This is a genomic window from Parafrankia discariae (genome assembly GCF_000373365.1).
Taxonomy (GTDB): Bacteria; Actinomycetota; Actinomycetes; order Frankiales; family Frankiaceae; genus Parafrankia; species Parafrankia discariae.
Map to the genome: position 1 here is coordinate 1 of NZ_KB891231.1, position 48379 is coordinate 48379.

The window sequence follows — 48379 nt, forward strand, 5'->3', positions numbered from 1 at the left end:
GCGCGGAAACGATCTACCTCTACGCCGACAAGGGCTACGTCGGCGGCGAGAGCGATCTGCTCCTCGTGCCCCGTAAGAAGCCCGCGAACGGCGAACTTTCCGACGGCCTCAAGGAGAGCAACCGCGTCCTCGCGGCCACCCGCGCACCCGGCGAACGCGGCTTCGCGGTCCTGAAGAACTGGCGCGTGCTCAGCCGTTTCCGCGGCTGCCCACGCCGGGTCGGCGAGTTCACCCAGGCCGTCTTCGTCCTGGAACAGGAGGGAATCTAGAAAAACAAACTTTGAAAATGCTCATTCATCGAATTCGATCTCAAGCGTTTTCGGTTCACCGACAGCCTCGACGAACTGGCCGACCTGGACTCCCGACCCAACCTGTTGAAGCTCAGCCCTACCGAGTTCGAACACCTCGTCAAGGAGCTGTTCGTGGCCATGGGAACCGAAGCCTGGCGGACGGTGCCGTCCAAGGATGGCGGGGTCGATGCCGTTGCGACTCAGAAGAATCTTGTGTTCGGAGGCGTCTGCCTGATTCAGGCGAAGCGCTGGACCGGGCTCGTCGGCCTCGACGCCGTCCACGCCCTGACCGGCGTCATGACCGACCACAACGCCACCACGGGCGTTCTGGTCACGACGTCCTGGTTCAGCCGCACCAGCGAGCAGTTCGCCCAACGCAATCGAATTACCCTTATCAACGGAGCCGAACTCAAACACCTGATAAAGGAACACCTTGGTCGCGACGTCATCCCTGGAACCAACCCGCCACGGCGGCTGCGGGCGTCCAAAAACATCCAGACCGGAAAGCCTGGGCCGGCAGCCAACTGAGGCGTCGGAGGCATCATCGACGGGCGGACGCCTTGAACCGTCCCGTTGATTCAGGACAGCGACTATCGGGCCGATCCGCGCGGTGGACAGCCGTCTGGTGCGGGTCGACCAACGGAGGTGTTCCGAGTTCGTCGTCGCGTTCGGCTGGCGCCGGCTCGGGCAGAATAGAGGCATGACGTCTGCGATGGAGCTGCACGGAGCTCCTCATGTGGAGCGATACCTCGAGACCGACGGGCGCGACGGGTACCACTGGCGCAACGGCACGACGGTCCTGCTGCTGTTCACCAAGGGGCGCAGGTCCGGTCAGCCGCGCACCAACGCGCTGATCTTCCAGCCCTGGAAGGACGCGTACCTCGTCGTCGCCTCGAAGGGCGGCACCCCGGAGCCGCCGGCGTGGTTCCTCAATCTTGAGGCCGACCCCGAGGTCGAGGTCCAGATCGAAGGCGACCGCTTCGCCGCCCGCGCTCGCGTGGCCACCGCGGAGGAGAAGCCGGCGATGTGGGCGAAGATGGTCGAGGCCTGGCCCGACTACGACGACTACCAGGCCAAAACCGCACGGACGATCCCCGTGGTCGTGCTCGAACGAGCCTGAGAACCCGAAGCCACCGAAAACCCACGACCGAGAAAACCCGCGACTGAGGACACGGGCGACCGCCAAAAGGTCCGTGTTCTCAGTCGGTCCGTTCCTGGGGCCGGTAGTCCTGGACAGCGCGATCGACGTACGCCAGCAGCTCCGGAGTCAGCCGGTGCAGCGCCCGGCGGTCGTACCAGCGGACGATCAGGGTGCCCGCGGCGAGCCAGCAGAACAGGCCGATCACGGCCGCCACGAGGCCACGGGTCAGGCCCGCGTCAGCCTGGGCGCCGAAGTACAGGATGGCCCGGTCGCCGGCGAGGATCTGCCGCAGCGGCTCGGCCTCGCTGAGCAGACGGAAGAAGCCGGGTAGTGCCTCGATGGGCACGGTCCCGCCGGCCGAGGCCAGGCCGGCGTAGACGAACAGCAGGATGGCGACCAGCTGCCCGGGGGTGCCGAGCACCGCGAAGAGCACGATCGTCCCGGTGGCGACGCTGGCCGCGCACAGCCACGCGTACAACCACAGCAGCAGCGGATGCGGGGCGTCCATGCCCACCGCGCCGGCCGCGACCGCCAGCATCACGCCGGTCACCACCGCGGTCAGCACCGCCGCCATCGCCCATTTGATCAGCAGGGTCCGCCAGCGGCTGATCGCCTTCGGCTGGAGCTGGGTCCACCGGGGGCCGACCTCGGAGGCGCCGTAGCCGAGCGCCGCGTCCACCGTGGCGTGCAGGATGGTCCCGGCCAGAAACCCGCACATGAGGGTCAGCAGGGCCAGGTAGAAGGCGCTCAGGCCAAGCGCGCTCTTCGCGGGCGGCGGGTGGAACTGGCTGGTCGTGACCGTCACCGGGTTCGCCAGGAACGCCGTCGTCGCGGCCTCGTGGGTCCCCGTGCCGGCTGCCGCCGTGAGCTGCCCGCTGACCGTCCGCGAGGCGGCGGCGACAGCGGGCTGCAGGATGCCGGTGGCCAGGCTCACCCCCAGGGTGCCGGCCCGTGGGTTGGTCAGCAGCTGGATCGCCCCGCCGCCCGTCGTCCCGCCTGTCGGCGGATCAGTCGCCGGCGGACCGGCCGTCGGCAGACCGGCCTGCGTCAGGAGCGAGGCGGTGAAGCCGGACGGGATCACGACTGTCGCGTACGCGCGCCCGCGGCTCATGGCTCGTTCGGCCTCGGACCGGGTCACGGATTCCAGCCGTAACCGGTGGGACACCGCGGGGCTCGTCCGCAGGTCGGTCTCGATCCGCCCGCCGATGTCGAGGTGTTCCGTTCCCAGCGTGGCCCCGCGGTCGTCGTTCACCACCTCGACCGGCAGGTCGCGCACGTGAGCCAGCGGGTTCACCGCCGACGTGAGGTACAGCGCGGTCATCGACGCGACGACGGCCGAGGCCAGGACCAGCGGCAGCACCCACACCGCGCGTTCCCGCAGCAGGTCGCGCACGCGAACCGGAAAGTCATCCCGCGGTGTCCCGTTCTCCGGACCCACCAGACCTCCTCGTCTCGCTCAGCCGCTCAGCCGCTCAGCCACTCAGTCAGGCAGGTCAGGCCGTCACCGACTTGACGGCCGTCCTGATCAGGTCGGCCACCACGGTCGGATGGGAGAACATCACCAGGTGCGACGAGTCCACCTCGACCGTGTCGACCCCCGCGCGCTGGTAGCCGAAGCGCTCGACCTCGGGATTGATGGCGTGGTCCGACGTGGCGACGATGCCCCAGGCCGGCCTGGTCCGCCACGCCGCGGCGGGTGCCTTCTCGCCGAACACCGCGGCTGACAGTGGCCGCTGCGACACGGCGAGCACCGCGGTGACGGCCGGGTCGACGTCGTGGGCGAAGACCGCCCGAAACTCCTGGATATCGACCGAGAGGTCGACACCGCCCGGGAACGGGGTGGTGACCAGCGCCGAGCCCAGGTCGGAGTCGGGGAACCGCCCCTGGAGCTCGCCCAGGGCCTCGTCCTCCTCGAGGACGAAGCCGGCGAGATAGACCAGGGCCTTCACGTTCTCGGCGACACCGGCCACGGTGGCCACCGCGCAGCCGTACGAGTGGCCGACGAGGACGACGGGACCGTCGATCGCCGCGAGGACCGACCGGAGGTACTCGGCGTCGCCGACGAGCGAGCGGTTCGGGATCGCCGGTGCCACCACGGCGAGGCCGTCGGCGAGCAGCTCGGGAACCACCCGGGCGAAGCTGGACGCGTCGGCGAAGGCGCCGTGGACGAGAACGACAGTGGGCTGCGACATGCTTTTCCATCTCCCCTGCTCTGAACCGTGCGCCCCGAGTACACCAGGGCACACTTGACGATTTGTGTACGGTCTCCGTACCGGGGCGCCCATATCCTCGACGCCGGGTCGTCGGACGTGTTGGCGTTCGCGGCCCGTCGGCTGGCGGCGGAACGGGCCGCGGCCGCGACCCGCCGGTTCCGCCTCGCCGGCCCTGCTGAACCCGCCGGCTCTGAGCGGTTCCTGTCGTGCCGGGTGCACCGTTCCCGATGGTCCTGGTCGGGTTCCGTCCGGTTGGCGGGCGGAGTGTGGTCGGATGGCCGGTCGGGTCGGGTCGGGTCGGGACCGGACCCGGACCCGGGGAGTGGGCAGGTTCGTGCTCTTGCGGACGGTCGGGATGATCCTGGCCCTGTTCATGGATAGACGGGCGATCGCCCGACCGGGGCTGGCCGATGGCGCGTCCCAGGGGTCGGGACCGGGCAGATTCCGAACGCGCCGAAGCCCTGGCCGCCTTCTGGCCTGTTCGAGGTCGCTGCGGCTGTTCCCGAGCATGGTGGCACCATGACCGTCATGCGTCTGGGCGCCGCCGATCATCTCGGCTGGGCTGTGGCTGTCACGGCCACGGCGGACCATCAGGTCGTGGATCGTCGGCGGATCGAGTTGATCGAACCAGGCATGCCGGTGGCGCCGATCCACCATGCTGGCGGTCCTCACCAGCTCCACCGGTCGGGGGAGCCACTCAGCGACACCGAACTCGCGGGCCTGGTGGCCGATGTCCGCGCCTCGGTGGTCCGGGCCGCTTCGGCGGCCTTGGAGGAGCTGGCCGCGGCGTTGCCCGCACCGATCATCTCGCTCTCGCTGCGGACCTGGCCGGCTACCTTCCCGGTCGACATCGCTGTGCAACGACGCGTCCCGTACGAGAGCCGTGCCGACGCCATCATGTACCGGCAGGTGCTGGCCGACGTGGCGCGGAACCGCGGCTGGACGATCCATCTCTACGACCCGAGAACCGTTGAGGCTGAAGCGGTCCGCCTACTGGGTGAGCGCACGGATGAGGTGCTGCGCGGACCACGGGCAACGCTGGGGCCGCCCTGGGCAAAGGATCATCGGGTCGCCCTCGCGGCGATCGTGACCGCGTGATCTCACCTCTGGTCTGAGGCACCGTCGGCTTCTGGAGGTGCCAGCGGAGCCTGCCGCGGAGGGCCGCTGGCGGTGTGCCCAGCGGTTACCTGCGCATGCTGGCGAATCACAACGTTGCAGTTCAGAGGCCTAATGGTGGGTCGGAGCCTGCCGCTGGCGCGTGGCTGCGGGCCGGATGGGGGGAGCCGGCTGCACGGGTCCGCTGTGCGCGGCTGACTGCCCAGCGATCTCCGCTGGGCAGGACGTGGTAGATCGTGCTGGCTTTTCGCTGGGCACGATGTGGTGCGCCTGGGCGCGTGTCGAGTTGCGATCTTTCTGTGGGATTCGCTGCTGTCGCGGTACCGACGGTCTGATTGATCCCGACGCCGGAGACCACGTCGCCGGTGTCGCCACCGGTCCGACAGTTGGCGTTGCTCGCGCTCTCCGAACTCACCGAGCCCGGCCCTGATGTGGCGCGGGGGCCACGCACCGTGACAGTCTTTGGCGCGTAGGCGGTTCCTGGCAGTGCGACGGCCAGCGCGGCACCCAGGACGAGCACCGCGAACAACAGATCCCCAGAGATCTTCTCGCCATTTCCTTCCTTCTTTCCGGATAGATGGAACTTCCTGCGAACCGTGATCCGACGAGCGCACGAGCGCACGAGCGCCAGTTTCCGCAGTATTCGGCGGCACATTTATTGCACAGCGAAAAGAGCGAACAAAACCTCTTGGCCCGACGGCCGGGTGCCGACCGACTGACCGCTCGGCCGGCCCTGACGCGGTCGAGTACGCCCAGCGGCACCGGAGGCGCACCGCCCACCCAAAGGATCACCCCGGAGCGTGCGACTGCTTCACCGACCTCTCACGCTCCCCACAGCGGGGGGACTCCTCGGCGACAGAAACATAAGCCAGTCCGTGTTGTGGATGCGCGGCTTCGTCATGATTTCTCCGCATCCGCGGAGATGGACCACTCGCGACGGCACGGGCCGGTCAGATCTCGAGCGGAGCCCGCGCGAACCTCGCGCGGAAAGTAGTTGACCAGCAACTACACGAAGCCGCGCACCCAGGATCGGGACACGTCAGACAAAGCTTCCCATGCGGTCAAATCGTCCAAAGGCGGCGGTCGCTACCGTTGACTGCGCCTGCCACGGAGAGAGTCCGGTTGTCGAGTCGGCACGGAAATCGCCCGACTCGACCAATCGACTTCGAGCCTCCACACCCACGGCGAAGACAGGCCCGCCCGCCCCTCTGAACGTCGCACGGAGCGGGTCGCTACCATCCTGACCTGCAACATCGTCTAGATGAGCTAGAGAAATGAACGACCGGCGATTGGAGGCAGGCTCATGCGCCGAATCGGTGCCCTCCGCCGTTCTCGTCTATCCATCGTGGGGGTACGGGTGCGCTTAGGTAGCACGACAGGGTTACTTGGTGTGGCTGCCGCGGTTCTCGTCGCGGCGGTCACGGGTTGTTCCTCGACACCGGGGGTCACGAACGCCGCGGTGTGTGACAGCCCTGGCGTCACCTCCAACGAGGTGAACCTCGGCCTGGTGTACTCCGATTCGGGCGTGGGCAGCGCCGCCTTCTCCTCGGCCCGAGCCGGCGCGGACGCCCGGTTCGGCCTGGCCAACGAGGAGGGCGGGGTACACGGCCGGAAGATCGTCTACCAGTGGCGCGACGACGCGAACGACCCCGCCCAGAACGCCCGCGTCGCCCAGGAGCTCGTCCGGGGCGGCGGTACCTTCGGCCTCGTGACGGTCACCACCGCCTTCGGTGGCGCACCGGCGGAGCTGGCGAAGCAGAATGTCCCCGTCATCGGGTTCGCTCTGCCGACCTGGGGCCAGTACCAGAACATGTTCTCCAACATGTACCAGGCCTCACCGGTGACGATCGGCCGCTACCTTCAGAACAGCGGCGGCAGCAAGATCGGCATCGTGATCACGGGGTCGTCGGCGTCCACGTTGGACATCATCAAGACGTACAAGAGCGCCTTCGAGTCGGTCGGGCTCACCGTCGCCGACACCATCTCCTACGCGCACAGCGCTGACAGCCCGGCCCGCGTGGCGCAGGAGCTGGCGGCCACGGGGGTCAACGCGCTGGTCGCTTTCACGACCACCGAGGATCTCGCCGAGATCATGGGCGCCGTACGCGCGGCGAAGCTGAACCTCGCCACCACCGTCTCGTTCACCGGGTACGACCGGGGCGTGCTGCCCACCCTGGGCCCGGCACTCGCGGGCGTCTCGGTCCCCGTGTACTTCCGCCCCTTCGAGGCCGGCGGCGCCGCCATCGACCGGTACCGCACCGCGATGGTCCGCTACGCGCCGGAAGCCACCCAGCCGGACCAGCAGTTCGCGATGGAGGCGTACATCTACGCCGACATGTTCGTGCGCGGGCTCGAGCTCGCCGGCGACTGCCCCACCCGCGAAGGGTTCATCAGCGCGCTGCAGTCGGTGGCCGACTATGACGCCGGCGGCCTGATCGAACCGGTCAACCTGGCCACGAACCGGACCGGGGCGCTCGACTGCTACGCCTTCGTCCAGGTCAACCCCACGGGCACCGGGTTCCAGGTCGCCCGCCCACGCCTCTGCGCCAACGGCACGGCCGGCTGACGGACACGACCGGCTGACGGGATGACCTCCCGGCGGGTTGGCGGTGCCCGCCGGTCACTCCGTTCTGGACGCGACGCCCTCGTAGGCGAAACCGAAGAACTCGGGCCCGATCATCCGGTAGGTCCCGATGGTGTCGAGGGTGAGCCCGGCGTTCTCGATCAGCCTGTCGATCGGCCGGTTCAGGTGGCAGCCGCCGAGGCACCGCCCCCAGAGGGGAGTGAGGCGGTCCTGCCACCGGGCGACACCGGGTCGCGATGAACGGCCGTGTTCGACGAAGCGCAGCGTCCCGCCGGGGCGCAGCACCCGGCGCATCTCACCGAGCGCGCGTTCGACGTCCGGGATGGTGCACAGCGTCCAGGTGACCAGTACGTGGTCGACCGACGTGTCCGGGAGGGGAAGCCGCTGACCGTCCTCGCCGACGAACTCGACCGGGACGGCGGTGGCGGCGAGGCGGTCGCCGGCCAGCCGGCGGCCCACCGCCGCGGGCTCCACGGCGAGCAGCCGGGTGACCTCCGGTGGGAGGTGCGGCAGGTTCCGCCCGGAGCCGAACCCGACCTCCAGGACCTCGCCGGTCAGCCCGGCGGCGACCCGGGCGCGGGTGGTCTCCATGGGCCTGCCGAGGACGAGGTCGATGAACCGCGGAAGCACCTGATCGTCGTAGAAGCCCATCGGCTCTCCCTGTGGCGACATGGGTGTCCGGCCCCGTCCCGGCATCGGTACCGGCCGCGGCCTGACCGTCAAGGCATGTGTTCCCGCGCCGACGGTAACTGAGCGGGCGACGCCGGGCCCGGGGTCGGCTTCCCGCCGGGTCGGGGGGCGCCCGCCGATCTCCCGGGTCGCGCAGCAGCCAGCCGGCGTCGCTGAGGGTGGCCAGCATCGCGTGGGCGGTCGCCTTGTTCAGCTCCAACCGCCGCGCCAGCTCCGACAGCCCGAAAGGCCGGCCGGGATGTCGGCTCAGGAAGGTGATGAGCGCGACCGTCCGGTCGACCCCCGGGGCGGGCCGTGGCATCAGACGGGTCCGCGCTGCCCGTGGGGACGGGGCCTCGACCGCGGCTTCGGGACGTCCACCTCGTACAGCGGATCCAGCTTCACGGCAGCCTCGTTTGTCATAGCAAACGGCTCGGTTGGTAAAATGACCACTCTAAGTGCCGCTCCGTCGATGTCAACGGGGTCGCCGAAGACACCTCGACCCGAACTCCAGCTCTGGCCCAGCTTGTTGACACCGCCACCGCCAGGTCGTTACGTTGCTGAAAGCAAGACGGTTGTTCCCGGTACGGAACAATGCGGTGGTCTCGGCGCTTCAGGCATCCGGGCCGCGCAACGGTGAATGCGAGGTCGTGATGCCGTCGCCTGATCCAGACCCGTTTCTTCGGGGCAGACCTTTCGCCGGTACGCCGGAGGTCCCCCATCCCCGCGCGGTTACCGTGGGCGCGCCGCGCCGGCCGTCCGGGGTGACGGCACCGGCGGCACTTACCAGCAAAGGAGCGGTCTGATGGACGGCGACACCGACCGGAACGGCACGGAGGAGAGGCCTCGGCAGTTCTTCTTCGACGTCAACGAGATCCCGGGCCGTACCAACGTGGATATCATGGGGGATTCCGAGGAGACCCGGCAGTATCTGGAGCTGTTCGGCCGCGACCTGGTCACGAGGGCAATTCTCCAGTCGCCGGAACTCTGCGTCTACCATGAGACCGCCGCGCCGGGCGAGAAGGTCAAGTCTCATCGGCACGGCACCCATCAGCTGAACTACGTCCTCCGCGGCGAGCTGATCTTCGGTGGACGGCGGGTGGGGGCCGGCATGGGCTTCTTCACGCCCGACCTTCTCTACGCCTGGCGGGCCGGTGACGAGGGCGCCGAGTGGATCGAGATCCACTCCGGCCAGCCCGGAATCTTCGTCGATCAGCGGTCGTCCTGACCGCCGGCCTGTCCCAATACCCTGGCGCCACCCACCCGACGAGAGAAGTCAGTCATGGCGGATTTATTCGAGGGCAGGGTCGCCCTCATCACCGGCGCCGGGTCAGGCATGGGCCGGGCGATCACCATCCGGCTGGCCGGGGAAGGTGCCTCGGTGCTCGCCCTCGACATCGACGAGGGCCGGCTGGCCGAGACGAAGGCACTCACCGCGGGCGCGGTGTCGGTCCGGCAGACCGACGTCAGCGACCCGGCGGCCTGCGTCGAGGCGGTGGCCGCGTGCGTCGACGAGTTCGGTCGGCTGGACGTCCTGGGTAACGTCGCCGGCATCTACCTGGCCGAGCACACCACGAAGGTGACTCTGGAGCAGTACCGACGGGTGATGGGCGTCAATCTCGACGCCTATTTCTTCCTGGCCCAGGCCGCCATTCCGCACCTGTTGGAGACCGGTGGCAACATCGTGAACATCGCCTCCAACGCCGGTATTCAGGGGCTCCCGTACTCCGCCGCCTACTGTATGAGCAAGGGTGGCGTCATCCAGCTCACCCGGGCGCTGGCCGTCGAGTTCCTCAAGACGCCGCTGCGCGTCAACGCCATCGCCCCGGCGGGCACCAACACGAACATCGCGTCGGCGATGACGTTCCCGGCCGGCATGGACCCCGACCTGGCCCGTCGCATGGCGGGCCTGCGCGGCCTGGCCGAGCCGGCCGAGGTCGCCGCGCTGTTCTCCTTCCTCGCCTCCGCTGAGGCCCGGTCGGTGACCGGCGCCGTCTACACCATGGACAACGGCCTCACCGTCAGCTGACCGCCTCCCCGCCGCGAGGTGTCACACGACGTGCGGGTCCCGCGCGACGACAATCTCTCCCGCGAAGCGCGGCGCCACCGCGGCCCGCCACATCTCATCGGTGATCTTCGGGTTGCCGGGGACCAGGTGGTACGGAACCAGGGTCCGGACACCCGCGGCGGTAGCCGCACCGCCGACCTGCTCGGGGTCACGGTGGTCGTTCGGCCGGACAGGCCAGCCGGACGACCCGGGCCAAGTCGTCCGAAGGCTTTCCCGGCTGCCGGCGGATAGCCTCGTCGCATGCTGCGGGCACGTTCTCGGGGAGACCTCGATGGCTGACTCTGACGACGTGCACCGGTTGGCGCTGGCCCTGCCGCGCGTGGTGGAGATCGAGAGCGAGGGCTTTGACTTCCGGGTGGAAGGCAAGGGCTTCGTCTGGTCCTATCCCGAGCGCACGCCGGGAAAGCCGCGCCTGCTCCGAACCGACATCGCGGTGCTGTTCGTCGGCGACGAGGCCGAAAAGCAGGCCCTCCTGCTCGGCGAGCCCGACGTCTTCTTCACCGTGCCGGGCCACAACGGCCTGCCCCTGGTGATGGTGCGCCTGGCGGCGGTGTCGGTCGAGCGCCTGGCGGAGCTCGTGACCGACGCCTGGCGGATGCGCGCCCCGGCCACGCCCGGCGGCGACCTCGACCAGCTGAGCGAGCAGGCGGCCCTGGGCTGACCTGACCTGACCTGTCGGCACGGCACCCACGCGCCGGCACCCGCGGGCGGCCGGCGCGCGGGCCAGAGAGGAACGCGCGGGTCAGGCGCCCACGCGGACCAGCGTGATCGAGGTGACCCCGGAGACGTACCGGCCGCCCTTGGCGTCGTCGGGCACGGTCAGCCGTGGGCCCTGCTCGGCCAGGGACGCGCCGTCCTCGGTGGAGGCGAGCAGCGCCTGGGTGCCACCGTAGCCGTCGACGAGCTCGGGCCAGGACAGGACCGCCTCGTAGCCGTCGCTGGCGCGCACGAGAACCGCGTAGCGGAGCAGGTCGTTCTTGACGTCGGCGCGGAAGGCCGGGCCGGCCGCGGTCAGGACGTCGATGAGCCTGGCCCCGGTGTAGGTGTGCGTCTGGGGCCCGGCACCGCTCTGGAAGGTCACCTGCTGGGTGGACTGCGGGTACCGGGCCAGGTCGGCGACGGTGAGGCGGGCCGGGTGGGCGACCTTGCCCTTCACGAAGAAGTAGGTCTTGGCCGGAACCGGCGGGTGGTGCCCCGCGGGCGGGCGCGCGGCGGTCTGGGTACTCGGGGTGGGCCCGGCGGCCTCGGCGGCCGTGCCCGGCAGAGACGCGACCGCGCCCGCGATCAGGAGCGCGGGGACGGCGAACAGGGCGGTGAACCGCGGGGTGCGGACCCGGCGGAGGGGATGCGGCGACATCTGCACGTTGGCCCTCGGCTTCGACAGTCTCTGGTTCACCGACGGCCATCTCACCTCGGTCGGCTCACGCACGCTGCGGGCCCGGCCGGCCCCGATCCCCCTCGCGGCGGCGGTCGCGGCCGTCACCAGCCGGATCAGGCTCGGGTTCAGCGCGCTGCACGTGGCGCAGTACGACCCGATCCGGCTCGCCGCGGATCTCGCCACGCTCCGGCCGGCGCCGGCCTACCGTGGCCGGTGGAGCTTCAGGACTCCTCCTGGCAACGCCGGAAGCCTTCCGGGCTGTAGCACGGCAGGTCGCCGTGATCCCTGATGGCGTTCTGCCCGCCGCCCCTCGTCAGATAGTCGAGGAAGCTCAACGTGAGCGAATCGGCGGGCGGCTCTCCGTAGGTGTACGCGTACTCGACCTCCGCGAACGGATAGACGCTTTTCCCGATCGCCTCGATCGACGGTTCCTGCCCGTCGATGCGCACGGTGTGCAGCCCTTGGACGGCCTCGGCGGTGCGCAGTTCGCTGTACCCGATCGCGCCCGGCAGCCCCGCCACGTTTCTCAGTACCCGTTCGGTGCTGTTGAGCTCGCACCGGACGACCTTGTCCTGCGGGGAATTCCTGTGCTCACAGTCCTGCGAGGTGAAGGCGGGTTCACCCATGCCGGCGAGAATGCGGCGCCGGAAGAGGTCACGGGTACCGGAGTTGGCATCGCGGCTCACCAGCAGGATCGGGAGGTCGGGGCCGCCGACCTGGCTCCAGTTGACGACGTCGCCGCGGTAGACGCCGCGTACCTGCTCGATCGTCAGGTTCCTGACCGAAACCTCGTCGTTCACCACCACGGCGAAGGCGGAAACGGCCACCCGCTCTCCCCGAAACCCCGGGCCGAGCTGCGAACGGATTCCATCATGGATGGCGATCATGGTGGGGGACTCCTTGCCGGACCCACCCGCCTCCATCAGCCGCTCTATGCCTTCGTTGCTGCCGCGCGCCTCCACGGTGATGTCCGAGCCGGGGCAGTCCGACTCGTATCTGCCGGCGATCTCCTGCACCACCGGCGCGAAGGCCGTCGACCCGTTGACGGTGAGCTGCCCCGTGGCGCAGCCGATGGGCGGAAGCGGATCGTCGCCCACGACGATGATGCTCGCCAGGAACATGACGCAGAGGGTGAGCACGATGGTGATCAGACGGGCGGGCCGGCTGAACAGGGGTGGCTTGTCGTCGACCGTCGTGCTCCGGTTGGGTTTCACCGCCCCTTCCTGAATCCCGCCGGCGACGCGGACGGCACAGCCGACGCTACCGCCGGTGAGGAGCACCAGCAGCTTGTAGTGCTCGCCCCGGTCGAGCGGGACACGCGGCAGATAGATCGTGTTGCCGCTGTGCCGCATCCCCCGAGAGGGCAGGAAGTGCTCCATGAGGTGGTCGGCGTTGGGCTGGGTGACGGTCACACCCCTGACGACACGGTCCGAGAAGACGGCCGTGAGACCGTGCAGGTCGCCACCGGTGTAATCGTTGACGGCGACGCTCTGTGCGCCGTCGTTCTCGACCCGCAGGAGGACCAGGCTGGCGTCCGACATGTCAGGGAGGTCGTTGAACAGACCTAGCCGAATGTTTTCCTGCCCCTGCCCGTCGTGGTTGTCACCGCCGATGGGCATGTCCATCTGCACGCGATAGCCGATGCGTCTGCGGCGCGGCACCCGGCGCTCGTACCAGACCACCGCGAAGGACGCCGCTATACCGAGCGCCGCGGTGAGCACGGCCACGATGTTCTCGGCGCTCAGCCAGCTCACGATTCCGCTCGCCCCCGAAAACCCACCGGCCCGACGTGTCGATTCGAATACCGTATGGGCCTCCACACGCACGGCGAGAGCCGCGGCCCACCAATCGCCTGATATTCGCCGCGAATTCATCCGGTGATACCGGCGCGACCGCCGATGGGCCGTGGTGCCGGCCGGGTCCGCCCCGGTGGCGGGCGAGCCCGTCCCGATCGCGGCGGTCCCGCTCGTCCGGCCGCCCCTTCGCCGCGACGATCACCGGTCGCCGCTCTAGAGTGACCGGGGTGGGCATCGGCCTCACTCTCCTGGACGGGGTGCACTGGAACGGCATCCCGGTGGTCGGCGACCGGCCGCGGGCGCTGCTGGCGGCACTGGCGGCGGAACACGGGCGCCCGGTGCGGGCCGAGCGGCTGGTGGAGCTGATCTGGCGCGGGGAGCCGCTGGCCAACGCGGCCAAGGGTCTTCAGGTGGTCGTCTCCCGGACGCGGGCGGTCTGTGGTGGCGGCGCGGTGGTCCGTGACGGCGCGGGCTACCGGCTCGACCTGCCCTCGGCCGAGGTCGACAGCTGCCTGCTCGGCTGGCTGGTCGCCGAGGCCGACAGCCACCTCACGACTGATCCGTCCGCCGCCGCCGAGCGGGCCCGGGAGGCGCTGGAACTCGGCGCGGCGCTGTCACCGGTGCCGGCGGGCGACGAGGGACCGCTCGCCGACCTGCGCCGGGCGGCCGGCCGTGACCTGGCGGCGGCCCGACTGCTGCTGGCCCGGGCGGCGAGCCGGACGGACCGGCACACCGAGGCGCTGGGGCCGCTGGAGGCGGCCCACGCGGAGCGGCCCGACGACGAGGGCCTGCTGGCCGACCTACTGCGCAGTGAGGCCGCTGTCCGCGGGCCGGGGGCGGCCCTGGAACGTTTCGAACGCTACCGGCGGGACCTGCGGGAACGGCTCGGGGTCAGCCCCGGGGAGCCGCTCACCCGGCTGCAGCGTGATCTGCTCGCCGCCGAGCATCCCGTCCGCGACGGCATCCGCTACGACGCCACTCCCCTGCTGGGCCGCCAGCGCGACGTCGAGCGGCTACGCGCGTTGCTGGACCGGTACCGGGTGGTGTCGATCGTCGGGCCGGGTGGTCTCGGCAAGACCCGGCTGGCGCACCTGCTCGCCCGGGAGAGCTCGCTGCCGGTGGTGCACGTCGTCCACCTGGTCGGGGTGACAGCGCCCGAGGATCTGCTCGGCGAGGTCGGCTCCGCGCTCGGCGTCCGCGACTCGATCGGTGAGCGCCGGGTGCTGTCCCCGGGCCAGCGCGCCGACCTGCGCACGCGCATCGCCGCGCAGCTCTCGAACGGGTCGAGCCTGCTACTGCTGGACAACTGCGAGCACCTCGTCGAGGAGGTCGCCGAGCTGGTCGCCTTCCTCGTCACCGCCACGGCGGACGCCCGGGTGCTCACCACGACCCGGGCGCCGTTGGCGATCAGCGCCGAGCGGGTCTACCTGCTCGGGGAGCTGGCCCGCGCCGACGCGATCGAGCTGTTCCGCCAGCGTGCCACCGCGGCCCGGCCCACCGTCCGGCTCGACCCCGAGGTGGTCGGCCGGATCGTCCACCGGCTCGACGGTCTTCCGCTGGCGATCGAGCTGGCGGCGGCCCGGGTCCGCGCGATGTCGGTGGAGGACGTCGACCGGCGGCTGGCGGACCGCTTCGCCCTGCTGCGCGGTGGCGACCGCGGCGCGCCGGACCGGCACCGCACGCTGCTCGCGGTGATCGACTGGTCGTGGAACCTGCTGGCCGAGCCGGAACGGCGCTCGCTGCGCCGGCTGGCGCTCTTCCCGGACGGGTTCACCCTCGACGCAGCGGAGGAGGTGCTCGACCCCGCGGACGAGCTCGGCCCCACCGGTCAGCTCGGTCCCACCGGTCAGCTCGGTCCCACCGCTGAGCTTCGCCCCGTCGGCGAGAGGGCCGGTCCGGAGCCCTTCGACCCGGTCGACGCCGTGCGGAACCTCGTCGACCAGTCGCTGCTGAGCGTGCGCGAGTCGGCCGGCGGGGTCCGTTACCGGATGTTGGAGACCGTCCGCGAGTTCGGCCGGCTGCGGCTGGCCGAGGCCGGCGAGCAGGCGTCGGCGCGACGGGCCCAACGGGCCTGGGCGGTCGGCTACGCCACCCGGCACGGCGCGGACCTGTGCGGAGAGCGGCAGTTCGCGGCGATCGACGCGATCGAGGCCGAGGAGGCGAACCTCGCCGACGAGCTGCGGGTCGCCCTGGTCGACGGCGGCACCGAGGCGGTCGTGCGGCTGGTGGCGGTGCTCGACCCGTTCTGGGAGATCCGTGGCGACCACACCCGGATGATGGCGCTGGCCGGGACGATCCTCGAAGCGCTGCAGGGCTGGACACCGTCACCCACGTCGGCGTCGGCGACCGTGGCCGCCGGGCTCGCCGTGGTGCGGACGACGGTCATCCTGACCGACGAGTACCCGGAGCGGATCCGCGAGCTGATGGCACGGCTCGACCCGGCGGACGCGGACCACTCGTGGCTGGCCGGTTCGGTGCGGGTGCTGCTCATCCTCGACCCGGTCCGGTCCGCGGACGTCGCGGCGCGACTCGAACTGCTCGCGGACCACCCCGACCGGCACACGCGCATGATCGCGCTGATGTGGCTGGCCCACCTGTGGGAGAACAGCGGAGACCCACGGGCGGCGGCGGTCGCCATCGAGAAGGCGCTGGCACTGGCCGGGCCACGGGACGGCCCGTGGATCACCGCCGCGCTGCGCACCCAGCTCGCCATGCTGTCGATGCAGCTCGGGGACCTCGCCGCCGCCCGGTCCGAAGCCCGGGCGGCGCTGCCCGTTTTGGAGCGGCTCGGCGCCCACGACGACGCCGCGCAGCTCAGGGTCCTGCTGGCGTTCGCCGCGATCAACGACGGCCGGCTCGACGCGGCCGAGGCGTACCTGGCCCAGGTGGTCCCGGACGGCAGGCCGCAGCTGGGCGGCAAGATGACAGCCGCCGCCCGGGCCGAGATCATGATCGCTCGCGGCGACACCGCCGCCGGCCTGCGCGGCTATGTGAACGCGGCGGAGGAGATGCGGGCCGTGCGGCTGCCGGGTGTCGCACCCACCGGCCTCGAGCCCTGGGTGCTCATGTGCGACGCGGCGGCGGTGTCCGCGTTCGCCCGGCACGCGAGCACCGCCGACGACCTCGCCACCGGTCATGACCTGTTCCGCGCCTGCCTCACCCGGTGCGTCGAGGCGTTCCGGCGCGGGCAGACCGGCGCCGACTACCCGGTGTACGGGGCGATGCTGTTCGCGCTCGGCGCCTGGGGCCTTCGGGAGAACGGGGCCGAGCCGGGGGCACCGGGGAACGGTCTGGTCGAGATGGCGCCGGAAGAGGCGGTCCGGCTGCTGGCGCTCGCCGAACGGTTCGCCTACCGCATGACGATCCCGTCGATGGAGTGGTCGCGGATCGAGCCGCTCGCCGAGCGCCGCGCGCCCGGCACGCTCGCGGCGGTCCGGGCGAGCGTCGCCGGCCGGCGCCCGGCGCAGGTGCTCGACGAGGCCCGCGTCCTCGTCGAGCACCTCGCCGAACACCTCGCCGAACACCTCGCCGAGGAGCATCTCGCCGAGGAGTACACGGCTAGAGGTGCCGCTTGTAGCTGAGGACGGACAGCGGCATGAAGATCACGATCACGCAGAGGCCGGCGAGCAGCGTCCAGCCGACCTGGGCGGTGATCACGCCGTTGTTGGCGAGGTCACGGGTCGCGGAGACCAGATGTGACACCGGATTGATTTTGGTGAAGGACTCCAGCCAGCCCGGCAGCGTGTCCGCCGGCACGAACGCGTTGGAGAGGAAGGTCAGCGGGAAGAGGATCATCATCGAGATCCCCTGCACGCTGCGGGCGCTGCGGGCCAGCGTGCCGATCCAGGTGAACGCCCACGCCAGCGCCCAGCCGGTGAAGACCGCGAGCACGACGGCGCCGACCACACCGGGCACACCGCCACCCGGCCGGTAGCCGAGAATCAGGCCCATCAGGTAGGTCAGCACCGCCGCGGTCAGATAGCGGATCAGGTCCGCCATCATCGGCCCGGCGAGCGGCGCGATCCGGGACATCGGCAGCGACCGGAACCGGTCGAAGACGCCCTTGTCCATGTCCTCCCGCATCTGCACGCCGGTGGCCATGCAGGTGGTGAGCACGGTCTGGGCGACGATGCCGGGGATCAGCAACGGCAGGTAGCTGTCGACGTCGCCGGAGATCGCGCCACCGAACACGTAGGCGAACATCGCGGTGAACAGCAACGGCTGCAGTGCCACGTCGAAGAACTGCTCCGGGTTGCGGCGCATCTTCTTCAGCGCCCGCCACGCCATCGCGAACGTCTGGGTGACGGTGTCCCCCAGGGTGGGGCGGGCCCGGGTCCGGGCGACGGCGGCGGCCGGGTCGACGGCCGGCGCCGATCGCGGTCGCGCGGCGGACGGTTCGGCTACGAGGGCGCTCATCGGGTCTTCTCCAGGAGGGGCTGGTCGGGGTTGGTCGTGTCCTGGCCGGGGACGGCACCAGCCGGACCGGCGGCGCCGGTGCCGTCTCCGGCCTCCTTGCCGTGGCTGGCGTCCGTGCCGTGACCGGTGAGGGCGAAGAAGACCTCGTCGAGGCTGGGCTTCGCCACGCTGACCGAGGTGATCGCGACGGCGGCCTCGCGCAGCGCGATCAGCACGTCGGCGGCCCGGTCCGCGACATCGAGCGGGACGTTCATCCGGCCCGACTCCGGGGTGGTGACCGGCTCCTCGCCGAGTACCCGGAACACCACCTCACGGGCGAGCGCCTGGTCGGCGCCGGGGGCGAGCTGAAGCTGCAAAGTCGAGTCACCGACCTGGGTCTTCAGCTCGTCCGGAGTGCCCTCCGCGACCTTGCGGCCCTGGTCGATCACGCAGACCCGATCGGCGAGCTGATCGGCCTCGTCCAGGTACTGGGTGGTGAGCAGGACGGTGCAGCCGTCCTGGACGAGGCCGCGGATGGTGTTCCACATCTGGCCGCGGGTGCGCGGGTCGAGTCCGGTCGTCGGCTCGTCGAGGAAGATCAGCGGTGGTCGGGTGATGAGGGAGGCGGCGAGGTCGAGGCGGCGGCGCATACCGCCGGAGAACTCCGAGATCTTCCGCTCGGCGGCGTCCTCCAGGCCGAACTGCTCCAGCAGCCGGCGCGCGGTGGCCCGGGCGTCCGCCGCCTTCAGGCCCTGGAGCCGGCCGAAGAGCCACAGGTTCTCGGTGGCGGAGAGATCCTCGTCCACCGAGGCGTACTGGCCGGTCACGCCGATGAGCTGGCGGACCCGGTGCGGCTGGGCGGCGACGTCCACGCCGAAGATCTCGGCCCGGCCGTCGTCGATCGACAGCAGTGTGGCCAGCATCTTCAGCATCGTCGTCTTGCCGGCGCCGTTCGGCCCGAGCACGCCGAAGATCTCGCCGTGCCGCACCTCGAGATCGATCCGGTCGACGGCGCGGAAGTCGCCGAATCTCTTGACCAGGCCGTCGGCCCGGACCGCGGGGGTGGCTGTCATGCGTCGTCCTTCCATGATGTTCAGTGGCCGGGGAGCTGGGGAGCTGGGGGCAACGCTAGACAGCGGCGGTATCACCGCCCCTACACACCGGTTTCACGGCCCTTCGGCCGCTCGGTCCAGGCGGTATCGTTCAGCCGCGGACGCCGTCCCGCGACGGCACGATCCGGCAACGGCACGGTCGAGTGACAGTGCGGTCGAGTAGCGGAGGGCCTGAGTCTTGCATCTGCATGTGGGGTGCGCGATGTGGACTCACCGGACCTGGCAGGGGCGTCTGCTGGCCCATCCGCTGCCGGCCCACGAGCGCCTGCGGCACTATGCCGCCTGGTGTAACGCGGTCGAGGGAAACACCACGTTCTACGCGACGCCGGCCCGGGAGACCGTCGCCGTCTGGGCCCGGCAGACCGACCCCGACTTCCGGTTCGTGGTCAAGCTACCGAAGGTCATCACACACGAACGCCACCTCACCGACGTCGACGAGGTGCTTCGTTCCTTCCTGAACGCGATGGAACCGCTCGGCCCGCGGGTTCATGCCCTGTGGATTCAGCTGCCCGGAGCATTCGGTCCGGCCGATGTCCCGTTGCTCGCCCGCTTTCTGCGCCGGCTTGACACGTCCCACCGGTACGCGGTGGAGGTCCGCCATCCGGCTTTCTTCACCGACCCGCGGGCGGCGCGCCTGCTCGAGGACGCACTCGCCACGGTGGGCGCCGAATGGATTCCGTTCGACACCACCGCGTTCTTCCGCAGCCCTCCCACCAGCGACGCCGAACGGGACGCCTGGGCGAAGAAGCCCCGGGTGCCGCTGCGCTCACTGGCGCTGACCGACCAGCCGATCGTCCGCTACCTCGGCCGGGACGACTCCGACCGGACGGTCGAGGGCTGGCGGCACTGGGTCGACACCACCGTCACCTGGCTGCGCGAAGGACGATCACCCACCGTCTTCATCCACACCCCGGACAACGCCGACGCTCCGCTGCTCGCCCGTCGCTTCCACGACGAGGTCCGGGCCCGCGTCCCCGGCCTCGCCGAGCTGCCGCGGCCGATACCAGCCGAGCCACTGACCCTCTTCTGACAGTGATCTTCTGACAGTGATGAGGACACCGGCTCGGTAACGGACCTCGCTCCGCACCAGAGCCGGGTACACGATGGACATCCGCTGATTCGGCGCATCCGCGAAGCGGGATCAGCTGGTTGGTGACACGGGTGATCCGGTCCTCCGCAGAGCCGAGATCGGGGCAGCCCGCAGGCGTGGGCCGAAGGGGAGGACCTCGGCGCCGGCGTAGAGGACATAGCCGGCGCGGAAACGATCGCCGATCTGGTTCGCGAGCCGGCGCAGTCCGCGGAAATCCTCGGCACGCACGGTCTCGGCGGCTTTGACCTCGATCCCGACGATCTCGCCGGACGCCCGTTCGAGGACGGCGTCGACCTCGTTGCCGTCACGGTCGCGATAGTGGGACAGGGTGACCGGCTCGTCGGCCCAGGTGAGCTGGCGGGCCAGTTCTCCGAGCACGAAGTTCTCGAGGAGCGGGCCGACGGGGGCCGTCGGATGCGATGCGCGCCGCGATGTCATTCCGGTCAGGTGCCCGGCGAGCCCGGAGTCGACGAGAATGAGTTTCGGGGTCGCGACCGCCCGGGTGGTGAGATTGCTGGACCAGGCGGGGATCCGCTGCACGAGGTAGACCAGTTCGAGTGCCTTGATGTGCCGGGCGACCGTCGACGCGGAGACATCCAGGTCATTGCTGAGCCGGCGCGGGACGACGAGGCCGCTCATGTTGGCGGCCAACGCCTGAACGAGCCTGCGTAGCTCGGACGTCCGCTCGATCTCGGCTATCTGGCGGATGTCGCGGGCGATCAGGTCCGAGATGTAGGACTCGAAGAACCGCGCCCGCCGTCGGGGATCGGTACGGCGGACAGCCTCGGGAAAACCGCCGCGCAGCGCCCGTCCGACGTAGTCGTCGCGCCGCGGCTCGCGCGACGCGGCCCCGGGACCAGCGCCGGGGCCGATGACGACTTCGGTGCCGGTGCCGGTGCCGGTGCCGGGGCCGACTTCGGTGCCGGGGCCGAAGTCGGCACCGGCGAACACGGCGTCGACGAAGCCGTCCGGCCCTCCGTCGATCTCACCCTGGGCGAGCGGCCACAGCTCGACGGTCTCCGACCGGCCAGGGAGAGTGTCGGGCACGTCCCTCGGGTGTCGGGAGGCGGCGCGCCGGATGACCAGGTCACCTCCGGCTCGGGCGACGCCCTGGGCGAAGCCGAGGCCGATCCCGGCGCTTCCGCCGCTGACCATCACGACGCGCCCCGCCAGGTCGAACTCGGTCGGTGTTGACAGGACGACGTCTGGCGAGGTCGACGCGCACGCCGGCGACTGACGGGACGGCCAGCGCGGCGGCGCCCCCGAGAAAGGGGAACGACGGCGGGATGTACCGATAGTCGAAACCCGCGACCATGGGCGGGAGCAACAGCGACAACAGCCCGAAGACGACGAAGAGCCCCAGCGGGGCGCGCGGGACGCCGGCCCGGGTCGGGAACAGCGTCCCGACCAGCCCGAGCACGCCGGCCAGGAGCAGCACGCCGAGCGTCGGGGCCGGCATCCGGACATGCCGCTGGTACCAGACCGCCCAGGACGCCGCCGGTTCGTGCGCCGTGGTGGCGAAGGGGCCCCGCTCGTAGGCGCGCAGATCCGCCGCGAACCCTGGGCGCCCCACCAGCGGGAATGTCGCCCCGCCGAACAGATAGCGCTCCGCGACTCCGTGGTTCGGATAGTCCTCGAGCCGGGATTCGAAGGTACGCCGGAAGTCGCGCCCGACGGTTCGGAGATAGTCGACCGGCTGCGCGAGGATGGCGTGAACCGCGAAATCCCGGGCGAGCCGCTCCTTGTCCCGGTCGAACGTGCCGCCGGGCAGGCGGTAGAGCGGCGTGTCCTGGTGCCAGATGTAGTCCGAGGAGGGCCGACGGGCGGCCACCGGCCCGTCGGGGCAGAGCACCAGCAGCTCAGAGCGCGGATTCATCTTCGCGCAGTCGGCGAAGGTGGCGGTGCGGGCGTAGAGGAAGATCCCGGTGCTGCCGGAGGTACCGAAGGTGCCGTGCTCGGCCAGGTGCCAGGTGCAGTACCCGGTGAGCGGGCACAGCAGTGCGGCCGAGAACACCGCGACCGTTCGCCATCCGGGCCGGCGCAGCAGAAGCCACACCGCGGCGGCGACCGCGAGCGGAAGGCCGATCGACCTGGTCACCGCGGCACCGGCCAGGCAGACGCCGGCGACGGCGGCGGCCCGCGGGCGTAACACCACCCGCCAGGAGAGGGCCGTCGCGGCACCCGTCAGGAGACCGGTGAAGAGGGTCTCCGACAGCACCATGTGTTCCAGCGCGATCTGGTAGCCGTCGAGGAGCTGCGGCGCGGCGGCGGCCGCGGCCGCCCACCCGGGAATCGAGAGGCGACGCGACAGGGCGTAGACGGCGACTCCGACGGCCAGGCCGATGAGGTGCTGGAGCACCACGACCAGCACGAAGCTGTGCAGCGGTCGCAGGACGAGCAGGAACAGGCTGTAGCCCGACGGCCTGATCACATAGGGCCCGGGCCGCAGCGCCAGGTGCACATACTCGAGACTGTCGTTGAACCACAGCGCGGGTCGATACCCAACCACGGCGATGGCCCTTATCGCCACACCCAGCGCCAACAGACAGCCGAACAATGCATGTGCGCGTAAGACCGCGAGGGCACGATGAAGCACGATCCGGACTTCTGGCGGAATCGCCCTGACTCCGCCTGTCGGGCTTGCTAAAGCCACCACCCTGGACACAGAGCAGAACGTACACCGCTCACACCGAGGAAATTTCTCCTCGAAACCCGTCCCACCTTCACCCTGAGCCCGTGACCTGCAAATTCAATCGGCGCCGCGGGCCGAGGCAAATCGGTTGACGGCGTGAGCCACAAATCACACTACCCGCAGTAGTCAGAACTCGGGTCGCGACCGCGGCGGCCACCCGGCGCCAAAATACCCCTGACGCCTAATCGTCTAGCCGTTTTTCGAATAATGATCACCTGCGTGACCTGCGAAAACGAGGCGCGTGCGGCACCGCTGCCCGGTCGGGCCGCCCTGGCGCGCGCCGGCGGTAAGCGGCGCGCGCCAGGTTACAGACAGTCAGGATGTCAGGCCGTCGTTGCCCCGTCGTCGCGGACCGGCCGTCGCCGCCGGAGCGCTACGGCTTGATCCACAGTTCCTCCGGCAACAGCGAGCCGAGGCCGTACTGGCTGACACCGCCGACGTTCCTGGCCGAGATGGTGCCGAGCGGCCCGCGGACGAAGAAGATCGCCGGGACCAGTTCGGTCAGCCGGGCCTGCACGCGGTCGTAGGCCTTCTTCCGTTCCGCCACGGAGGTCGCGGTCCGTCCCGCCAGCAGGCTCTCGTCCAGTTGGGGATCGTCGAGCATGGACAGGTTCGCCGACGAGTCGCCGAGGAAGGTCGTCGGCAGCCGGGGGTCGGGGTCCTGGAACACCGAGGAGGTGAGGACAGCGTCGTAGTCGTGTGACGTGCGCAGCGCCGAGAACTCGGCGACCTCGATGACCCGGATATGGAACTTCACGTTCTTGAACGCGCTCAGCTGGGCCTGGATGTTCTCGGCCATCTTCCGGTTCTCCGACGCCGGAGTGGTGGTGAACGAGAAGGAGACCGGCTTGCCCTCGGCGGCGAGCTCGTCGAAGAGTTTCTGGGCGGCCACCTTGTCCGTCCGCTGCAACGGCGTGGGCGAGTAGAAGGGTGATGAGTCGGTGAACAGCGTGGTGGCCATCCGCGCGCCGCCGTTCCAGACGGCGAGGTTCAGCGCGTCCATGTCCAGCGCCTTCGCGACCGCCTGGCGGGCACGCACGTCGTTGAACGGCGCGCGGCGGGTGTTCAGTGCCGCGAGGATGCCGCCGCTGGCCGGCAGGAAGTCGACGGGCAGCCCCGCCTCGTCGGCCTTGCCGAGGTTGATCCAGCTCGAGTCGACCGCGAGGTCGGCACCGCCGGTGAGCAGCGTGTTGTAGCGCTGGTTGCTGTCCTGCGCCGGGCGCAGGACGAGGGAGTCGAGATACGGCTTGGGCGCGTCCCAGTAGCGGGGGTTCTTGACCAGCCGCATGTTGTCCTGGCGGGCCCAGCTCTGCAGGGTGAACGGTCCGGCGCCGATCGGGTTCCGGTCGAAGGCCGGCCCGCCCTTCTCCAGGGCCGCCGGCGAGGCGATCCAGTTCAGCGTCGTGGTGATGACGGCCTCGGAGTACTTCGGCACGGGGGTGACGAGGGTGATCCGCAACGTGACGTCGTCGACCACCTCGGACGAGGCGATCATCGTCGCCTCAGCCCGGTTCGCCGAGCCGGTGGCCGGATCCTTGATCCGTTCCCAGTTGTACTTCACGGCCTGCGCGTTCAGCGGGGTGCCGTCGGAGAACACCAGCCCCGGACGCAGCTTCAGCTCGAAGGTTTTGCCGTTGTCGGTGCTTTTGAACGACTCCGCCATCGAGTAACGGATCCCGCCGGCCGCATCGTTGATCATCAATGTTCCGTACAGGGCGTTCCCGATGAGGGCTCCGCTGGCGTAGGCGTTGCCGACGACCGCCGGATCCAGCGTGCGCGGCTCGCTGAGCAGCAGGACCCGCGCTTCACCACCCGCCACCGGCTCGCCTGTCGCCCCCGCCGCGGAGGTGGCGGGATCGCCCCCGCCTCCCCCGCAGGCCCCCAGCAGAAGCCCCGTACAGCAGACGAGAGCGGTGACGAGTAATCGCGCGCGATGAATCATCTTCGACCCTTTCGTCGATGTTCGTGATCGGCGGAACCCGGCTGGATCACCGTGGTGAATGTGCCGCTGAAGCGACGCCGGCTCGACGGCCCCGGCCACCGCCCCCGCCTACCGGGCCTATCCGCCGGGTTCGGCCGTCAGGTCCGTCCGCCGGGCTCGCCCGTCCGCCCGCCCGCCCGTCCGCCCGGCGGCGTCACCGGCGTCATGCCTCGGCGCACGTGTGGTCGGGGGCGCGGTGGAATCGGCGGCCGGGATGGCCACTCGCCGGGTAAGTCGCCACGAGTTATATCTTCACCTATTTTTCGTCGACTCCGCAGCCGCTTCGGTTGCCAGCCGACCGTTCCCGCTCAACCCAGATCCGGCCGATCCAACTGCGTGATAGGCCTTGACCTGCGCTTTCATCGCAGCCGGTGGGATCCCGTCCGGGAGACGGCTCCGGTGCGGACGGGATCACGCCCCGGCCTCGCCGCCCGCCTCGCCGCCCGCGGCGACAGCGGCAGTCGTGGCGACGGTGGCGACGGCTGCGCTGCTGGTGGCGGTACAGGGCACAGCGCCACAGATGTCCTCCGATATCGATGCTGGCACCCAGTGCCGCTTTGGGCGTAAAGTGCCCAGCGCCAGCCGAACGGCGACGAAAGGACGACATGGAGCTCGGCGGAGTCGGGATCTGGAGCCTGCTGTTGCGCTTCGGGGATCCGGCCGAGGCCGCCGACGCCGCCGCCGAGCTCGACGACCTGGGATTCGCCGCGCTGTGGTTTCCCGACGCCGGTGGCCCGGCGTTCGACACCGCCGGACGGCTGCTCGCAGCGACCCGGCGCGCCGTTGTCGCCACCGGGGTGCTCAACCTGTGGCTGCACAGCCCGGAGGAGACCGCGGCGCGGGCCGCGGCGCTGACCGCGGAGCATGGCGAACGGTTCCTGCTGGGCATCGGCGTCAGCCACGCCGACGTGGTCGACGCCGGCGAACCGGGGCGCTACCAGCGGCCCCTGGCCGCGATGGGCGCCTTCCTCGATGCGCTCGACGCGGCGCGGCCGTCCGTGCCGTCGACCGGTCGGGTGCTGGCCGCGCTCGGCCCGAAGATGCTCGCGCTCGCGGCCAACCGGGCCCGTGGGATCCATCCCTACCTGGTCTCCCCGGAACACACCCGCCGGGCCCGCGAGGTGCTCGGCGCCGGCCCGCTCGTGCTGCCGGAACAGACGGTGATCCTCTGTGGGACGAGGCAGGAGGCCCGCTCGATCGGAGCCGACTGGCTGCGCCGGTACCTCACCCACCCGAACTACGCGAACAACCTGCTCCGGCTGGGCTTCTCGGCCGAGGACGTGGCCTCCGTCAGCGACCGGTTGTTCGACGCGGTGGTGGCCTGGGGCGACGAGGAGGCAATCATGAGCAGGGTCGACGAGCACCGCGCCGCGGGCGCCGACCATGTCGCTCTCCAGGTGCTCACCGAAGACGCGCGGGCCTTTCCCCGCGAGCAGTGGCGCCGGATAGCCGCCGCACTGTGATCGCACCGCCGGGAGACACCCCGGCATGCCATCATCACGGGCGGCGGCACGAGGGAGGAGCAGCATGACCGATGACCTGGGAGCGGCGGGCCTGCGGTTCGAGCGCGACGGAGCCATCGGCTGGTGCGTGATCGACCGGCCGGCAGCCCGGAACGCCCTGACGCCGGCGATGTACTTCGGCATCAAGCGGGCCGTGGCGCTGGTCAACAGCTCACCCGACCTGGCCGCACTGATCATCACCGGCACCGGTGACGTGTTCGCCCCCGGCGGCGACCTCGGCAGCAGGTCCGAGCCCGGCGACAACCTGCCGCCCGACCTGCGCGGCGAGGACGTCCTGCCGTTCCTCACCATCCGGGACAGCCGGGCGCCGGTCATCGCCGCCGTCAACGGCATCTGCCAGGCCGGCGGCCTGCTGATCGCCATGATGGCGGACATCGCGGTCGCCAGTGACCAGGCGACGTTCCGGGTCCCGGAGCTGCTGCGCGGGATCCCCGACGCCACCTACGCGGCCGTCCTGCCCGCCCACGTCGGCATCGCGGTGGCCCGTGACCTGCTGCTGTCGGCCCGCCGCTTCGACGCCGCCGAGGCTCAGCGGCTGGGCCTGATCAGCCGGGTCGTGCCGCACGACCAGCTCCGCGCGGCCGCCGTCCAGGCCGCCGGGGAGATCCTGCAGACCGCCCCGGCGGCCCGCATGCACGTCAAGCGCATGCTGAACGAGCGCTACGGGCTTATCGACTACCAGACCATGTTCTGGGCGATGCAGGAGTCACCCGAGCCGCGCGAGGGCATGCGCGCGTTCATGGAGAAGCGGGCACCCGAATGGGTCCCCGAGCAGTTCGCCGGCGACGGCGGACGTCGTTGACCTGACCCCGGTCCGTACTCCCGCCCCGCACTCCGCTCCGCGCTCCCGCGCCGAACTCCCGCTCCGCCACGGACGGGTTTCCGGCGCGGGACTCCCAGCTCCGGATACCCGGGCCGCTCCAGACGTCGGGCGGCCCGGGATGCCATGCCATTTCGGACACCGGGTCACCCCAGATAGCTGAGGATATTCGTCGACTCCTTTGCCGTCCGACACAAGAATTCGACGCCCGGAACACTACCGAAAAGCATCGGTCACACTCCGCCGGACCCTTTTCCGGACGGGGCGACAGTCCGGCGTCAAGGATCACGGATATCGGCCGGGCCGTCGGCGGTGATCCCGCGCGCGGCTGCCGGAGGAAATGGAGAACCTGGCGCAGCCGCGGCTTCGACGTCCCGGGAGGGGAATCAGAATCGGTGATCACCGACGATGTGGCTGCCGCGGTCCTCGACTCGTTACCGTCACGCATCGCCGTGCTGGGACCCGATGGAATGGTGGTCCGGCTCAACGACGCGTGGCGGCGCAGCGCCGCGGCCGGGCTGGCGGTCGTCCCCGTCCGCCCCGGGGCGAGCTGGCTGGCCGCCTGCGAGGCGGCCGGGCGCGGCGCGGAACCGCTGCGGACGCTGGCCGGGCTGACCCGGCGGATGCTGGACAACCGCCGCGACCAGGTCCGCGTCGAGATCCCGCTGACCACTCCGCGTGGCGAGCGCTGGCTGGACGTCCGGATCAGGGCACTCAGCCGCGGCGACGGGCTGGTCGTCGTGGTGGACGACGTCACCGATCGCCACGACCGGGAGGCCGCGCTGCGCCACCGCGCGACCCATGACCCGGTGACGGGACTCCCCAACCGCTCGGCTCTCCGTGATCTGATAACCGAGGCGCTGGCCGCGCCGCCGACCGCCGTTTCCGGCCAGTTGGCACCACCCGAAACGACCAGGAACAGCGGCCGGCGGACATCCTCCGAACAGGCGGGCGTCCCCGGCGCGGAGACGGGGACGGTACCCGTTCGGACCGATCAGCCGGACGCGGCGGGAGCCGAGGGCGGCGCGCCTGAGGGCGGCGCGGCCGTGGGCGGCGCGGCCGAGGCGATCCGTCCCGGGGCCGGCGCCGCGGCGGTGCCGACCGGGAGCTCCGCGGTGGCGGTCCTGTTCCTCGATCTGGACGCCTTCGCGCGGGTCAACCAGCGGTTCGGCTACGCGGTCGGCGACGGGACGCTGCGCGCGGTCGCGTTGCGGTTCGCCGAGGTGCTGGAGCCCGGCGCGGTGCTGGGCCGCTGGGGCGGGGACGAGTTCGTCGTCGTGACGACCGCGGGGACCGGCCAGGCCGCGGTGGCGCTGGCCGACCGGCTCACCTCCTGCCTCGTCGACCCGCTGGTCGTGGAGGACCACCGGGTCCGGGTCACGGCGAGCGTCGGGATCGCGTTCGGTGGGGGGCTCCGTTCGGGGCATGGCGAGGTCGCCCCATCCCGCGCCGATGACGCCGTGGGCCTCGACGCCGCCCGACCGGTCCCGGTCCACCGGCCGCTGGACGGCGATGCGCTGGTGAGGATGGCCGGCGAGGAGATCATGAAGGCGCGGTCCCGGGCCCGCGAGTCCCGGCGGGGCCGCAGCCGTGGCCAGAATCGCTCGAAAACAGGCGACTCTTCGTAAGAAGTTACAGAGAGCACACTGTCGGATTCGGCTTGTATCGTGCCCGCCATGTGGATCACGATCGGTGTCACCGGCTTCGCGGACCCGCTCCGCCGGGCACCTGCCCGCTCCCGTGTGGGGTCTTCCTCCGCGGTATCCCCCTCCGGGCCGCCGGCCGGCAGCCGCCGGGCCACCCGGCGAACGGTGCTGCTCCGAGCCGACGGCGCGACGCCGCTGGGCACGATCGCGGCCGCGCTGGCGGAGCGCGCGCCCGGATCCGAGCGGCGATCGGGCGGCCGGGGGCGGGTGCGGTCCCCCGGAACACTTCAAGGTGCCCGCGAGCCCCCGGCGGCGATCCACGTCGACGGCACGGAGGTCGACCCCGGGCTACGGCTGGACGCCTCGCCCCTGCGCGACGGCTCCGTCCTCGGCCGCGGAGCACCCCTCGGGGCAGCACTCGGAGGATCACCGCTCGGGGCAGCGCTCGGAGGGCCCGGCGCGCCGCCCGGAGCCGGGCGAACCGAGCCGATGGGGCTGGTCGAGCTCCGGGTCACCGGCGGTCCCGGCGCCGGCCTGGTGCACCGGCTCATGCCCGGCGAATACGGCGTGGGGTCCGACCCGGCCGGTGGCGTCGTGCTGCGCGGCCACTCGACGCCCCGGCGGGCGCTGTCCCTGCGGGTCGACGTCGACGGCTCCTGCGTGATCACACCGCGCGCGGGGGCGACGGTGTGGATCGACGGGTGCCACCGCGACGGCCCGGTCCCCGTCCCGGCCGGTGAACCCGGCGGTGCCCGGCCGCGGGTCGCCCTGCGCGTCGGCGGGGCGCGGCTGCTGCTGACAGTGCCCGACGAGCCGGACGCTCTGCTCAGGCCGGCTCCGGCCGGGCCGTACCTGGAGATCAGTCGCGAGCCGCGGATGCGGCGTGCCCCGGGCGGTTCCCGGTACCACCTCCCCACGCCGCCGGTTCCGCCGCGGCCCGCGCCGCCTCCGGTACTGACAACCCTCCTCCCGGCCGCGGCCGGGACCGGGATGGCGGTCCTCCTCCATGCCTACTACCTGCTTCTCTTCGCGGCGCTGGCGCCGCTCTCCCTGCTCGGTTCCTATCTGGCGGCACGGCGCCAGGCGGCTCGGGAGCACCGGCGTGAGCTGGCCGGGTACCAGCGGGCGCGGGCCGAGATCGACCGGGACGCCACCGCCGCGCTCGACCGCGAGGCCACCACCCTGCGCGATGCCCATCCGGACCCGGCGGCGACGCTGCTGCGCGCGCTCGGTCCGCGCCGTGGTCTCTGGGAACGGCGCCCCGAGGACCCGGACTTCCTCCACCTGCGGGTCGGCACGGGCGACCTGCCCGGCGGTGTCGTCCTCGACGACCCCACCGCGCCGGATCACCGCCGCCAGACCAGGTGGCTGCTGCGGGACGTCCCGGTGACGGTGCCGCTGCCCGAGATCGGGGTCCTCGGGGTGGTGGGGGCGGGGGACTTCGCCAGGGTGGTCGGGTCCTGGCTGGTGGCGCAGGCCGCCGTGGCCCACAGCCCGCGGGATCTCGCCGTCCACCTCGTCGTCGCGAGCGCGTCCCCGGCGAGCTGGGAGTGGGCGCGGTGGCTGCCGCACTGCCGCCCGCCCGACGGGCCCCCCGGAGCGGTCCTCGTCGGGGCGGACGAGCCAGGCCGGGCTCGTCGCGTCGACGAACTCGCGAGCCTGATCGACACTCGGCTGGCCCACACCGGGGGTGCCGGCACCGTTCGGGCACCGCGCGCTCCCGCCGTGCTGGTCGTCGTCGAGGGCGCGGCCTCGATGCGGGCGGCCCTGATCCCGGTGCTGCGCTCCGGGCCACTCGTCGGCGTCCACGTCGTGTGTCTCGAACGTGATCCGCGGATGTTGCCGCCCGAATGCCACACGGTCGTCGAGCAGGCACCGGGCGGCCTGCGGATCCGCCGGCAGGGAGCCGAGGGCGTCGAGCAGGTCTGCCCCGACCTGGTCGCCGTGGGCGCGGAGATCTCCGGGGCCACGGCCGCGGCCTGGTGCGAACAACTGGCACGGGCGCTGGCACCGGTTCGCGACCCTGGCCCACACGAACGCGGACCGGTCTCCGCCCGGGCGGAGACCAGACTGCTCGAACTGCTCGACCTCGACCCGCCGACCGCCCGGGCGCTCGCCCCACGCTGGATCACGGACCGCGCGCCGGGGCCGGTCCCCATCGGAGTGTGCCCCGCGGGGCCGGTCAGCCTCGATCTGAGCCGCGACGGTCCGCACGCCCTGGTCGCCGGCACGACCGGATCCGGCAAATCGGAGTTCCTGCAGTCGCTGGTGGCCTCACTGGCCGTCCACAACCGGCCGGATGAGATGGCCTTCGTCCTCGTCGACTACAAGGGCGGCAGCGCCTTCGGCGACTGCGCCCGTCTCCCGCACACCGTCGGGCTGGTGACCGATCTCGATCCACATCTGGTGCGGCGCGCCCTCGACTCCCTCGGTGCCGAGCTGCGCCGCCGCGAGGCGTTGCTCGCCGCGGCGGGGTGCAAGGACATCGACGACTACGGCCGGGCCCCGCGGCCCGCCCACCAGGCACGGCAGCCGCTGCCACGGCTCGTCGTCGTCATCGACGAGTTCGCCGCCCTCGTCCGCGAACTGCCGGAGTTCGTCTCCGGGCTCGTCGGGCTCGCCGGGCGGGGCCGGTCGCTGGGGATCCACCTGGTGCTCGCCACCCAGCGACCGGCGGGCGTCGTCTCACCGGAGATCATGGCCAACACCAATCTGCGGGTGGCGCTGCGGGTCACCGACCAGGCGGAGAGCATCGACGTGCTGGGCCTGCCGGACGCCGCGTTCCTCCCCGGCTCAGCGCCGGGCCGGGCGATCGTGCGGGTCGGCCAGGGCTCCCCACTGACCTTCCAGGCCGGCCGGATCGGTGGCTCTCCACGCCGGGCCGAGGCACCGGCCGCGGCACCGGTCGTGATCGAGCTGCCCTGGCCGCCCCCCGCCGACCTCGCTGACGCCGTCGCCCGCGCCGAGAGCATCGCGGCGGGGCCCGACCTCCCGCCCGAGACCGCGGAACCCGGCGGCGAGGAGGTTACGGACCTGCGCGCGCTGGCCCGGGCACTGCGGGAGGCGGCCCGGATCTGCCGCGTCCCGGGCCCGCGGCGGCCGTGGCTGCCGCCGCTGCCCGCCCGGATCACGATCGGAGATCTTCCCGCGGACGGGTCGTCCGGCCCGGGCCCGGGTGGGCCGGAGCTGCCTCCCGTCCCACTCGGGCTCGCCGACCTGTGCCTGGCCCAGGCCCAGCCTGTCTTCGCGGTCGATCTCGAGCACGGGTCCCACCTGATGATCCTCGGGGCGCCACGCTCCGGGCGGTCCACGGTGCTGCGGACCTTCGCCGGGTCGCTCGCCAGGGCGGTGTCCCCGGCCGACGTCCACCTGTACGGGCTGGACTGCGGGAACAACAGCCTCGCGCCGCTGACCGCCCTCCCCCACACCGGAGCTGTCGTCGGCGTGAGCGAGACCGAGCGGGTCCACCGCCTGCTCGCCCGGCTGACGGACGAGGTCACCTGGCGGCAGGAGGTGCTCGCCGGCGGCGGCTTCGCCGATCTGGCCGAGGCCAGGCTCGCCGGCGGGGCTTCCTCCAGCCCACGTCTCGGGGAGGGGCTCAGCGCGTCGCCCGGCGCGGAGGACGAGACCCACCGCCGCGTGGAGGACGTGCCGTTCCGCCGCGCGGGCGGCGCACGGCCCGCGCGGCTGCCCTACCTGGTCCTCCTGCTCGACGGGTACGAGGGATTCCTGGCCGCCTTCGAGAGCTTCGACGGGGCGGCGGCGGTCGACCGCCTGCTGGCGCTCGCGCGGGACGGCCCCGCTGTCGGCCTGCGGATCCTGGTCACGACCGATCGGCGCGGTCTCACCGGCCGGCTGCCGTCCACCATGGAGCAACGGCTGGTGCTGCGGATGGCGGAACGCGCCGACTACGGCCTGGCCGGCCTGGCCGGGTCCCGCATCCCTGACGCCCTGCCACCCGGCCGCGGCTTTCTGGTCGGAGGGCCGCCCGGCCGCGTGGCGCCCGAGTGGCACGATGCCGCCGGGCCCGTCGAGCTGCAGGTCGCCCTACTGGTCGACGACCCGTCCGGCTCCGCGCAGGCGGGCAGCCTGCGCCGGATGACGACGCCCCACGGCCGGGCCGCACGCCGGCCCGTTCCGCGCCCGTTCCGGGTGGACGTCCTGCCCGCCCGGATCAGCGCGCGGGAGATCTCGGCGCTGCGCGCGACCGGACCGCAGCCGGGCGCCCCAGCCGGGCCCGGCGACACGGCACAGCCCGGCGACACGGCCGGGTCGGGCAGCACGGCCGGGTCGGGCCGGCGGGCCCCGGTCCTCCTCGGTGTCGGGGGTGACGAGCTGGCACCCGTCGGCATCGACCTCGACGCCGACGGACCCGGGTTCGTCGTGGCCGGCCCGGCCCGGTCGGGGCGCAGCTCGACGCTGACCAGCATCGGGCGCGGCCTGCTCGCCGCGGGATCACGGCTCGTGGTCATCTGCCCGCGTCCGTCCCCGCTGCGTGGCCTCAGCGGTCCGGCGGTGGTCCAGCTGGTGGAGGGCATCCCGCTGAACGAGGCCCTCCGGCGGCTCGGCGGGCCCGCCCAGGTGGTCGTCCTGGTCGACGACGCGGAGCTCGCCGCGCCCTCGTCACTCGGTGACGAGCTCGCCGTCTTCCTGCGCGGCGGGCACGACGGTGGCGGGCTGGTGGCGGCCGGCACCACGGAGGATCTCGCCGGCCAGTTCCGTGGCTTCCTGGTCGATGCCCGCCGCTCGCGGAACGGCCTGCTGCTTTCTCCGGGCGGCCCCGCCGACGGTGACCTGCTCGGCGTCCGGCTACCGCGAACCGTCTGCGGACCGGGGCCACCCGGGCGGGGGCTCCTGGTCCGACGCGGCACGATCACACCCGTCCAGGTAGTCGAACCATCACCAGAAGAAGAAGCCCGACCACCGCCACACTCGGGAAATCGTAATTGATGCATCAACCCGACACTAAAGGTAACATCGCACTGTCGATCGGATCACATCAGGACCATCTCCCGGCAGCAACCTACCGCCTGTGCATCCGACCCCATGACCCCGGACGGACGGACCACTCATGCGCACTGTCACCACGCCCGCGGCTCAGCACGCGGCCGGCCAGATGACCCAGCGGCTCACGGATCTCCAGACGACGACGGCGAGCCTCGTCGCCCGCGGGAACGCCCTGGCCGACCCGACGAACTGGGAGGGCCCGAAGGCGCAGCTGTTCCGCGCGCAGATCTGGCCCGAGGTGCAGAGCACCCTGTCCGCGCTGCAGACGAACCTCTCGGACCTCGCCCGCACCGTGACCGAGATCAACCAGCGGACCGCGCTGGCCGGTAGCTGACCGCTCCGACCAGCGCCATCAGGAGCAGTCCGCGAAAAGTCCGAACGCCCCGCCGCCCCAGGAGCATCCGATGACCACGACCTCAGGCGTCACCGTCCGGGCCACGCCACAGGCGTCGACCGCCGTCGACGATCTCGCCGGCATCATCAACGGGCCGCTGCTGGCCCACTTCGACAACCTGCGCGCCACCGCCCGGGTCCTGCTGGAGCCCGAGAACTGGGACGGTCGCACCGCCGCCGAATTCCGCGCGTCGATCTGGCCGACGTACGAACGCACCCTGACCGACCTGCACACCCAGCTCGACCGGTTGCGCACCCGCCTCGCCGAGATCCAGGCCGACATCCAGGCGGCCGGCTGACAACCCTGTCACCAGACACCGCCCCGTCACCGGACACCGCTCCGGTCAGGCGGGACGCTTGCCGCGGGTCGTCAGAGATCGGTGCCCGAGGGCTCCGTGAGCAGACCGACGGCATCGTCGGTGTCCAGTTGCACGCATCCGGCGCGGGTCCGGATCGTGGCCTCGGCGAGCTCGATGTCCAGCAGCACCCAGGAGCTACCCAGCTCGAACAGATCCCCGGTCGGGTGCCGATCGACGAGCCGCAGAGCCAGGTCGGGAACGGATCGCTCGGCTGCCGGCGCGACCCATCCCCCGAAGACGACGGACACCCAGTCGCAGCCGTCCGAACGCACCGGCCCGCACATCTGGAACCGGCAGGCCTGGTCCTGATCTCCCAGGACACGTCCCACCGAGGCCGGTGCCAGCAGCACGAGGCGGGCGAGCGCGGCGGCGGCTCCGAACAGCTCCAGCGACTCGGAGCCGGCCGAAGCCGCATCGGCGGACTCCACGGAGGCCGGGCCCGTGCCGACCGGAACGCCACCGGCCGGCACGGGCCCGGTCGCGGTGGGGCCGGTCGCGGTGGGGCCGGGGACGGTGGGGCCGGGGACGGTCTCGAAGCGGAGGCCGTGCACCACCCAGCCGCCCCACATGACCAGGCTGCCGTAGGCGGCATCGCGAACCAGCTCGCGCGCGGCCAGTACGTGCACCGCCTCGGTGGGCGCGGTACGCGCGCTGATCGACGGGTGCCCCGCGCCATGCTGATCGATCGTGCCGTCCACCACGTACTCCTCCAGCATCCACTATGGTTAGGCTTGCCTTATTTAAGGTTACCTAACCTAAAGGAGGAGGCTTGTGCGCCACAAGCCCGTCGCCAAGCTGAGTCGGAGCATCGGACTGCCGCTGACCGACAAGGCGGCCAAGTACTTCGAGAACCGGCCCTACCCGCCCGGCCCGCACGGTCGCGGTCGCAAGACCATGTCGCCCTACAAGGAGCGCCTGCGGGAGAAGCAGCGGTTGCGCTTCCAGTACCACATCAGCGAGAAGCAGCTCCGGCGCGCGTTCGACGAGGCGGACCGCGGGGCCGGCCGAACGGGCCACCTGCTGATCGAGGATCTCGAGACCCGCCTGGACGCGGTGGTCCTGCGCTCCGGCTTCGCCAAGACGATCTACCAGGCCCGCCAGTTCGTCAGCCACCGCCACATCCAGGTGAACGGCAACCGGGTGGACCGCCCCGGGTACCGCGTCCAGCCGGGCGACGTGGTCACGATCGCGGGACGCAGCCGTCCCATGCCGCCGTTCCGGATCGTCGCGGAGACCCAGTCGGCGGGGACGGCACCGCCGGCCTATCTCGACGTCGACCGCGGCACCCTGGTGGCGGTACTCAGCCGGCGGCCGACCCGACCGGAGATCCCGGTCGTCTGTGACGAGCAACTCGTCGTGGAGTACTACGCGCGCTGACCGGATCCGGCCGAGCACGGGTGATCATCAGTCCTCGGCCCGTTCCGGACCGCCCCGCCCCGCCGCCTCCCACTCCGCCACCATCGCGGACCGTCAACCAACCAACCAGCCGGCCGGCCGGCGAGCGGTCGGGCCGTCGGCGGCGGGGCCGGGCCGGGCCGCGGGTCGCGGCCAGGCGTCAGTCGAGTTCGGGCCACTGCGGGTCATGGATGAACCTGAAGGTCGCGGTCACCTCCTCGAACAGGCCGTGCAGCGCCGGAGCCAGACCGGTGTTCGGGCTCGCGCAGGAGATCACCGCGACCCGGTCGAGGCCGGGGACGGGCACCGTCGTCCGCATGACGAGCCGGAGGGCCGCCGGCCCGCCGTCCACCGGTCGCTGCTGCTCGAACGCGCAGGTCCGCACGGCACGGCCGGCGGCGGGAAGATCGACGAAGCCGACCCGCCGCCACCAGCGCCGGGACGGCAGGTAGGGCACGGCGCGCCCGTGCCGCGCCAGCTCACGCCCCGGACGGGCGAAGTCGCGTCCGTGCCGTGCGGCTCGCCGGAGGTCGAGCTCGTCCTGGGCGGCGTGCAGGCACACCGTGAGACACGCGGAGAGACCGGCCCCGCGGACCTCCTCGATCATGACCGCGCAGTAGACGGCGCCACGCCTGTCCGCGTACGCGGCGGCCTCCCGGAGCACGCGGGCGACGGACGAGTCCTGCCCCGCCAGCCGCGGATGATCTCGTACCCGCGCGGCGGCCATCCGGGAGATCTCCACCGAACTGCGCGCGGCCCGTGTGTCCAACGCGAACCAGTTGTCCGGCACCGTGATGGAGAAGCGATCGGGTTTCCGCCGCTGCGCCTTCGTATGCCCCTGCACCCAGTCGTCCTCTGCTCGGGTGTGCCCTCAGAACACTGTCATCCTGTGCTGGAACTCCAGCACGTCACGCTCGCGCCCGCGCTTCGAACCCCTCAATTGGCAAAGGTATGCACGATCACCCCGAACTATGACAAGTCTGGCTTCCAAGGGGGACAAGGAGCCACGCGACGCGCGGCCCGGAAGGCGCACCGGAGGCGGTGGGCGGCCGGTATCACCTGTGAGCACAGGGGAAGTGGGGGAACCGAAGGCGCCTCCGACCACTCGTTACAGTCAGCAAGCCACGTGTCCTTCGTGTGAACGCTACGGCCGCTCGGCCGGAATATGACCTGTAGTGAGCCCAGACGTGGTGAACTGTCACATTGTGATCCAGGCGGGCAATTCACGACCGACCGCAGGCAACGGGGAGCGCCGACGCGGCGGCTCCGGCGTCGCGCTCCTGCTGGGGCTCGGCGTGGGTGTTCCCGTTCTCCTGCTTGTCCTCACCGGCACACCGGTCGCCGCGGCGGTCGGCGACGAGGGGGCGTTCACCGGCGACTTCGGCGCGGGCAATGTGCTGCGACTGATGGTTCTGGCCGCCTGGCTGGTCTGGATCCACTTCGTGGTGTGCGTCATCGCCGAATGGCGCGCCGAGCGGCGGCAGACCGGGCTGGCCCCGCGGATCCCGTTCGGTGGCGGCAGCCAGGCACTGGCGCGGCGCCTCGTCGACGACACACTGCGGCTCACCTCGCCGCGGACCGGATCGACAGGCCGCCCGGGCCCCCGGCGCCCCGCCCATGCCCCGGTCCGGGGTGGTTCCGGCGGGCCGGCACGCGGCGGCTACCGGGCCGGCGGCTCCGGCCGCGCGACCACCGGCAGCCGCGCGACCACCGGCGCCCGCGGCGGTCGATCATCCGCACGGCCGACGACCGGCACGACGGACACCGGCGCCACCGGAGCCGACAGGACTGGCGCGGCTGACAATGCGGGCGGGACTGTCGGGGCTGGCGGGGCCACGTCACGCGGCGGTTCCGAGCCGGCCACCCGGGCGGGAAGCGCCGGGTCACGCGCCGACCGCGGGTCCCGCGCCGACCGCGTGAGCCGCCCGGAGCGGGCCGCGCTGACCGGGCCGCTGCGCCGGTCGGATCCGGCCGCGATCTCACGGCTGGCCCGCGGGCTCACCGCGCAGCAGCCGAACCCCGCCGGGCCGGGCCGGGCCACGCCGCAGGCGCCCGGCACCGGCACCCGGCCGGCAGCGGACAGCCGAGCAGGTGCCGGTGCCAGGGCCGGTGCCGGTGGCGGTGCCGTTGGCGGTGGTGGCAGCGCCGTCCCAGCCACCCGCGCCGCCGCCGGTCCGACCGGCGGCGGGCCGGAGCAGGACGTCGCCGCGGCAGACCCCGGCCTCACGACCGACCGTTCCGGGCGCTACCGGTGGGATGAACAGGAAGCCGCGCCGCGGGCGCTGACCGCCGGCGAGGAGGCCCCCGCGGATCTCTTCCCGGACGGCATGGACGTCAAGTTCTGCGAGGTCCGCCCGCCGGACGGGCGCCAGTACGACACGCTGTGGGCGATCGCCCGGCGCCTGCTCGGCGACAGCCTGCGCTACCACGAGATCTTCGCGCTCAACGAGGGCCGCGTGCAGCCCGACGGCCAGACCCTCACCAAGCCCTCCCTCATCGCCCCGGGATGGGTGCTCATGCTGCCCCCGGACGCCGAGGGCGAGGAGGTACGGACCCTGCGGGTCCCGCACCGCGAAGCCTCCTGGGTCCAGGAGGTCCACGCCCGCTTCGCCGCCCGAGGCTCCACGGACGGCCGCGGTGGCTCTGGCGGCCCCGACGGCGCCTCGGGCGGCGACGACACCGGCGGGCCGACATCCGCCGGGCCGCCGCGCACCGGTGCGGGCGGCTGGTCCGACGGGCCGGAGGCGGACCAGGGCCCCTCCCCCTACGGAGCGGGCGCCGGCAACTCCGGCGAACGCTCCGGGTGGGGCGGTGATCCGGGCGCGCCCGGCGGGATGGGGCCCGGGCGGCTGGGGAGCGGGCGTGGCATCACCGGCGCGGCCCTGCTCGCGGCCGGCGTGCTCACCGCGCTGACCAGGCGCCGGCCCGGCGGCGCCGGCGCGGACCCGTTCTCCGCCGAGGTCGAACACGCCCTGCGGCTCGCCGCCGACCTGCCCTCGGCCCGTTTCGTCGACCGGTCCCTGCGGCTGCTGTCCGCCGGGCTGACCTCGCGGGGCCGTCCCCTGCCGCCGGTCTACGCCGCGATCCTGACCGACGCCGCGCTCGTCCTGCACATGGCGCCGGCCGTGCCGGAACCGCCGCCCGCCCCCTGGCGGCAGGGCAACAACCCGGGCTCCTGGCGGATCGAACGCAACCCCCAGGCCCCGGACGGGCTGCCCTTCGACGCCAGCGCCAGCCTGTCGGCGGACGTCCCGGCGCCCTACCCGGCGCTGGTCACCCTCGGCCGCGACGCCACCGGCTGCCGCATCCTCGTCGACCTCGAGGGCGCACCCGGGATGATCAGCCTCGTCGGCGACCCGGCCGTCGCCAGCGAGGTGGCCATCTCCGTCGCCGTGGAGCTCGCCACCAACATGTGGTCCGACGACCTACGAGTCTGTCTTGTGGGCTTCGCGGACGACCCCAGCCCGATCGCGCCGGGTCGGCTCCGGACGTCCTCGAGCCTCTCCGACGTCCTCGACGAGCTCGAGGCACGCGCGCCGCGGGACACCGGCTGGGGCAACGAACCGGGTGCGGCGCTGCGCGGCAGGCAGGCCACCCACGTCCAGTCGCTGTGGGCGCCGGACCTCCTGGTGCTGGCCGGGCCGCCCACCCCGGATCACGCCGAACGGCTGGCCCGGCTCTCCGGTGGGCGTGATGAGACGGTGGGCGTGCTCATGGTCGGCGACAGCCCCGCGGCCCGCTGGCGGTTCGCGGTCGGTCCCGACGCGCGGATGTCCCTCGGCGTGCTCGGCGTCGAGGTCAACGCCCAGACCCTGGCCGCCGCGGAGTACTCCGCCGTCCTGGCGATGTTCCGCATCGCGGCCGGTGCGCGCCCCGCGGAGGCTCCACGCCCGTCCTGGGCCAGCCGGCGCCTGCTGACCACAGGTGCGGACACACCCGTCCCCGCCGGCCCGCCCGCTGAGCGGGACGCAGCCGAGGACCGGGAGGACGACGAGATCCGGGGCGGCGGCGAGCCCCGGTACGACGACACGGACCAGTACGACGGCGAGGACCAGTACGACAGCGAGGGTTGGCACGACGGCACCGACCGATACGACGGCACCGACCGGAATGACAGTGCGGACTGGAATGACAGTGCGGACTGGTACGACGGTGCGGACCGGTACGACGACGCCGACCGGTACGACAGCGCCGGGTGGGACGGCAGCCAGGCAGGCCAGGCCACGGGCGGCTACCCACCGGTCGAGACTCCGGACGACGACCCCTACCGAACCGGGCCCTACCCGGTCACGGGCGGCTCCCTCGACCCGACGGAGCGTTCAGCCGGCCATCCGGCCGATTACACGGACGACCACCCGGCGGACGACTACCCGGCGCGGTACGCGTCGGACGGGTCCGACGGACGCGCACCGGAACCGGTCGTGCCGACGAGCCAGTACCCGCCGCCCTACCCCGAGGAACACCGCCCCACGGCCCCGGACGGCCCGGAAGGTACCCGGCCGCCCCGAGGCTCGGGGTCGATCCCCGGAGTCGTGCCGTGGATGCCCGTCCCGCAGACCGGGCCCTCCGTCATCCGAATGCCGATCGACGGACCATCCGGGCTGCCCCCGGGCGGCCCGGCTCAGGTCCCCCAGCCGCCGGTCCCACCGACCCCGCCGGTCGCGCCGCCGCCGACCGCCGCGCCGCCGGGCGCACGGCCGCGCACCGCATCGCCGGGCGTACCGAGCCACGGCGGCCAGGACCAGCCGTCCGACGTTCCACCGCCCTACCTGGTCCCATCCGATCAACCGGCCATCCAGCCGACGGATGTGCCGCGGGTCCCCCGCACGCTGCTGGTCCGGCGGTCGCACGGCCACGACGAGGCACAGCAGCACAGCCCCGACCAGCCACAGCCCGCTGCCCACCGGGACGAAGCCGCCGCCCAGCGGTGGGAGCGGCAGCCGGACGTCCCAGCGGCCGCCGCCGGCGGAGACGTCCAGTGGGACCGGGCCTACCCGCCGCCCCCGCTCCCGCCGAACGAGCGTGACCCGCGGCAGGCCCAGCCGCCATCGCACCCGGCGCAGCCGTATCCGCGGGAGGAGTCGCCCCCGCGGGAGAAGCCGTACCCGGCGCGGCCCTACCCTCAGGAGCCACCCTCGGCATATCCGACCCCGCCCGGGTCGCCCGCGGAGCCCTACCCGGCCCATCCGGCCTCTCCGGCCCATCCGGAGCCCTCATCTCCGGAGCAGGGCTATCCGGCGGCTTCGCGCGCGGAGGCCGACGCCCCACCGGCACCCCCGCACGGGAACGCCCCACTGGTGACCCTGCCTCGGCTGGACCCGGACCCGGCCGGCGCCACCGAAGCCGAGGCGCACGTACTCGGCACCCCGTCGGTCGACGCTCCCGGCCGGCCCGACCGGAACCAGATCGACCTGCTCACCGAGATCGTCGTCTTCCTCGCGCTGCACCGCGACGGCGCCTACCCCGAGGATCTCAGCGACCTGCTCGATCTCCCCCTCGACCCGGGCCCCGATCCGCGGTCTCCGGGCGGATCGGGGCCCGGCATCCTGGCCGGGCTGGTCGCGGCCCGCACCTGGCTGGGTGTCGACGCGAGCGGGCGGCCCCGGTTGCAGCCCACCTCGGACGGACGCTGGGTCCTCAGCACGGACGTCCGCTGCGACTGGGAGCTGTTCGTCGCCTACACCCACCGCGCGGCGCGGCCCGACGACGCGAGCGATCCCGAATCCGATCTACGGGCGGCGTTGAACCTGGTCAGCGGGCCTCTGTGGTCCGGCCTCCCCGAAGGCAGGTACGGGTGGGTCCGGTCGACGCCCGTCGAGAGCACGATGCGCTCCGCCGTCATCGACGCCGCGCACCGCCTCGCCATGCTGACCCTGGAAGCCGGCGACACGGTCACCGCGATAGCCGCGTGCCGGACCGGCCTGCGCGCCGCGCCGACCGCGGAGGCCCTGTGGCGGGACCTGCTGCGCACCGTGGCCGCCCGGGGTGACCGCCGGACCCTCGAAGCCGTCGCCGGCGAGCTGTACCGGACCGTGTCGGCGCAGCCGACCCGACGCGGCGGCGCCGCGGAACCGGAGACCGACGCGCTCGTCCAGCAGCTGCTGCCAGGTTTTCGCCGCCGCCACCACTGATGAGCGGGAGCCACATCGCTGGTGAAGGGGCTGGCGGGACGGCTGGCGGTTATGGAACCTCCGCCGAGCTCTGGGGGCCCGGCGGACCGGGACGACCCGACGGGGCTGACGCTCCCGGCTCGCCGGAGATCCACGACGACCTCGTGGGACCGGTCAGCCTGCCGGCGAACAACGCGATCGCGCAGGTGAACGCGACCACACTCCACATCGCCCCGTGCAGTCCGACGAGTTCGGCCAGGCCACCGATCAGCGCCGGCCCGGTCAGCCATCCCGCGTAGCCGACCGAGCTGACCACGGCGATCACCGCCCCGGCCGGCAGGCCCACGAAGCTCGCGGCGCGGGCCGCGGCGGAGAAGGCCGCCGGGATGACACACGCCAGCCCGGCACCGAGCACCGCGAACCCGATGATCCCCAGCGCGGTTCCCGCCCGGGTCGCTCCGGACACGAGCGCGAGCCCGAACATCCCCGCGGCGGTGAACGCCAGTGGACGGACCACCCGCCGGACCCCGAAGGTCTCCACCGCACGATCACCGACCAGGCGGACCACCAGCATGCAGGCCATGAAGGCCACATACCCGATCCCGGCGACACCGGCCGACGCCCCGGTGACGTCCGTCAGGTAGACGGCGCTCCAGTCCGCCGCCGCGCCCTCCCCCAGAAAGCTGGCGAACGCGATCACGCTCAGCGGGGCGAAGGGCAGCAGCGCCCGCGCGGTCACAGCGGTCACAGCGGTCACAGCGGTCGCAGCGGTCGCAGCGGTCGCCGGCACCGTCGTAGCCACTTCGAAAGCGACGGGTTCGGAGACGACGGCTTCGAAGGCGACGGAATCGCTGGATGCGGACTCCCGGCTACCGTCCCCACGAAGCATCCATCCCGTGAGGGGCAACGCTCCGGTCACGGTAAGCGCGCCGAGCACCGAGAACTGGATGCTCAGCGGCAGCTCGATCGCCGCGGCGACCGCGCCGAGGCCCGCGCCGACGAGTGCCCCGGCCGTCCAGGCGGCATGGACCATCATCATGATCCGACGTCCGAAGCGGTGTTCGACGGCCGCCGCCTGGGCATTGGCCGAGAGGTCCAGGGCGCAGCTCGCACTGGACAGCAGCGCGAGCGCGGCGAACAGCGACAGCGGGCCGGTCGCGGCGATGATCACCAGCCCGAACGTCGCGTACGCGACGAGCGAGAACCGGATCACCGGCACGCTGCCCAAACGGCTGACCAGAACCCCGGCGCCCCACAGCGTCACGATCGCCCCGACCGGCGCGCCGAGCAGCGCCAGCCCGAGCTCACCGTCGCCGAGCGCGAGCGCGTCCTTGACCTGTGGGATCCGTGGAGCCCACGCGGCGAGCATCAGCGCCAGGAAGAAGAAGACCACCATCGTGGCCGCGCGGGCCCGTCGTAGTCGCCGCCACTGCGCGGCGGTCCATGCCATTCCGACCGCCGCCCATCCGTTCCCCTCAACCACCGACGTCGACCAGCGGCCCGGCGTTCATCCGCCGACCCGGCCGGTGGCCGCGTCCGCTCGCCCGGATCGCGTCCGCTCGCCCCGACGCCGCCCGGCCAGGCGGCCGGCCGCTGAACGCTACCCCCGGGCGCACGGTCAGAAAACCGAAAATCACGGACACTGGACGAATGCGTCTCGTCGTCCTGGCCGACACCCACGTCCCGGCGCGAGCCCGCGACCTGCCGCCGCGGGTGTGGACCGCGGTCGACGAGGCCGACGTCGTCCTCCACGCCGGCGACTGGGTCGGCCCTGACCTGCTGCGCCAGATCACGCGACGGTCACGGCGTCTCATCGCGTGCTTCGGCAACAACGACGGGCCGGAGATCCGCGCGATCCTGCCCGAGATCGCCCGCGTGACGCTGGACGGCCTGCGCTTCGTGATCGTCCACGAGACCGGGGCTGCCGCGGCACGGGACCGCCGCCTCGCCGCCGCCTACCCTGACGCGGACGTCATCGTCTTCGGCCACTCCCACATCCCGTGGGACACGACGACGACCCGACCGCAGGACGGCCGCCCGCTGCGACTACTCAACCCCGGCTCGCCCACGGACCGCCGCCGCCAGCCCCAACCGACCTACCTGACGGCGACGATCAAAGACCAGACGCTGCTCGACGTCGAACTGCACCGCCTGCCCCGACCGACGCCCGCCCGGCCGCGCTGACGGGCCGTCCCCCGGCCGAAGCGCACCCCGCGCGGGGCCCACCCGGGGCGCTCTGACCCGGCGTACGGCCCGAGGGGAGGGGGTTCGAAGGTCGCCCTCCGGGTGCTGTAAGCTGGCGAAGCCGGCCGCGAGAGTGACCGACAGGCGCTCGTAGCTCAACGGATAGAGCACTTGACTACGGATCAAGAGGTTGGGGGTTCGAGTCCCTCCGAGCGCACGTCAAGCATCCCCAACCCGGCCGGCAGCCCGCCGGCCGGGTTTTTTGTGATGCCCATCGCATCCGACACCCCACCGATGGCCTGCATGTTCCCTTCGTCGAGCTGCACCGCGCATGTGAACAGGTGAGCACTGACGTCATAGGTGATCTCAAGCTGACAGACATCGAAAAGCGCGCGTAGGAGTGGATCAGGGGCGCGGGCAAGCTCCCTGCGTCCAATGGTCCCTAGTTGATCAAGAAGCGCGGCGTCGCGGCCCGTGGACATCGGCGACGTACCTCGCAAGCGAGCAAGATCCTCTTTCTTCTGCTTCCGATCTCTGCTGATCTCTACTGACCGCCTGTTGACGTCCTTGATCAGGTCCTCGTCTAGGTCGTCGACGGTTTCCAGGGTCCTGATCAATCGAGCTCGTCGTCTGTCCAGGTCCTCAAGCGATTCCTCAAGATTTGTAATCTTCGCTTTCCAGTTGGATCGCTCGAGATCTTCGCTCTCCCGGACCGCCGCGGAGAGAAGATGGTATCGGTCTCGACCGAAGACACGGTCGGCGAAGAAGTCGAGGACAGCCTCGATGATCGGCTGCTGCGGTACGTAGATGTTAGCCGGGTGCTGCGGCCACCGGGTGCGTAGTTCGTCGCTCTCTCTGCCCCTGATACGGCAGCGGAAGTATATGTACTGTCCCTTGCGGATATCCGGCTCCATACGCCGCTGGCAGATCGCGCAACGTATGTATGAACGCATCAAATATTCGTTGACCGCTGCTGGGTGTCGGTTGACTCTTGGGCCCGACCTAGATCCCTTGCGAACCTTCGCTATTTCCGACGCCGCACGGTAGGTTTCGAGACTGATGATAGGAACGTGCGTCGGTTTCGGTGACCAGACCCAGAGTTCCGGTGGATTTCTCTTCCCGTTGGCGCTGGCACGGGCGCGACGGTTCCACACCATGTAGCCGGTGTACTTCGGGTTCTCCAGAATATCCGCGACAGTGCGATGACTCCATGAACCTCTAGAACGCCGTCCACCCACCGCGACAGGCGGCGGGTATAGATCATGGTCTTCATCGAGACGATTGGAGATTCTCTGGACCGAAAGACGCTCGGAAGTTCGCCAGAGAAACATCGTCTCGATTACGTGTGCTCGTACAGGGTCGATCTGGAGTCGTGTCTTTTTCAGTCCATCCGCGCGTTTAGCTGGCACCGGATGAGGCACAGAATCAGCCAGATAACCGTACGGAGGGACGCCGATATTCCAGCCCTGGGTGGCATGTTCGCAAAATCCGTCCCATGCCTTCTCCAGGGTCTCTAGAACATACCATTCGGCGGTTGCTTGCTTGACACGCCGGGTTAGAATTGCCGTCGCGCGTTTTCGGAGATTACTAATTCCCTCATCGGCAGCGAGGAGCTGGATTCCCATTTTCTCCAGATCGTGCTCGATCTTTACGCCATAATACGTTCGGCGCGCGACTCGATCGACCGCTTCACAGATGACTCCGTCGAACACCCGGTCGGGCTTTGAAGCCGCGACAAGGAGATCTTTTATTCCACCGTCACGTGGGATTGGGACGGAGAATTTTTCGTGTATTTTTCGATTTCCCCGGCGGTCTGGATCCAGACGTCCCGATTCTATATCCCAATAGAAGGCGACGATCCTACCACCGGGCGGAAGAACAGCCTGGCAGCTTGCTACCTGTCGGGGCAGCGAGAGCGTCGGGTCCTGCAGGTCCTCATCAGAGACACGACCGAGAAACACCAGATCAAGGATTGGCGCGTCCGCTGGCCGCAGACCGTACATTGGTGGGCCCGGCAACCCTCGACGTGGGTCTGGCCCCAGGATCCACGGGCGCGATGCAGCAACACTCTCGACGTCAGTCGACATAGCCATTTTTCATGCTGGAGCCTTCCAAACCTGCGCCATATAGAAGCTCTTTTAATCACCACTACCGCTCTCGCGGTCCTTCGCTATCCATAGCAGGATGTCAAGCATGGCCCGAGACAGCAGCAGTCGATTTTCTTCACTAGGCTCAAACGAGCTCGCATGGATCTGGAAATCGAAGGCGACATCCAGATTTGGATTCCGATCAGAATCAGGATACATCGTCCCGTTTCCGAAAATCAATGGCCATCAATCGTCGACAGCAAAGACCAGCCGCGAAATAGGTCGAGATCTTGGCCAGATTTTTCAAGATGGCGACAGAGGCGCCGAAATTTACTCTTCTTCATCCCAGAATCAAGAAATGATCACCGTAGTGTTTAGGTGGAGATATTCCAAACAGGTGGGACGGAGATGCGATGCGGTCCCGTACCAGAGTCAGGAGCAAGCTCCTCGGGCAGTGCCTCACGGAAGGCTTCGCTGGAGGCGTGGAAGGAGGCGAGAGGGGTCCCGCGCTCGGACGAGCGAGGCCGGGGCGCTGCGGTGCCCGTCCCGCGCCTCGCTCGCGTCGGCAGGGCGAAGGTGGGTGGTTCTGGGCGTGGGGTGGGATCTGACGGTGATCTGACTGTTGTTGCGTGTGCAACTTGTGTCAGATCACCGTCAGATCACTGTCAGATCACTGTCAGGTCGTTTTTGTGCAGGTCAGCGCCGGTGTCAGGCCTGCGGACGGGCTACGGGCGGGGGCGTCAGGAGAAGGATGTCCTCGTGGGCGGTGATGTGGAGGGGGGTGCCGGCGGCATGGGCGGTGCGGGCGTTGTGGAGGGCGAAGAACGTCGTGCGGGGCACGAGCCGGCCCTCGCGCAGGCCCGCGAGGAGGGCTGCGGCGCGTCCGGCGCGGACGAGGCCGACCGTCTGGGCGCTGTGCAGGATGGCGCCGGGTAGGTCGATGAGTTCACCGTCCTGGCGGTAGGGGCGCACAGCGATCGCGACGATTCCGCCGGGGCGCAAAAGCGCTGCGGCGCCGGTGAGAATCTCGGTGAATCCGGTGAGGAGGTCGGTGAGGTCGGCGGCGGCGAGGTTCCCGATCCGGCCGGCCCGGCCGGTGCTGTAGGTGTAGTCGCGTTTGCGGACCCCGTGTACCCGGTCAGCGTCGACGGTGCCGTGGGTGGCTTTCCCGTACGGGGGTGAGGTGAGAACCAGCGCGGCGTTTCCGCGCGCACTCTCGGGGGCGAGGGCGGGGAGGCGGCGGGAGTCACCGGTGATGAGCTGGATGGTGCCGATGGCGCCCTGGGCGTGGGCGAGGGCGGCGTTGGCGCGGCCGATGCTGGCCCAGCGGGGTTCGTATTCGATCCCCAGGGCGTGGCGGCCGAGGTGTGCGGCTTCGACGAGGGTGGTGCCGATGCCGCACATGGGGTCCACGACGAGATCGCCCGGCTCGGTGAACATCGAAATGATGTGGCGGGCGAGGGCGGGCAGCATGCGGGCGGGGTGCGCAAGGGATTCGGGGGTGTAGCGGTGTAGCCGCTGGAAGCGGGGGTGGGTCTGTGACACCGGCCAGACGGTGAGCGGAACGGGTGTGTGCCGGTCAGCCACGCGCACCGCCACCGGGCCGGTGGAACACGGCGAGGTCGGTGTGAACGGGCTCCAACAGCCCGACACCCAAGGGGATTTCGGTGTGGGGGTGGAGCTCTCCGTCATCGATAGGGCTGGTGAGGATGATGATGTGTTGGAGGTAGCGCAGGCCGGTGGCGCGGGCGGCGGTGATGGTGTCCGCGAGCGGGTCGGTCGCCCCGCCGGTGGGGGTGTGGACGGTGAGGAGGTATCCCCCGGGGCGCAGGAGTCCCGCGAGCATGCTCAGGTCGCAGAGAAGTCTTTCCGGGGTGGTGGCGGGCGGGTGGTCGATGATGAGTCCGGCGTCGCGCTCCTGGCAGTGCGTAATGGCCTTGCCGGTCGGGTTCTGGGTGCGGTGGAGCGCGGTGTAGCGGCGGTGGAGGTGGTCGGCGGCACCGGTGAGGATTCCGGTGTCGTCGATACCGATCACGAGGTCGCCGCTGTGGGTGAAGGTGGCGATAGCGCGGGCCGCGGCAAGAGGGGGCAGGGCTCCGGGGATTCCCGGGGTGGTGGTGGGCCAGACGGTGAGCGGAATGATCCGCGGCTGATCGGTTCGGGTGGGACGGGGCTGAGGCACTCGGTTCCTCCGCAACAGGATGTCGCCAGTTCACCGCTTGGGATAAGGGGCGCTGGTGTTCGGGTGGCTGTTCGGGTCCGAGTGAAGTCCAGGGCGTCTGACGGTGATCTGACACTGATCTGACTCTGATCATCTGCGGGGTTCGCGG

Annotated in this window: 36 protein-coding genes, 1 tRNA gene and 1 pseudogene; 21 read left to right on the forward strand and 17 right to left on the reverse strand. The window is 71.2% G+C overall.

Going from position 1 to position 48379, the window contains the following annotated elements:
• The 3 genes from B056_RS0122605 to B056_RS0122615 form a co-directional block, all read left to right on the forward strand.
• Positions 1-269 (forward strand): transposase family protein (locus B056_RS0122605; protein ID WP_018501759.1); only part of this gene is annotated, 269 nt, incomplete at its 5' end.
• A 105-nt stretch (positions 270-374) separates the two neighbouring features.
• Entirely contained in the window at positions 375-818 is a 444-nt protein-coding gene (locus tag B056_RS37595; protein ID WP_018504136.1) for a restriction endonuclease, read from the forward strand.
• Positions 819-990: 172 nt separating this feature from the next.
• Positions 991-1410, forward strand: coding sequence for a nitroreductase family deazaflavin-dependent oxidoreductase (locus tag B056_RS0122615; RefSeq protein ID WP_026240022.1), 420 nt, complete (start codon positions 991-993; stop codon positions 1408-1410).
• Positions 1411-1489: 79 nt separating this feature from the next.
• Here the strand turns inward: B056_RS0122615 and B056_RS0122620 are convergent, their stop codons facing one another.
• Both B056_RS0122620 and B056_RS0122625 read right to left on the reverse strand, forming a co-directional pair.
• The gene (locus B056_RS0122620; RefSeq protein WP_026240023.1) at positions 1490-2869 is read right to left on the reverse strand and encodes a YhgE/Pip domain-containing protein; all 1380 of its coding nucleotides are present in this window, start codon (positions 2867-2869) and stop codon (positions 1490-1492) included.
• Between the two features lie 55 nt (positions 2870-2924).
• Complete coding sequence (locus B056_RS0122625; RefSeq protein ID WP_018504139.1) at positions 2925-3623, reverse strand: alpha/beta fold hydrolase; 699 nt, start codon at positions 3621-3623, stop codon at positions 2925-2927.
• A gap of 540 nt (positions 3624-4163) precedes the next feature.
• Here B056_RS0122625 and B056_RS0122630 point away from each other — a divergent pair.
• On the forward strand, positions 4164-4742 hold the full coding sequence (locus B056_RS0122630) for a hypothetical protein (protein WP_020572642.1): 579 nt from the start codon (positions 4164-4166) through the stop codon (positions 4740-4742).
• A gap of 1408 nt (positions 4743-6150) precedes the next feature.
• Positions 6151-7326, forward strand: a complete 1176-nt coding sequence (locus tag B056_RS0122635; RefSeq protein ID WP_018504141.1) for an ABC transporter substrate-binding protein — start codon at positions 6151-6153, stop codon at positions 7324-7326.
• A gap of 54 nt (positions 7327-7380) precedes the next feature.
• Here B056_RS0122635 and B056_RS0122640 read toward each other — a convergent pair whose 3' ends face one another.
• Together B056_RS0122640 and B056_RS44640 are read right to left on the reverse strand one after the other, a co-directional pair.
• Positions 7381-7995, reverse strand: coding sequence for a class I SAM-dependent methyltransferase (locus B056_RS0122640; RefSeq protein ID WP_018504142.1), 615 nt, complete (start codon positions 7993-7995; stop codon positions 7381-7383).
• A 208-nt stretch (positions 7996-8203) separates the two neighbouring features.
• A pseudogene (locus B056_RS44640) lies at positions 8204-8335 on the reverse strand (helix-turn-helix domain-containing protein); the annotation flags it as partial.
• Positions 8336-8818: 483 nt separating this feature from the next.
• Between B056_RS44640 and B056_RS0122645 the strand changes: the two are divergent.
• The 3 genes from B056_RS0122645 to B056_RS0122655 all read left to right on the forward strand — a co-directional run bounded on the left by B056_RS0122645 (position 8819) and on the right by B056_RS0122655 (position 10742).
• Positions 8819-9241: a cupin domain-containing protein gene (locus B056_RS0122645; RefSeq protein ID WP_018504143.1), complete on the forward strand. Its 423-nt coding sequence runs from the start codon at positions 8819-8821 to the stop codon at positions 9239-9241.
• Between the two features lie 54 nt (positions 9242-9295).
• On the forward strand, positions 9296-10042 hold the full coding sequence (locus tag B056_RS0122650; RefSeq protein WP_020572643.1) for an SDR family NAD(P)-dependent oxidoreductase: 747 nt from the start codon (positions 9296-9298) through the stop codon (positions 10040-10042).
• Positions 10043-10352: 310 nt separating this feature from the next.
• On the forward strand, positions 10353-10742 hold the full coding sequence (locus B056_RS0122655; protein ID WP_026240025.1) for an MmcQ/YjbR family DNA-binding protein: 390 nt from the start codon (positions 10353-10355) through the stop codon (positions 10740-10742).
• An 81-nt stretch (positions 10743-10823) separates the two neighbouring features.
• Here the strand turns inward: B056_RS0122655 and B056_RS40945 are convergent, their stop codons facing one another.
• On the reverse strand, positions 10824-11618 hold the full coding sequence (locus B056_RS40945; RefSeq protein WP_407672414.1) for a molybdopterin-dependent oxidoreductase: 795 nt from the start codon (positions 11616-11618) through the stop codon (positions 10824-10826).
• Between B056_RS40945 and B056_RS46140 the strand changes: the two genes are divergently transcribed.
• Complete coding sequence (locus B056_RS46140; RefSeq protein ID WP_407672415.1) at positions 11512-11748, forward strand: LLM class flavin-dependent oxidoreductase; 237 nt, start codon at positions 11512-11514, stop codon at positions 11746-11748. The genes B056_RS40945 and B056_RS46140 overlap by 107 nt on opposite strands.
• Here the strand turns inward: B056_RS46140 and B056_RS0122665 are convergent.
• Positions 11681-13213 carry a PstS family phosphate ABC transporter substrate-binding protein gene (locus tag B056_RS0122665; RefSeq protein ID WP_018504147.1) on the reverse strand — a complete coding sequence of 511 codons (1533 nt, stop codon included), beginning with the start codon at positions 13211-13213 and terminating at the stop codon, positions 11681-11683. The two genes, B056_RS46140 and B056_RS0122665, sit on opposite strands and share 68 nt — an antisense overlap.
• Before the next feature lie 269 nt (positions 13214-13482).
• Here B056_RS0122665 and B056_RS37600 point away from each other — a divergent pair, with 269 nt between their 5' ends.
• Positions 13483-16836, forward strand: coding sequence for an ATP-binding protein (locus B056_RS37600; RefSeq protein WP_020572644.1), 3354 nt, complete (start codon positions 13483-13485; stop codon positions 16834-16836).
• Here the strand turns inward: B056_RS37600 and B056_RS0122680 are convergent.
• A complete protein-coding gene (locus B056_RS0122680) occupies positions 16814-17671 on the reverse strand; it encodes an ABC transporter permease (protein WP_018504150.1) in 858 nt (285 codons plus the stop codon). The genes B056_RS37600 and B056_RS0122680 overlap by 23 nt on opposite strands.
• A complete protein-coding gene (locus B056_RS0122685) occupies positions 17668-18723 on the reverse strand; it encodes a daunorubicin resistance protein DrrA family ABC transporter ATP-binding protein (protein ID WP_018504151.1) in 1056 nt (351 codons plus the stop codon). Before B056_RS0122685 ends, B056_RS0122680 begins: the two co-directional genes overlap by 4 nt.
• Positions 18724-18940: 217 nt before the next feature.
• Between B056_RS0122685 and B056_RS0122690 the strand changes: the two genes are divergently transcribed.
• Entirely contained in the window at positions 18941-19792 is an 852-nt protein-coding gene (locus tag B056_RS0122690; RefSeq protein ID WP_026240026.1) for a DUF72 domain-containing protein, read from the forward strand.
• Positions 19793-19903: 111 nt separating this feature from the next.
• Here the strand turns inward: B056_RS0122690 and B056_RS37605 are convergent, their stop codons facing one another.
• The 3 genes from B056_RS37605 to B056_RS0122705 form a co-directional block, all read right to left on the reverse strand.
• Positions 19904-20899: an ATP-binding protein gene (locus tag B056_RS37605; RefSeq protein ID WP_230203128.1), complete on the reverse strand. Its 996-nt coding sequence runs from the start codon at positions 20897-20899 to the stop codon at positions 19904-19906.
• Positions 20900-20939: 40 nt separating this feature from the next.
• A complete protein-coding gene (locus B056_RS0122700; protein ID WP_154677187.1) occupies positions 20940-22361 on the reverse strand; it encodes a hypothetical protein in 1422 nt (473 codons plus the stop codon).
• A 556-nt stretch (positions 22362-22917) separates the two neighbouring features.
• On the reverse strand, positions 22918-24486 hold the full coding sequence (locus B056_RS0122705) for an ABC transporter substrate-binding protein (RefSeq protein WP_076784754.1): 1569 nt from the start codon (positions 24484-24486) through the stop codon (positions 22918-22920).
• 644 nt (positions 24487-25130) lie between these two features.
• Between B056_RS0122705 and B056_RS0122710 the strand changes: the two genes are divergently transcribed.
• The 6 genes from B056_RS0122710 (at position 25131) to B056_RS0122735 (ending at position 34213) form a co-directional block, all read left to right on the forward strand.
• Positions 25131-25988 carry a TIGR03620 family F420-dependent LLM class oxidoreductase gene (locus B056_RS0122710; protein WP_018504156.1) on the forward strand — a complete coding sequence of 286 codons (858 nt, stop codon included), beginning with the start codon at positions 25131-25133 and terminating at the stop codon, positions 25986-25988.
• Between the two features lie 64 nt (positions 25989-26052).
• Entirely contained in the window at positions 26053-26850 is a 798-nt protein-coding gene (locus B056_RS0122715) for an enoyl-CoA hydratase/isomerase family protein (protein WP_018504157.1), read from the forward strand.
• Positions 26851-27263: 413 nt separating this feature from the next.
• On the forward strand, positions 27264-28496 hold the full coding sequence (locus B056_RS0122720; protein ID WP_018504158.1) for a GGDEF domain-containing protein: 1233 nt from the start codon (positions 27264-27266) through the stop codon (positions 28494-28496).
• 48 nt (positions 28497-28544) lie between these two features.
• Positions 28545-33464, forward strand: a complete 4920-nt coding sequence (locus tag B056_RS37610) for an FtsK/SpoIIIE domain-containing protein (RefSeq protein ID WP_018504159.1) — start codon at positions 28545-28547, stop codon at positions 33462-33464.
• A gap of 121 nt (positions 33465-33585) precedes the next feature.
• The gene (locus B056_RS0122730; protein WP_018504160.1) at positions 33586-33855 is read left to right on the forward strand and encodes a hypothetical protein; all 270 of its coding nucleotides are present in this window, start codon (positions 33586-33588) and stop codon (positions 33853-33855) included.
• A gap of 70 nt (positions 33856-33925) precedes the next feature.
• The gene (locus B056_RS0122735) at positions 33926-34213 is read left to right on the forward strand and encodes a hypothetical protein (RefSeq protein ID WP_018504161.1); all 288 of its coding nucleotides are present in this window, start codon (positions 33926-33928) and stop codon (positions 34211-34213) included.
• Positions 34214-34284: 71 nt separating this feature from the next.
• Here B056_RS0122735 and B056_RS0122740 read toward each other — a convergent pair whose 3' ends face one another.
• Entirely contained in the window at positions 34285-34989 is a 705-nt protein-coding gene (locus B056_RS0122740; RefSeq protein WP_018504162.1) for a hypothetical protein, read from the reverse strand.
• A gap of 55 nt (positions 34990-35044) precedes the next feature.
• Here B056_RS0122740 and rpsD point away from each other — a divergent pair, with 55 nt between their 5' ends.
• A complete protein-coding gene (gene rpsD, locus B056_RS0122745) occupies positions 35045-35650 on the forward strand; it encodes a 30S ribosomal protein S4 (RefSeq protein ID WP_018504163.1) in 606 nt (201 codons plus the stop codon).
• A 178-nt stretch (positions 35651-35828) separates the two neighbouring features.
• Here rpsD and B056_RS0122750 read toward each other — a convergent pair whose 3' ends face one another.
• Positions 35829-36512, reverse strand: a complete 684-nt coding sequence (locus B056_RS0122750) for a hypothetical protein (RefSeq protein WP_020572646.1) — start codon at positions 36510-36512, stop codon at positions 35829-35831.
• Between the two features lie 343 nt (positions 36513-36855).
• Here B056_RS0122750 and B056_RS39625 point away from each other — a divergent pair, with 343 nt between their 5' ends.
• Positions 36856-41799: a BTAD domain-containing putative transcriptional regulator gene (locus B056_RS39625; protein WP_230203129.1), complete on the forward strand. Its 4944-nt coding sequence runs from the start codon at positions 36856-36858 to the stop codon at positions 41797-41799.
• A 49-nt stretch (positions 41800-41848) separates the two neighbouring features.
• Here B056_RS39625 and B056_RS0122760 read toward each other — a convergent pair whose 3' ends face one another.
• On the reverse strand, positions 41849-43228 hold the full coding sequence (locus B056_RS0122760) for an MFS transporter (protein ID WP_230203130.1): 1380 nt from the start codon (positions 43226-43228) through the stop codon (positions 41849-41851).
• A gap of 200 nt (positions 43229-43428) precedes the next feature.
• On the opposite strand from B056_RS0122760, the gene B056_RS0122770 reads away from it, so the two are divergent.
• Together B056_RS0122770 and B056_RS0122775 are read left to right on the forward strand one after the other, a co-directional pair.
• The gene (locus tag B056_RS0122770) at positions 43429-43962 is read left to right on the forward strand and encodes a metallophosphoesterase family protein (RefSeq protein ID WP_018504167.1); all 534 of its coding nucleotides are present in this window, start codon (positions 43429-43431) and stop codon (positions 43960-43962) included.
• Between the two features lie 144 nt (positions 43963-44106).
• Positions 44107-44179 (forward strand) — tRNA-Arg (locus B056_RS0122775).
• Here B056_RS0122775 and B056_RS40955 read toward each other — a convergent pair.
• From B056_RS40955 to B056_RS0122785, 3 genes are all read right to left on the reverse strand, one after another.
• Positions 44145-45923 (reverse strand): recombinase family protein, encoded by a 1779-nt coding sequence (locus B056_RS40955; RefSeq protein WP_230203131.1) that lies wholly within the window; start codon positions 45921-45923, stop codon positions 44145-44147. The genes B056_RS0122775 and B056_RS40955 overlap by 35 nt on opposite strands.
• 834 nt (positions 45924-46757) lie before the next feature.
• Positions 46758-47741 (reverse strand): TRM11 family SAM-dependent methyltransferase, encoded by a 984-nt coding sequence (locus B056_RS0122780; RefSeq protein WP_076784756.1) that lies wholly within the window; start codon positions 47739-47741, stop codon positions 46758-46760.
• Entirely contained in the window at positions 47629-48231 is a 603-nt protein-coding gene (locus B056_RS0122785) for a hypothetical protein (RefSeq protein ID WP_018504169.1), read from the reverse strand. The genes B056_RS0122780 and B056_RS0122785 overlap by 113 nt, the downstream gene beginning before the upstream one ends.
• Positions 48232-48379: the final 148 nt, after the last annotated feature.

What these genes read in the sequence shown, in the direction of transcription:
- B056_RS0122615 (WP_026240022.1), top strand. Translation starts at nt 991, where the DNA reads ATGACGTCTGCGATGGAGCTGCACGGAGCTCCTCATGTGGAGCGATAC.
- B056_RS0122625 (WP_018504139.1), bottom strand. Translation starts at nt 3,623, where the DNA reads ATGTCGCAGCCCACTGTCGTTCTCGTCCACGGCGCCTTCGCCGACGCG.
- B056_RS0122630 (WP_020572642.1), top strand. Translation starts at nt 4,164, where the DNA reads ATGACCGTCATGCGTCTGGGCGCCGCCGATCATCTCGGCTGGGCTGTG.
- B056_RS0122640 (WP_018504142.1), bottom strand. Translation starts at nt 7,995, where the DNA reads ATGGGCTTCTACGACGATCAGGTGCTTCCGCGGTTCATCGACCTCGTC.
- B056_RS0122645 (WP_018504143.1), top strand. Translation starts at nt 8,819, where the DNA reads ATGGACGGCGACACCGACCGGAACGGCACGGAGGAGAGGCCTCGGCAG.
- B056_RS0122650 (WP_020572643.1), top strand. Translation starts at nt 9,296, where the DNA reads ATGGCGGATTTATTCGAGGGCAGGGTCGCCCTCATCACCGGCGCCGGG.
- B056_RS0122655 (WP_026240025.1), top strand. Translation starts at nt 10,353, where the DNA reads ATGGCTGACTCTGACGACGTGCACCGGTTGGCGCTGGCCCTGCCGCGC.
- B056_RS0122680 (WP_018504150.1), bottom strand. Translation starts at nt 17,671, where the DNA reads ATGAGCGCCCTCGTAGCCGAACCGTCCGCCGCGCGACCGCGATCGGCG.
- B056_RS0122685 (WP_018504151.1), bottom strand. Translation starts at nt 18,723, where the DNA reads ATGACAGCCACCCCCGCGGTCCGGGCCGACGGCCTGGTCAAGAGATTC.
- B056_RS0122705 (WP_076784754.1), bottom strand. Translation starts at nt 24,486, where the DNA reads ATGATTCATCGCGCGCGATTACTCGTCACCGCTCTCGTCTGCTGTACG.
- B056_RS0122710 (WP_018504156.1), top strand. Translation starts at nt 25,131, where the DNA reads ATGGAGCTCGGCGGAGTCGGGATCTGGAGCCTGCTGTTGCGCTTCGGG.
- B056_RS0122715 (WP_018504157.1), top strand. Translation starts at nt 26,053, where the DNA reads ATGACCGATGACCTGGGAGCGGCGGGCCTGCGGTTCGAGCGCGACGGA.
- B056_RS37610 (WP_018504159.1), top strand. Translation starts at nt 28,545, where the DNA reads ATGTGGATCACGATCGGTGTCACCGGCTTCGCGGACCCGCTCCGCCGG.
- B056_RS0122730 (WP_018504160.1), top strand. Translation starts at nt 33,586, where the DNA reads ATGCGCACTGTCACCACGCCCGCGGCTCAGCACGCGGCCGGCCAGATG.
- B056_RS0122735 (WP_018504161.1), top strand. Translation starts at nt 33,926, where the DNA reads ATGACCACGACCTCAGGCGTCACCGTCCGGGCCACGCCACAGGCGTCG.
- B056_RS0122740 (WP_018504162.1), bottom strand. Translation starts at nt 34,989, where the DNA reads ATGCTGGAGGAGTACGTGGTGGACGGCACGATCGATCAGCATGGCGCG.
- B056_RS0122760 (WP_230203130.1), bottom strand. Translation starts at nt 43,228, where the DNA reads ATGGCATGGACCGCCGCGCAGTGGCGGCGACTACGACGGGCCCGCGCG.
- B056_RS0122770 (WP_018504167.1), top strand. Translation starts at nt 43,429, where the DNA reads ATGCGTCTCGTCGTCCTGGCCGACACCCACGTCCCGGCGCGAGCCCGC.
- B056_RS0122780 (WP_076784756.1), bottom strand. Translation starts at nt 47,741, where the DNA reads ATGACGGAGAGCTCCACCCCCACACCGAAATCCCCTTGGGTGTCGGGC.